At 48.9% G+C, this 41,692-nt stretch carries 28 protein-coding genes (1 of these 28 only partly in view); 6 read left to right on the top strand and 22 right to left on the bottom strand.

Annotated features, from left to right (window positions below; all coding sequences use genetic code 11):
• The first annotated feature begins 374 nt into the window (after positions 1 to 374).
• From R3289_RS13720 to dcuC, 3 genes are read left to right on the top strand one after another with little or no spacing between them, the layout of a single operon-like run.
• The gene (locus tag R3289_RS13720) at positions 375 to 1,580 is read left to right on the top strand and encodes a PfkB family carbohydrate kinase (RefSeq protein WP_318926254.1); all 1,206 of its coding nucleotides are present in this window, start codon (positions 375 to 377) and stop codon (positions 1,578 to 1,580) included.
• 19 nt (positions 1,581 to 1,599) lie between these two features.
• Positions 1,600 to 2,526 (top strand): ribonucleoside hydrolase RihC, encoded by a 927-nt coding sequence (gene rihC, locus R3289_RS13715; protein ID WP_318926253.1) that lies wholly within the window; start codon positions 1,600 to 1,602, stop codon positions 2,524 to 2,526.
• Positions 2,527 to 2,545: 19 nt separating this feature from the next.
• A complete protein-coding gene (gene dcuC / locus R3289_RS13710; protein WP_318926252.1) occupies positions 2,546 to 3,967 on the top strand; it encodes a C4-dicarboxylate transporter DcuC in 1,422 nt (473 codons plus the stop codon).
• A gap of 253 nt (positions 3,968 to 4,220) precedes the next feature.
• Here the strand turns inward: dcuC and R3289_RS13705 are convergent, their stop codons facing one another.
• The 14 genes from R3289_RS13705 to hemL form a co-directional block, all read right to left on the bottom strand.
• Positions 4,221 to 5,633 (bottom strand): phosphoglucomutase/phosphomannomutase family protein, encoded by a 1,413-nt coding sequence (locus R3289_RS13705; RefSeq protein ID WP_318926251.1) that lies wholly within the window; start codon positions 5,631 to 5,633, stop codon positions 4,221 to 4,223.
• Positions 5,634 to 5,712: 79 nt separating this feature from the next.
• Entirely contained in the window at positions 5,713 to 8,118 is a 2,406-nt protein-coding gene (locus R3289_RS13700) for a GH36-type glycosyl hydrolase domain-containing protein (protein ID WP_318926250.1), read from the bottom strand.
• A gap of 39 nt (positions 8,119 to 8,157) precedes the next feature.
• Complete coding sequence (locus R3289_RS13695) at positions 8,158 to 10,089, bottom strand: beta-N-acetylhexosaminidase (RefSeq protein ID WP_318926249.1); 1,932 nt, start codon at positions 10,087 to 10,089, stop codon at positions 8,158 to 8,160.
• Positions 10,090 to 10,098: 9 nt separating this feature from the next.
• Entirely contained in the window at positions 10,099 to 10,986 is an 888-nt protein-coding gene (locus R3289_RS13690; RefSeq protein WP_318926248.1) for an N-acetylglucosamine kinase, read from the bottom strand.
• Positions 10,979 to 12,712, bottom strand: coding sequence for a glycoside hydrolase family 9 protein (locus R3289_RS13685; protein ID WP_318926247.1), 1,734 nt, complete (start codon positions 12,710 to 12,712; stop codon positions 10,979 to 10,981). The genes R3289_RS13690 and R3289_RS13685 overlap by 8 nt, the downstream gene beginning before the upstream one ends.
• A gap of 60 nt (positions 12,713 to 12,772) precedes the next feature.
• Positions 12,773 to 13,768 (bottom strand): ABC transporter ATP-binding protein, encoded by a 996-nt coding sequence (locus tag R3289_RS13680; RefSeq protein WP_318926246.1) that lies wholly within the window; start codon positions 13,766 to 13,768, stop codon positions 12,773 to 12,775.
• 29 nt (positions 13,769 to 13,797) lie between these two features.
• Positions 13,798 to 14,769, bottom strand: a complete 972-nt coding sequence (locus tag R3289_RS13675) for an ABC transporter ATP-binding protein (protein WP_318926245.1) — start codon at positions 14,767 to 14,769, stop codon at positions 13,798 to 13,800.
• A complete protein-coding gene (locus R3289_RS13670; protein ID WP_318926244.1) occupies positions 14,769 to 15,797 on the bottom strand; it encodes an ABC transporter permease in 1,029 nt (342 codons plus the stop codon). Before R3289_RS13670 ends, R3289_RS13675 begins: the two co-directional genes overlap by 1 nt.
• Positions 15,798 to 15,799: 2 nt before the next feature.
• Complete coding sequence (locus tag R3289_RS13665; protein WP_107284128.1) at positions 15,800 to 16,786, bottom strand: ABC transporter permease; 987 nt, start codon at positions 16,784 to 16,786, stop codon at positions 15,800 to 15,802.
• 139 nt (positions 16,787 to 16,925) lie between these two features.
• The gene (locus R3289_RS13660) at positions 16,926 to 18,605 is read right to left on the bottom strand and encodes an ABC transporter substrate-binding protein (protein WP_318926243.1); all 1,680 of its coding nucleotides are present in this window, start codon (positions 18,603 to 18,605) and stop codon (positions 16,926 to 16,928) included.
• A gap of 687 nt (positions 18,606 to 19,292) precedes the next feature.
• The gene (locus R3289_RS13655) at positions 19,293 to 22,670 is read right to left on the bottom strand and encodes a response regulator (protein ID WP_318926242.1); all 3,378 of its coding nucleotides are present in this window, start codon (positions 22,668 to 22,670) and stop codon (positions 19,293 to 19,295) included.
• A gap of 276 nt (positions 22,671 to 22,946) precedes the next feature.
• Complete coding sequence (gene rsmC / locus R3289_RS13650; protein ID WP_318926241.1) at positions 22,947 to 23,966, bottom strand: 16S rRNA (guanine(1207)-N(2))-methyltransferase RsmC; 1,020 nt, start codon at positions 23,964 to 23,966, stop codon at positions 22,947 to 22,949.
• 180 nt (positions 23,967 to 24,146) lie between these two features.
• A complete protein-coding gene (locus R3289_RS13645; protein ID WP_318926240.1) occupies positions 24,147 to 25,232 on the bottom strand; it encodes an AI-2E family transporter in 1,086 nt (361 codons plus the stop codon).
• A gap of 338 nt (positions 25,233 to 25,570) precedes the next feature.
• The gene (gene hemL / locus R3289_RS13640; protein ID WP_318926238.1) at positions 25,571 to 26,869 is read right to left on the bottom strand and encodes a glutamate-1-semialdehyde 2,1-aminomutase; all 1,299 of its coding nucleotides are present in this window, start codon (positions 26,867 to 26,869) and stop codon (positions 25,571 to 25,573) included.
• A gap of 215 nt (positions 26,870 to 27,084) precedes the next feature.
• Between hemL and clcA the strand changes: the two genes are divergently transcribed.
• Both clcA and erpA read left to right on the top strand, forming a co-directional pair.
• Complete coding sequence (gene clcA, locus R3289_RS13635; RefSeq protein WP_318926236.1) at positions 27,085 to 28,488, top strand: H(+)/Cl(-) exchange transporter ClcA; 1,404 nt, start codon at positions 27,085 to 27,087, stop codon at positions 28,486 to 28,488.
• A 59-nt stretch (positions 28,489 to 28,547) separates the two neighbouring features.
• On the top strand, positions 28,548 to 28,889 hold the full coding sequence (gene erpA, locus R3289_RS13630) for an iron-sulfur cluster insertion protein ErpA (protein ID WP_318926234.1): 342 nt from the start codon (positions 28,548 to 28,550) through the stop codon (positions 28,887 to 28,889).
• Between the two features lie 101 nt (positions 28,890 to 28,990).
• Here the strand turns inward: erpA and R3289_RS13625 are convergent, their stop codons facing one another.
• Positions 28,991 to 30,310 (bottom strand): peptidoglycan DD-metalloendopeptidase family protein, encoded by a 1,320-nt coding sequence (locus R3289_RS13625; RefSeq protein ID WP_318926232.1) that lies wholly within the window; start codon positions 30,308 to 30,310, stop codon positions 28,991 to 28,993.
• Between the two features lie 130 nt (positions 30,311 to 30,440).
• On the opposite strand from R3289_RS13625, the gene tyrS reads away from it, so the two are divergent.
• A complete protein-coding gene (gene tyrS, locus R3289_RS13620) occupies positions 30,441 to 31,628 on the top strand; it encodes a tyrosine--tRNA ligase (RefSeq protein WP_318926231.1) in 1,188 nt (395 codons plus the stop codon).
• A gap of 68 nt (positions 31,629 to 31,696) precedes the next feature.
• Here tyrS and R3289_RS13615 read toward each other — a convergent pair whose 3' ends face one another.
• From R3289_RS13615 to R3289_RS13585, 7 genes are all read right to left on the bottom strand, one after another.
• Complete coding sequence (locus R3289_RS13615; protein WP_318926229.1) at positions 31,697 to 32,308, bottom strand: trimeric intracellular cation channel family protein; 612 nt, start codon at positions 32,306 to 32,308, stop codon at positions 31,697 to 31,699.
• 123 nt (positions 32,309 to 32,431) lie between these two features.
• Positions 32,432 to 33,256, bottom strand: coding sequence for a vitamin B12 ABC transporter substrate-binding protein BtuF (gene btuF / locus R3289_RS13610; protein ID WP_318926227.1), 825 nt, complete (start codon positions 33,254 to 33,256; stop codon positions 32,432 to 32,434).
• Positions 33,257 to 34,213 carry a cobalamin biosynthesis family protein gene (locus tag R3289_RS13605; RefSeq protein ID WP_318926226.1) on the bottom strand — a complete coding sequence of 319 codons (957 nt, stop codon included), beginning with the start codon at positions 34,211 to 34,213 and terminating at the stop codon, positions 33,257 to 33,259.
• Positions 34,213 to 34,911, bottom strand: a complete 699-nt coding sequence (gene mtnN / locus R3289_RS13600) for a 5'-methylthioadenosine/S-adenosylhomocysteine nucleosidase (RefSeq protein WP_318926224.1) — start codon at positions 34,909 to 34,911, stop codon at positions 34,213 to 34,215. Before mtnN ends, R3289_RS13605 begins: the two co-directional genes overlap by 1 nt.
• 169 nt (positions 34,912 to 35,080) lie before the next feature.
• On the bottom strand, positions 35,081 to 36,493 hold the full coding sequence (locus R3289_RS13595; protein ID WP_318926222.1) for an FAD-dependent oxidoreductase: 1,413 nt from the start codon (positions 36,491 to 36,493) through the stop codon (positions 35,081 to 35,083).
• Positions 36,494 to 36,507: 14 nt separating this feature from the next.
• Positions 36,508 to 40,971, bottom strand: coding sequence for a glutamate synthase large subunit (gene gltB / locus R3289_RS13590; protein WP_318926219.1), 4,464 nt, complete (start codon positions 40,969 to 40,971; stop codon positions 36,508 to 36,510).
• A 362-nt stretch (positions 40,972 to 41,333) separates the two neighbouring features.
• A protein-coding gene (locus R3289_RS13585; protein WP_318926218.1) for a glutamate synthase subunit beta crosses the window boundary here: on the bottom strand, positions 41,334 to 41,692 show its final stretch. It continues 1,114 nt past the right edge of the window; 359 of the gene's 1,473 nt are visible here — the last part of the coding sequence; its start codon lies beyond the right edge, outside the window — the gene reads right to left on this strand; its stop codon occupies positions 41,334 to 41,336.

Genomic DNA, 41,692 nt, shown 5'->3' with positions numbered 1-41,692 from the left:
GCTCTGCGGTGTGGCGACTAAAAACCTTACTAAGTACTTAGGGTGGCGGCGCATATTGAGTGATGATTCACTATCAAAGGCTACTTTTACAGAGAGAGTCGCTGGGTACTGGGCTCTCAACTAAGTTACTGAACAGAGCCCTACATATTTTACTGTTTATTGGTAAAGATTTTTGGTAGATGATTGAAACTGAAAACTCGAAATAACCCTGATAAAAAAAGAGAGTAAACATTCTTCGAATATCGATCAAAAAATCCTGAAGAGATGTGATCTTAATCGGACATTTCATGTCCGGTTCAGGGTGTTAATTATGATTTGCTCATTAGTTTTATAAACATTGTCATGATACTTTATATAAAGCAAGGGTGAGGTATATGAATAAGAATGAAAGAATAAGTATAATTAAAAATATTCTTATGGTTAATAAGTTTGTATATGTTGGAAAGTTAGCTTGTAAATTTAATGTAACAGAAAGAACAATTAGAAGAGATATAACATCTTTAGTTAATGCTGGAATTGCAGAGCCATTCTATGGTGGGGCATCCTTTGTAAGTATTGATAATGATAGGTGTTTTAAGAATATAGGTTTGAATAATATTATGGTTAAAGAAGGTGGGGGTGAATATAATAATATAGTTATAAACAAAGCACCTAAAGACGAAATGGTTTTTGTTTTAGGTTCATTTAATATTGATATTGTTTCTGAGTTAAGTGAATTTCCGAAAGTAGGAGAAACAGTACGTTCCATATCAACTAATTTTTACGCAGGAGGAAAAGGGGCAAATCAAGCAACGGCTGCAGCCAAGGTCAATAATAATGTACATTTAATGGCGAAGATTGGCTGTGATGATTTGGGAAAAAAAGCATCAAACTACCTGTCAGTTACAGATGTGAATTCATTGACATTATTAGAAGATAATGAAAAACCTACAGGAAATGCGATTGTTTTCGTTTCGAAAGGAACGAATAATAACTTTATTGCTATCAACTTAGGTGCTAACGAAAATATAAAGAAAAGTGAGGTCGTAGCTGCGTTTGATAAAATAAAAAAATCTAAAGTATTTCTTACTCAGTTAGAGAATAACTTTGACATTACCAAGTTAGCTATTAATTTAGCCAAAGAAAACAATGTACCAGTGATATTGAACCCTGCACCGTACAATGAAGTGGTTAAAGATATATTAACAAGCGTTGATGTTATTACGCCAAATGAAATTGAAGCGGAAGGATTGTCGGGAATACATATTCAATCTATAGAGGATGCAAAAAAAGCCGCTGAAATAATTCATCAACTTGGTGTGGAGGTTGTGATTATTACATTGGGCTCTAAAGGGGCGGTTATGTTCAATGGCACAGAATTTAAACATTATCCCTCATTTAAATCGGTTGTTGTTGATACCAGCGGTGCTGGAGACTCTTTCAATGGCAGCTTAGCGGCTTGTTTAGCAAATAAATATTCATTGGACTATGCGATTAAGTTTGCTTCTGCATTTGCGTCTCTGGCGGTGGAAAGAAAAGGTGCGTCTAACATGCCAAGTTACGACTTGGTTCAAAATAGGCTTTTAAATGAAAACTTCTGAATTTTAATTAGGTGATAAGATGATGAAAAAACAAATTATTATTGATACCGATCCTGGCATTGATGATGCGGTTGCACTCGCTATCGCATTGTTTAGTAAAGAGCTGGATGTAAAGCTGATAACGACGGTCGCAGGTAATGTTTCCGTTGATTTAGTCACTAAAAATACCTTAAAGCTTCTGTCTCACTATAAGAAGGAAGTCACTGTCGCTAAAGGGGCGTCACGACCTCTGAACGAACCGTTTATTGATGCATCCGAGATCCATGGTGCGTCGGGTCTTGAAGGTTATGATTTCCCCGCGGTTAATGATGCACTACTGTCTCAATCACATGCCGTAGAAGAGATGTACAAAACTATCATGAATGCTGAGCAGAAAATGACTCTGCTCGCAATTGGACCATTGACTAATATTGCGCTGTTGATCCGTACATACCCTGAGTGTTTAGACAAGATAGAAGAAGTTGTCATCATGGGGGGAGCCTATACGCGTGGTAATAAAGGGGTAATGTCAGAATTTAATATTGCGACGGATCCTGAAGCGGCTGATATATTGTTCAAGAGCGGACTTAAAATCACTATGGTGGGTCTTGAAATTGGTTTGAAAGCGCTCATCCTTCCTGAAGATAGTCAAAAAATTAAAGAGATGAATGTTGTCGGTGATATGTTCTATCACTTATTTAAAAAGTATCGTGGGGGATCATTTAATAAAGGTTTGAAAATGTATGATGCCACTGCTGTAGCATACTTGCTCAGACCTGATATGTTTCAGGTTCAAGACTCTTTTGTCGCGATCGAATTGATAGGGACTTATACGCGTGGGGCTACGGTCGTGGATCTTAATAATCGCCTGGCACAAAAAGAAAACTGTACTGTTTGTCTTGATATTGATCCAGACAAGTTCAAAGAGTGGATGCTGAGTTCGATCGACGCCATTAACATTAATTAATTAAATAAATAGAAAAATCATGGATAATTTATTAGTAGGTCTTTCTTCTATTATTGCAATCGGTGTCGTGATATTCATGTTGTTAAAAAACATGGATATTAAATTCACCTTACTATTCGCTGGCATGGGATTAATGTATCTTGCATTAGGAATAGGAAATACAATCCAGTTTAAAGGGTTTGAATCAACCGGTGCATTTTTGCTCGATCCTATTATGGTGATCCCAGAGCAGTTCGTTTCGACACTTTCTCGTGCAGGTATCATCATTCTGATTCTTGGCGGCTATGCGAAATATATGCAACATATTAAAGCGAGTGATGTCACGGTCTATATGTTGACTAAACCACTGGCAAAAATTAAAACACCGTATAAGTTGATCCCGTTCGTATTTCTTATCGGTAATTTTTTATCTTTGGTCATACCGAGTGCATCAAATTTAGCTATTATATTATTGGCTACATTATATCCTGTATTAAGGCAAGCTGGAATGTCCTCGCTAACGGCGGCGGCGTTGATTGCAACTTCCGCGACCGTTGTACCTACCCCTTTAGGTGGTGATAACGTCGCTATCACGCAAGAACTTGCTCATACCGCCGAATTTGCAGGTCTGACAGTGTCTGAATACGTGTTTGAATATCATGCGCTGGTTTCTATTCCAACCTTAATTTTCATGGCTATTCTGCATGTATTTTGGCAGCGCTATATGGACTCGAAAGGTGTAGCAGAGTCAGGTGAAAGTACTGCCGACACTGGGGTATCTGAAGAGAAATACCATGTTACCGGTAGCAGCCTATATAAAATTTGCTATTCAATTCTGCCATTGCTACCGATTGTGATTCTATTTGCGACCTATACACTCAATATTTTTGACATTGCTGATGTACAAGTCAGTGTTGGTTTGTCTGCATTTACCAGCTTATTTATTGCAGTTATTTTTGAACTCATTCGTACTCGTGACTTTAAGGAGACACTGAACAATACTAATAGCTTTTTCATCGGTATGGGCAATGCAATGTCGGTGGTGGCGCTATTAGTGTCGGCGTCAATCTTCGTCGTGGGCTTAAAGTCGATTGGATTGATTTCTGAACTTCAATCGTACATGCAAAGTGTTGATTCTTCAGGCTTTACGTTACCGCTCACTCTGCTATTGTTCACCGCGTTAATTACCATTTTGAGTGGCAGTGGGTTAGCACTATTTTACGCCATGGTTCCTCTCATGGTTCCGCTTGCAATGGCCGCCGACATCAGTCCACTCGCAGTTACGCTGCCGATGGGGATGGGGGGGAACTTACTGCGGGCTTGTTCACCGGTTGCCGCAGTGATCATCATCATCGCTGGAGTCACAAAACATAATCCTATGGATATAGTGAAGCGAACAGCAGTCCCGTCTGTTGGAGCGACTATTTTTATGTTCTTGTTATCAATGTATATCTATATTTAATTCTGTGTGAATTATGACGATGTACTGGCTGGGTGTTAGGACGCGCAATGTTGCAGTGGGATGGATATTAACTTGACGGTTGTTAATCGAAAGAGTGATCCTCATTTGTATTAAATAAAAAAGGGTAGCGGGGCTACCCTTGCCGCTAAAACTTCAAACGAAGGTTGGCGAAATGTAACAGCGATAGTGCTTGTTACAGTGGATTCAACAATGAATATCGTTGTCGCAGCCTGTAAGGCGCGAGCGCGAGAGGTTACACTTTCAGAAACACCTTCATTTGCTGCAAAACGGCTTCGGCTTGCTGCTGATCTTTCATTTCGACAAACAGACGCAGCAGTGGTTCTGTACCGGAGAATCGAGCCAGCGCCCAACCGCCATTTTTAAAGTAAACCTTAGCCCCATCGGCATAGCTGACTTTTTCGACATCATACTCAAACTCGGGCAGGGCCTTTTCTACGTAGATTTTATCGTATAGGCGTTCACGCTCAGAGGCTTTAAAGGTACAGTCCCCTTCAGCGGTGTAGGCATAGCCGTATTTTGCGTAGATTTCACCGAGCATTTCAGACAATTTTTTTCCGGTAACACTGATCATTTCAACCAATAGGCTCGAAGCAAATACACCATCTTTGCCCTTGATATGACCGCGAATAGTTAAGCCGCCAGAGCTTTCTCCCCCGATGAGTGAATCGTCAGCTTCCATCTGCGAGCTAATATGTTTAAAACCGACAGGGACTTCAAAGCACTTCTCTTGATAGGCTGCCGCGACTTTATCAAGCAGATGGGTTGTCGCGATATTACGTACCACTGAGCCTTTCCAGCCTTTGTATTCAAGCATGTAATAATAGAGAAGCAATAACACTTCGTTCGGGTGAATGAAGTGTCCTTTTTCATCAATAATGCCTAAACGGTCAGCATCGCCATCGGTACCAATACCGATGTCATACCCTTCATGGGCGACTAAATGCTTTAAGCGGTACAGTGTCGCGGCATTCGGTGATGGCATCAGGCCGCCAAATGAAGGGTTCTGACCATCATTGATCACATCCACATCACAACGGCCAGAAATTAGAACGGTTTGCAGTGCATTCTTAGCAACACCAAACATCGGATCGATCAGTACCCTTAGGTTGGCTTTTTTGATCGCTTCTATATCAATAAAATTAATGATTGAGTCGACGAACTCATTCATCGGATTAATCTTAGTGATCATCTTCGATTTTAGGGCGTCTTCAAAGTCGAGACTTTTTACATCACTTGCGGTCAACCCGGTAATTTGCTGTTCAATTTTTTGAGTGATGATTTCATCTGCGTCACGGCCACCTTCAATGAATATCTTGATGCCATTGTAATCGGCAGGGTTGTGAGAAGCGGTGATGCAAGCGGAGTACGTTGCGCCAATTTCCTTGCATTGAAACATTACTATCGGGGTCGGGACATATTTGTCGATAAAACTAACGTTGATTTCATTCGCCGCGAGCACTTCAGCAAACCAGGCGGCCGCTTTATCCGATAAGAAGCGGCGATCATAGCCAATAACAAAGCCGTTACCGGTAACCTGTTCTTTGAGCATTATGTTAGCAAGAGCCTGTGCGACTAATCTGACATTTTCTTTGGTAAATTCTTCGCCGATCAGGGCGCGCCAGCCACCGGTTCCAAACTGGATCATGTGGAACTCCTATTTCTCTCAATCGAAAAATGTAAAGTGGGGATGAAAGCCATCCCCAAACGTTACCTCACTATGAGGATTAGCCCATTACTACCGTAACAGTGTTGACCGTACCCTCAGCCTGCTGGGTTATCGCTCCTTCAATGGGTTCGCCATTTAGCGTGATAGAAACAACGCCTTTGCTGACATGATCCGGGTTTTCAACTTTGATGTTATATGTTGCTCCGCGCCACTGACGGGTAACGTCAAAGCCTGGCCATGCGGTTGGAATACATGGGTCGACAATCAGGCCGTCAAAGCTTAAGCGAACCCCTAGAATAAAGTTGGTGGCAGCAATGTAAGCCCAACCAGATGAACCGGTTAGCCATGGGTGGTTAGCACGGCCATGATCCTGGTGATCACGTCCCATGATGAACTGAACATAGGAATACGGTTCTGCCACCCGTTTTTCAATCATGTCGTTCTGGTTGTATGGGTTTAGTGCATCGTAGAATTTCATCGCCTGATCGCCGCGCCCCAGCTTAGCTTCCGCGACCCAGGCCCATGGATTTGGATGGGAGAAAATCGCGCCATTTTCTTTCACGCCTTGATAGACACGGGTAACGAAACCAATGTCGTCGTTAGGCGTGGCGAAAGAAGGGGCGTTCAGGTGCAGGCCGTAATCAGAGTACAGGTACTCATCAACCGAGTTCATCGCCTTTTCGCCGCGCTCTTGAGATACGGCCCCGGAAACAACCGCCCAGGTGTTAGATTCCAAGTGAACCTTGCCTTCAACCTGTTCGTTAGTACCGACTTTCTCGCCATTCTTGGTAATGCCACGGATATACCAGCCGCCATCTTCATCCCAAAGGTGCGCTTCACAGGCGTGTTGGACACCGCCGGCCATGTCTTCATAACGCGCAGCGTCTTCGTCTTTTCCTAGGAATTTAGCGAGATCAACAAACTCTTGAATTGCCCAGTAATGAAGGAATGCAACCATTGATGATTCGCCACCACCGAGGTTCAAGCAATCGTTCCAGTCTGCGCGCAAGCCTTTCGCGATACCTGTACGGCCAACCTGTTCGGCCGTGAAATTCAGCGCCGCTTTCATGTGTTCATAAACCGTGGCTTCACCGCCATCGGCAAATGGGATCACTTCGTCAAAGAAACGGGTTTCGCCGGTTTCCATGACATAGCGGCAGATCGTTGGGACAAGCCATAAATGGTCATCAGAGCAGGTATCTTCGATACCGTGGATCTTATCTTCATCACTTGGCGTTGGGACAACGGTCGGCGATTTCGATGGTTCTACATTGGCTTTTTCCGGATCAAACCAATCGGGATCGAAGAGGTGAAGGCCATAACCGGCTTTAACTTGACCGCGAAGCAGATCGACAAGGCGCTTGCGAGTCATTTCTGGGTTGGAATGAGGCACTGCCATTGCGTCTTGTGCGGTATCGCGATAGCCAAGCCCGGTACGGCCGCCGACTTCGATAAAGGAGGCAAAGCGAGACCAGACAACACATGTTTCGGCCTGGTACAGGGTCCAGGTATTGAGCATGGTGTCCAGACCTTCGTTTGGCGATGTCACCTGGAATTTAGCACAACGCTCATCCCAGTGAGATTTGATATCTGCGAAAGCGGCATCAACGTTAGCAAGGTCTTGATATTTAGCGCGTAGTTTTGCGCCGTTACCTTTACCTAAACCCAGGATATAAACAAAACGAACCTCTTCGCCGGGCTGAATAACAAATTGCTTGTGCAGTGAGCCGCAATGGTTGTAGCAGGTTTGCGCGGTATTCGAGCATTTGCCTTGTTCAACCGCGATAGGGTTAGACTCATCGCGGTAGAGACCGAGGAAGGAATCACGCTGGCCGTCATAGCTATCAGGGTCAAAGGTAGATGCAAGGTAGTAGAAACCTTCAAATTCATTGGTGTTGTAATAAAGATCGTATTCAATGACTCCCTCTTCATACGATGTACCCGCAGAGTACAGGCTCATCTGATGGTTTTGATTATCAGATTGAATATGGCTGAAGGAAAACTCTACAAATGAGAATGCGCTGATGGTGCGAGGCTTGTCGGTCTCATTCTTGATGACAACATCCCAGACTTCGGCATCTTCACCTTTAGGTACGAATAAGGTTTTTGATGCGGTAATGCCGTTGTATTCACATTTGAATTTCGAGTAAGAAAGGCCATGGCGGACTTCATAGCTGGCCTCATCAAGACTTTTTGCGACGGGCTGCCAGGAAATGGACCAGTAATCTCCTGTTTCGTCATCACGAAGGTACACGTAGTGGCCCGGGCGATCAAAAGATCCATTCGCGCGAAATTTTGTTACGCGATTATATTCAGGTGAATTGTAAAAGGAGTAACCACCCGCATTATGTGATATGACGGTACAGAACTTTTCAGTACCCAGGTAGTTGGTCCAGGGAGCCGGGACATCAGGACGAGTGATTACGTATTCTCTATTATCGTTATCAAAATAACCGTATTTCATTGCTTCCAATCCTTTTTAAATATTAACTATCTGTAGTTGCTATTCGCAGTGGCGGTAATTGATGCCCGCTTTGTCTAAGTATTTGAGTTGACCATTCAAACGCGCTTTAAAGTCATCCCAGTTACGCTGGTGAGGGGCGCTCCAGCAGAGCTCTGAAATAGCTAATAAGCGTGGATAAATCATGTATTCAAAGCGGCTTTGATTATTGACGAGCTCACACCACAGTGCCGTTTGAATACCGATAATGCGTTGGTGAGCCGGATCATCCGGGGCGAGTTCGGCGAATGGGCGATACTGATACACATTATCAAGAGGCAATTTTCCGGCCCAGTCGACACCCGGTTCATCGGCAGAATAGCCTTGTGCTAAGTCGAGATAGGTAAATTGTGCCGGTTGCATGACGACGTCATAACCTTGTTGTGCACAGTCAAGGCCTGCTTTTTCACTGCGCCATGAGAAAATGGTTGTTTGCTTGCTGACCTTGTCACCATCGGTGGCTTCCTCCCAGCCCATCATCTGCTTGCCTTTCGCTTGTAGTACTTCTTCAGCAAAACGTAACAGATGCCCCTGCAGTTCCTTGGGATCTTGATAGCCGTGTTGTGCCATTAAAGTCTGGCAAGCTTGGCTATCGGTCCAGACACCGGCAGGCACTTCATCGCCACCAATGTGCACAAAGGGGGCAGGAAATAATTCACTGATTTCAGTGAGTACATTTGAGATAAAGGTGTAGGTGCCTTTAAGTGCCGGGGATAGCACATTATCCGGATAGTTCTGAATACTGCGATATTGAGATTTATCGTCAGGATCAACCAGTAGATCCGGCAACGATTTGATCGCAGCACGGCAATGCCCGGGAATGTCGATTTCAGGAATAATGGTTATGCCCCGATCACTGGCATAGTCAATAAGATCCCTTGCATCCTGTTTGCTGTAGTAGCCCCCATAGCGCCGGTTGATGGTGGAAAATTGGGGGAGCAATACTTCATTCGGGCCACGCCATGCGCCGATACGAGTCAGTTCGGGATAAGCCTCAATCTCAATTCGCCACCCTTCGTCATCGGTAAGATGCCAATGGAAGGTGTTGAATTTATAACGGGCTAATTGATCGATGAGGTGTTTAAGGCGCTTGATCGAGTGAAAGTGGCGTGCGCAATCTAACATCATGCCGCGATAGGGGTAGTGTGGCTGATCTTGGATATCAACCATTGGAATGCTATAAGCGGCAACGGTATGATGCTCAGGATTGGCGGGTAACAGCTGCAGCAGGCTCGATGTTGCATGGGTAAAGCCGGATTTGGAGCTGGCCTGGAGCCAGATGTTATCCTGCTCGATAAGTAAGCGGTATGCGCCTTCTGCCATTTCAGGGTGAGCCTGATAATGGATATTGCCATCCCGATGGACCGGGAAATCCTCATGGAGTAATTCAGTCAACTCCTCTTGCAGCCACCGGGCCGGACCTGATGCTAACGTATTGGGTGAGGCTATCGCAGTCGATTGAGTGAACGTAAACCGGCCACGAATTGGCGTTACCGATGTTGGCAGAGGTATGATATTCAATGCCTTTTCGGGAGGGAGCTGGGTCGTAAATCGCTCTATTGCCGGCTGACCCAAGTCGATACAGGTGACTTCAACCGGGAGTGGTTGAATAAAGCCCTCGGTGGTGTTGGCGACCAGAAAAGCCTCAGGGATCCCGTCATCATGCAAGGTGAAGGGAGCCGTAGCCATGGTAAATTCAGTATAGAAATGTGAATTTGAGGCGAGCAGAGGGAGCGCTTCTGACGTTATAACGCAATAGCTCCCCAGCTGTTTAACCTGGCCACTTAACACCGACGTCGGCTCAATCCAGCGATTAATAACAAAGTGCAGTGACCAGTTTTTCACCGGCTGATCACTGAGGTTATGAAGCGTTAGCGCACAGCGAGACTCATGCTCTGCTTTGCTTATCACGGTGAAATCGACGCGGTAGCTCATTATGTCTCCTTAAAGTGGATACAGGTTGTGACAACCTTTTGCCATTGCGATAGCACCATCCATCGCATCACCCTGAGGCTGGGCAAGACGATTTTGTAACGGCGGTACGAGCCAGGGTTGAATTCGCTCCCCAATACTGCCCATTAAGCACACCTGATCGGCACCGCGCTTTATCAGTGCGGTCAGCAACATTTCCACGTCGGCGGCGGTTTGTTGCAGTAAGTCGATAGCCAAGCTATCGCCTTCGGCCGCATGAGCGAAAATAGCCGGTGAGAATTGGCCGTAGTCACAAGGGCGGGCTGTCTTTGACCAACTGACAACGGCGTCGACATCGTGTTCGAAGTGCGCCATAACATGTTGAGCGAGCAGAGTATGCGGTACTATCTCATCGACACTTAACAGCACCTGCTGGATCAGGCGCAGCCCCATCACGGCCCCGCCGCCGTGATCGGATATCGGGAACTCGCGCCCACCGACCACCTGCTGCTGGTTATCTTTGATCAAGATGCCGCAAGAGCCTGTACCGGCGATAAGAATGGCACCGTCTTCACCACGCCATGCCCCGAGGCAAGCGCCATACGCATCAGTATTTAATGTCATTGAGGCATAAGGGTGGGAGAGTGCCATAAAGGAGTACCAGGCATCCTTCTGCTCGGCACCGGCTAAAGCAAGGCCGACTGACATCGCACTGAAATCATCAGGGGTTAGCCCGGCCAGATCTGCCGCTGTTGCAATGGCATCTAGGATTGATGCCATTGCAACTTGGCCTCCTAATAAGATATTGGCACTGCCTGTTTTGGCCTCGCCAAGAAGTTCACCGTCAAGATCGCAGATCCGAGCTCGGCAGGAGGTTCCCCCACCGTCGACGCCCACATAATATTTAATTTGACTAGCCATGATAACGCTCCTTAAATTGCAAAGTTATTGCTAATAAGTACCAACCGCCATGAGGGATCCATTGCTCGCCCCAGCGCCAGTTCTGTAACATGTCGTCTTGCTGTTTCTCCGGTTTAAACGCAATGTCTTGCTCGTTCTCAAAACCGGCAGTGATCCCGTTGCACACCCCGCCTTTCGCATTGCTAAAGCCGAGTTCGGGCAGGTAATCCGGGTTATTGCGGCCATGGCCATCGACCATGCACATATCAAACGGATTTAATCCTACAATCCAATCGGTAAGGCGCTGACCATAGGTCATGAGCTTCGTTTTGACTGCGGTATCATCAACGATGTTTTGTGCCATATAAGCCATTGCGGCCAGCGAGGCAATACGGGCATTTTCACCTTGCCACCAATAACCGGTCTCATTGTTGTGAGGCATGAAAAAAGCCGTCTGCTTATCATCATCCACCGCTTTGACATACTGGCGCGGGTAGCCAAACGGGTTGTTAACTTCTGTTGTGATATTTAATTCAAAATCCAAGGCATTGAGCAGTATTTGGTAAGTTTTTTCATTTCTAATGACATCATGCTCAATGGCTAAATATTGCATTAATGCAATCGCGGGTAACCCTGCTTCTGCAGCATGAAAGTAAGGACGGCTGCCATCATCATTGGCAGACCAGTAATGCGCTATTTGGTGATCGGAGACCTGACGTGCAACTAAGCGTTGCGCCCAATGACGAGCTTGCTCCAAGTAGCGTTCTTGTTGCGTTGTTCGATAGAGCTCAACCGTGGCGAGAAGTGCACAGTACTCGTCGATGATGTTCTCCTGACCATTATCGAGGTAGTGCTTGTTCATCTCCTGCAGATGCCAATAGCCTTTTTCTGCAGCCTGAAGATAAGCGTCTGCTTGAATGGTTCCCGTATTCAGACGCGACGTCGAGGCGAACTGAGGCAAACGCGCCGCGGCTGCGAGGGCTGCAATTGACACTCCGCCACCCTGGCGGAAACCGGCCTGATAAGCATCAGACTTGATACCGTCCTGAGTTGAATACGAACAAATCTCCCGTTGCCCCGTGGACTTACTCCACTTGTCGAACACCGTCATATAAAAATAACCCTGCGGGTTTTGCATCCGCAGTAAAAAATCCGCGCCATGAAGTGCCTCTTCCATAAGGCGCTGGCGGGTAAAATCAGCAATATTTTCTTCGTCTTCGAGCACCTCATAAGCTTTAAGCATGTTCCAAACCACCATCGGGGTTTGTTGAGGATTTAAATAGTTACCGTTTGATAGGTGACTGAGGTACTTACTGACATCGCCGGACGCGTCATACCAGCCGCCACGCACATCTGCTGTTTCATCACTACCGAAGAGACGGATGTGCTGATCGGCGTGTTCATAGCTCCCAGAGCAACGCTGCGACTTAAAGTAATGCAAGAGATCACTAAAGGTACGCCGCATTAACAGCCCCTCGGCAATACAAAACGGTACCGATTGGGTATCGCCGAGCTGAATACGGTATTCGCCGCATTGATCCAGCGGGGTGAAATCGATCGAGTAGGTATACCCCGAGTGCCATTGTGCGACCGGACCACAGGCATTAAGAGGCAGCTGCATAATGGACTGCCCGTCATCACAGCGGATGATCTGTGCCGTCGTTACCGCAAGATCAGGCTGGGCCAAAACAATGGCTTGTTTGGCCCCAAGACGCTCATATCCAAGATGGTTCGTTAACAGCTGCATGTATCCTCCAATATGTAGCTGCCGTATTAGCAGCTACATAACACTCTTAATAAATATCGATTAGCTTTCGAATAAGTAACAACGTACGAAGTGGTTCTCAGAAAGCTGAGTCACTCCTGGCAATTCTTCCCGGCATCGTGCTGTGGCGTGAGTACAGCGTCCCGCAAACGGGCAGCCAAGGCTTGCCGGTGTCCAGAGCGGGATTTCACCCTTGTTGCCCTTGAGTTTTTCATGGATAGACTTGCTGGGATCGGGCACCGCAGAAACCAGTAGCTGGGTGTAAGGATGCTGGGGATCATGAATGATCTCCTCGGTATCTCCCCATTCGACCATGTGGCCGACATACATTACCGCCAGATCTTCGGCGATATAACGTGCCGTTGCGATATCGTGGGTGATATAAAGTAGCGCCATCTCACGTTCAAACTTCATCTCCTCCATCAGATTCAGTACCCCGGCACGGATGGAAACATCAAGCATCGACGTCGGTTCGTCAGCCAGTACCACTTCAGCGCCCACCGCAATGTTGCGGGCCAGATTGACACGCTGACGCTGGCCTCCCGATAGCTGGTGAGGGAATTTAGCCGCCGTCTCTTTCGGTGGGTTCAGTCCGACCTGGTCAAGCAGGCTGTAGATCTTTTCTTCAAGCTCTTTGTTATTGCCTTTACTGACTTTGTTGTGGATCAGCAGCGGGCGGGCGATATGGTGAAAAATAGTATGGGTCGGGTTCAGTGAACCAAACGGGTCTTGCCATACCATCTGGACGCCCTGACGGTACTGCATTAAATCGCGTCGGTTGGTGATATCGGCAATGTCTCGTCCGAAGTACTCAATGTGCCCCCCGGTTGGCGGATACATTTTGGCAATCATTTTAGCGGTGGTTGATTTTCCCGATCCCGACTCGCCCACCACGGCCAGGCCGCGGCTTTTGTACATTTTGAATGACACGTCATTGATTGCACGCATCTTGGATTTCTTTAACGAATTACTATTGACCGCAAAATCTTTAATCAGATTTTTACCTTCAATAATGGGCTTTCCGACAGGTTTATTCATAATGCCTCCTAATTACTTCCTATTTTTTATTAACTGCTTTTATTGAATAGGTGGCAGTTTGATAAACGACCTGGTTCAAGTTGGCGTAATTGAGTGGCAGTGCTGAAACAGGCGTCATGGGCTTTGTTACAGCGTGCCTGAAAACGGCAGCCTTGAGGTATTTCAAGCAAATTCAATGGATTGCCAGGAATGCCGGTGAGGCGGGTTTTCGGTCCGGTCAGTGGTGGAAATGAACTTCCCAGCCCTTCGGTATAAGGGTGGAAAGGCTGTTCCAGAATTTGTTTTGATGGCGCAACTTCGATGAGTTCACCTGAATACATGATGCCAATGCGATCGGAAAACTCGACCATCAACGAGAGATCATGGGTAATGAACAGGATCGAGAAGCCGAACTCCTCTTTCAGGGCATAGATTTTTTGCAGAATTTCACGCTGAACCACCACATCAAGGGCGGTTGTGGGTTCATCCATGATGATCATTTTCGGATTCAGTGCCAGTGCAATCGCTATCACCAGGCGCTGGCGCATTCCCCCCGAGAACTGGTGCGGATAGTCCCGCAGACGAGTGGGGTGAATGTCGACGATTTCCAATAGCCCTTCAGCACGGCGAATAGCCTGCTTACGATTCATATTGGTGTGGCGCATAATGACGTCACAAAATTGATCTTCGAGTGTCAGTACCGGGTTGAGTGCATTCATTGCACTCTGAAATACCATGGAGATCTGGCTCCAGCGAAAGGCCGTCATATTGGCCTCGCTGAGCTTAAGAATATCGCCATGACCGTCAAAGATCACTTCGCCACCAGAGATAAAAGCGGGCGGCTTATGCAGACGCATTAATGCCATTGCCACGGTTGACTTACCACAGCCAGACTCACCAGCCAGACCGAATATTTCGCCTTTACCGATATCAAAGCTGACATTGTTTACCGCACGTACATCGCCAGCATCTGTGATGTAGTCAACACAAAGGTTGCGAATGGAGATTTGTGGATTGGTCATTACTTTTCTCCTCCCTGAAGGGCTGGCTGAGCCGTTTCTAATGTCGCTTTTTGGGCTTCTTTATTTTGTGCTTCCATATTTTTCCAACGGCGCATCCCTTTGTGTGAACGAAGCTGTGGGTTAGCTATTTCATCCACCGCAAAGTTGAGCAGTGCCAGGCCGATTGCAACCAGAGTAAGCGCGATACACGGAACTAACAGCTCCCACCATGCGCCGACCAGCATCGAAGAGGATGTTTGAACGTTGTACAGCATGTTGCCCCAGCTGATCGTTCCCGGGTCGCCAAGGCCAAGGTATGACAATGTTGCCTCGGTCATAATCGCCAGCATGACCGAGCCGATGAAGCTGGCACCGACGATTGAAATCAGGTTTGGCAGGATTTCAACAAAGATAATGCGCCAAGACGATTCACCTAATACCTCAGCGGCTTTGATGAACTCTTTTTCTCTGATTGACAATGTCTGGGCGCGGACAACCCTGGCGCCCCATGCCCAGGCCGTTATCCCGATAACCAGGGTTATCGTTACAGGCCCCGCCTCACCAATGAAGGCCGCGAGAACAAATAATAAGGGCAGCTGTGGGATCACCAGCATGATGTTCATGGCAGCAGAAAGAATATCGTCAACCCGGCCACCAAAGTAACCGGCAGAAACACCCACTAAGGTTGCGAGAAAACAGACCATCAAGCCGGCGCCGAAGCCAACAGCGAGAGAGGTGCGTGCGCCATACACAACTTGAGACCAGACATCGCGTCCCATTCGGGTGGTGCCGAGTACGTGTTCGGCATTTTTCGACATCCGCAGGGTACGGCTGCTGTCGGCGAGGTTTTCAGCAATCCAGCCATCGGGGTTATTTTGGGCAGCCTTAACAACAAACGCAGGGTATTCGTGCGGGTTACCCGTTTTCTTGTTAGGCACATGTTCAGTAATGAACGGGGCAAAAACCGCGGCCAAAATAAACAGCGTGATAATGATTAAGCCGGCAAGGGCCTTATGGTTACTGGAAAGTAACTTAATTAAGCCTTTCATAATTATTTGCCTCCTTTACGTAGGCGAGGGTCAAGTGCCACGATGAGGATGTCAGCCATGAAGTTAAAGAACAGCATAAACAGGGTCATGATAAGCAGCTGACCTTGCAGAACCTGATAGTCACGCGCATTAATCGCGTTAAGAAGAACGGTGCCGAGGCCCGGGTAGTTGAAGATCATCTCGATAATGAGCTGCCCCCCGATAGCCATCCCCAGCGCCATCGATAGTGCCGTCACACTGGGTAGCATGGCGTTACGTGCCGCGTAGTTGAATACCACGCGGTTTTCACTTAACCCCTTGCCCTTTGCCATCGTGATATAGTCTTCGTTCAGCAGGTTGATCATGTTATTACGCATGTTGATCAAGAAGCCGCCAATCTGGATGATGGTGGCACAAAACAGAGGTAACACCGCGTGGTAGAGAACATCTTTAATGAATTCCCAGCTGGTCCAGTCAGGTGTGGTGCCTGCGGTATACGCATAGGTTGATGGGAACCAGCGAAGGCCGATCGCGAAGGTGTATAGCACCAGCATGGCAACGACCACGGGAGGTACGGCCTGAATGACCATCATCCCAGGTGAAATGAATGCATCGTATTTACTGCCGCGTTTCCAGGCTGCAAAAATACCGAGGGTCGAGCCTAAACAGAAGGCCAGAATAACGGCGGTACCCGCCAGGAACATTGACCAACCAACCGCACGGGCCATGATTTCATTAACGGTCTGCGGGAAGGTTTGAATCGAGATACCCAGATCCCAAGAAAGAATCCCTTTAAGGTAGATAAAGTATTCTTCGTGGATTGGGCCACCGACAAACCCCAATAATTGTTTCATTGCAGCGATACGCTCAGGCGTTACCTGCACAGCTGCGTTGGCGAACATCATGGTCACCGGATCTCCCGGCATCGCTCGCGGTAAAATAAAGTTCAGCGTAATCGCAAATAAAAGCGCTATCAGATAAAAAGACAGCCGTCGTATAAAGAATCCCATAACTCACACCTTAATCATCCAGCATTGATGTATTTTGCTAGATTCAGGACAGAAATCCCCCTGACGCAAAGCGCCATAAATTTCAATCGAAGGGGGAAGAGGCGGTGCGCAATGTGCGCACCGCAAGTTAATACCTAAATTATACTTTAGGCTTTAGATCAAGTACTTGTAGCAGACGTTCTTGGGTGTTGGTGATAGGCATTGGACGGCCTTTCGGGTTCTTCTCGTTCCACCAGCCAGTAAAGCGCGAGGTGTTGTACTGAGAAGTGTAAGCTCCTGACATGACAGGTACTGTTACTTGGTTTTCTGCAATGATTTTCTGGATCTTGTGAGCCATCTTAACTTGCTCGCCACGATCTGCGGTTTGGTAGAAACCCTCAAGTAATTTGTCTAGCTCAGCATTCTTCCAGTAGTGAAGCGCAAAGCGAGGCATACCATCATTTGCCTGGAAGCGTGAGTGGTAAGCACTGTCCCAGTAAGTGTACGGATCTGCACCGTGGAAGTAGTTGGTGTAAGCAACATCGTACTGAGCATCAAGCATTGCCTGGCTGTAAACCGAGAAATCAGGGGTACTTGATTTCGCTTTAATCCCGACTTCTTCAAGCATTTCAACACCTAGCTGTACGGTGTTGTTGAAGTCAGTCCAACCACTTGGTGATTGAATTGCCAGCTCAAGCTTTTTACCTGTTGGGGTTTCAACAAAGCCATCGCCATCAAGATCTTTAAAGCCCGCTTTTTTCAGCAATGCTTTGGCGTTGTCTACATTGTAGGTCATGAACGGCTTGTATTTTTCATGAACGGCTTTATCAGACCATGACTCAAATGCCTGACCTAGACCTGAGGCGTAATCATTCACCACACCGCCGCCGTAGAAAGCAATATCAATGATCGTTTCACGGTCGATGGCCATAGAGAAGGCGCGACGGAAATCGATGTTATTGATCGCTTCATTGTTACCCGCTTTCGGCGACTGGTAGTTGAACATGAATGCCTGGCTACCACCTGCAGGATACCAGTATTTATTATCTGGGCTGGCTGCTGCGTATGTGCTGTCAACATCCGGGATGAACGAGTACGTCCAGTCGAATTGACCGCTCAGTACCTGGCCCAGGAACTGATCGTTACCTGCAACTTGCGGCAGACGCAGACAGTCAACATCCAGGTTGCTGTTATCCCAGTATTGTGGGTTACGGCATTGAGTGTATAGCTGCGGGGTGAATGTTTCGATTTCAGTGAATGGACCGGTACCAACCGGGTTCTCATTGGTAAAGCGTGTAGGATCTTCTACCTTGCTCCAGATGTGCTTAGGAACAACGGATACCTTATTGATCAGGTATGGAACATTTGAGTTTGCTTCAGTCAGGTTGAAAGTAACTTTATCACCAGAAGCGATCACTGATTTCAGGCGTTGGTTGATACCTGTACGGTCAAGTTCAGGGTGTTTTTTCAGCATGTCATACGTAAATGCAACGTCTTCTGCTGTATACGCTTTTCCGTCAGACCATTTCACTCCGTCACGGATGACGAAAGTCACCTGCATTAGGTCGTCAGACATGTAATAGTCTTTTGCCAAACGCATTACCGGCTCGTTGCCTTTCAATTCGTTGAATACGACTAAAGGTTCATAGATAAAGTCTTGAACGGTATCTAATTGAGTTTGGAGAAACGGGTTAAAGTTACGTACAAATGTAGGGTAAAACTTTGGAACCATAGTCAGTTCAGTTCGCTCAGCAGCGGCGGCAATCGGTGCCGTTAATGCTGAGGTTGCAGCGGCAAAAACCGCAAGCGCTAACTTAGTTTTCTTAATATTGGCAAGCATAGCTGTTCCTTACTCTGTGCTTTTCGTTTCACTTATGGAAAATGAGTACCCCGAGGGGTAGTCCTTGAACCTGCTTCGATAGAATGAAAATACTCTTCTATTGAATGGCCTTGCAGGCTCTCAGTGCCACTAGGAAACTCTGAATAGCCAAAATCGTCAATGTGGTCGCCCGTTAAAAACGTTAAAAGAGGCGGGCTTACTGTCAAAAACGTTAATTTCATCCTAATTGATAACTTACGTCAGCTATGATTTTGAGTTCACCCTCACAGATTAGAAACCGCGTTTCACGTGGTGTGTTAGTGCTTACTATTGGTTATTTATTTTATTTTCAGTGTGTTACGTGTTGTGTTTTTATATTGTGATGTAACGCAGTAGGCATGGTGGAGTTAATTCCTGCCGTGAAATTTCACCCCGCCGTTTGTTGTGAGTTGCTTCTCATAAACTGAAATATCTTTTTTATGGTCGTGTTGTGAACGATTTTTCACCAACAAAAATGGTAATTCTGAGTGTGTGATAGCGATCTCCCGCCCTTTTTTTATTGCTAAATCTATTTTTTTTCATGATTGAATTTACGGTTTTTACTCCGGGTTTAGCCGCAAGAACCAGGGGACGGAAACAACAAATAAAGAAAAGCCCGCATCAGCGGGCTTTGTTATATCGGTCTTATTTTTAAGTCGATTGGGAAGTTTAACTGATGATATGCTGCAGCTTGTCCCGCATTGCTTTGACATCATGACGTTCAGGTGATGGTTCATTACAACGCGCCAACACAAAGTCGATAGTATTGATAACAGTGCGCCAGCGAGGCGTTTTCGGAAGCGTTTCGAGATGAAGATACTTATCGAGTGTACGTGTTTGCAGGGTACTGCGATCTAAATAGACCCGCCATAAACCACTTTCCTCGGCCAGTTCAAATTTAGTCTTCTGGGCCGATGATTCCCAATATTGTAGTGTTGCTTTCATGACATCGACCAGCAGTTGCCGAACCATGTCGCTCTTATTTTTTCCATTGTCACCCAGCCTATCGGCAAGTCGAGTGAATTCTCCTCCGAGCTCTCGTAGTTGCTGGAGGTTATCTTTATCACCATCGAATGCAAAACCTGACAGTACCTCAACCGCACTTTCTAACATGTTGATTCGATGCTGTACGGAAGGCCCTTCAATATCAAAGACGAACATCCGTTTAAGCCCCGATTCCTCCGGCAAATTGATCACATTTGTCTCTAGTGGCTTCAGTTCATCACCTATCCGATAGGTCAGGCTGCCATTAAAGTGGTGACTGTTACTGATATCATCAGGTAAATGGGTAAGCAGAAGATCATCGATATTGTGTCGTTCCAGCTGCTCGGGCGCGCGTTTAAACAGCTTTCCCGCTGCATTATTGGCGTAGCGGATCCGGCCTTCATTCTGGACGCACAGGATTGCTTCATTGGTCGACTCCATCAGCCCGAGCAGTCGGCTCTGGGTTTCTAATAAGCCCTCCTCGATGAGTTCCCGGCGTTGGATTTCCTGTTGCAGGGCCTGATTCTCCTGGCGCTGCATCTCTGTCTGGCCAGCCTGAATATGGGCGCCGATACGGGCGATCAACTCTTCTTTGTTGAATGGTTTCATCAGGTAATCATTTGCGCCGCATTCAAATCCTTTGATCCGATCTTGTACCTGACCCAATGCCGACAGCATGATCACAGGCAGCGCCAGTCGTGAATGCTGTTTGCGTAAGGTCAGACAAACCTCATAGCCACTCATTTCCGGCATCATGACATCAAGCAGCATCAGTGCGGGTTGGTGTTGTTCCAGCAATTTAAGTGCCTGAGGCCCGTTTTCTGCCGTGAGGACCCGATAGCCTTCGAGGCGTAAGAAGTTATTGAGCACTTGCAGGTTCACGGGTTCGTCATCGACGATAAGCAGCAGCTCGCCATCAGGATTTTCCGGCAGACTCTCCGTTTCACAGCTGGTGGTATTGATCGAAGAGACCTGAAAGTGGCTATTGCGCAGAGTCGGCTTGTTACTGGCAATCTCATCTTTTGAGGCCAGATTTAGCGTAAAGCTAAATGTCGCTCCAACCATTGGCTGGCTGCTGACATAGAGTCTGCCGCCCATCAGCTCAATGAGCTGACGGCTGATTGACAGTCCGAGCCCGGCCCCCTGACGATAGTTTGAGGAGCAGGTATTCGCCTGAATGAGCGGTTCGAAAATATGTTCCAGCTGCTCAGCCGGGATCCCCTGACCGGTGTCGACAACTTGAATACGAATTTGATTTTCCAGCACGGTTGCCGAAAGGACGATCTTTCCTTCCGATGTGTATTTGATGGCATTGCCGACCAAGTTGTACAGCACCTGTTCCAAGCGCTGTTCATTGGCCATAACGGGAGGAAGATCATCGGGGATCTGATTGATAATACGGATTGGCTTACTGTCCAGCAGATGGGTTGATAACTCCAGGACTAACCGGATAGCGGATGCCAGATCGACGGGATGCTTCTCGATATCCAGATCGCCGTAGCGCATTTTGTGGTAATCAAGCAGATCATCAACCAGATCAGTCAGGCGTTGTCCGCTATTGATCAGCATTTCCAACTGACGGCGTTGTGCTATTTGTACCGGGCCGTTAACCCCAGCCAACAGCGACTCGGCAATGCCGACCATGCCATGAAGCGGGGTGCGTAATTCATGTGATGTGGTGGCCAGAAATTCATCCTTCAGCTTATCGGCGATCTGGAGGTCTTCATTTTGTTGCTGAATAACGGTCAGGTTCTGTTCCAGTTCGTTATTTTGCTCACGGATCAGGGCGATCTTCTCCCTGACAGATCGTTGCATTCGGGCAAAACTCACCGCCAGTCGGCCGATTTCATCACGGCGTTCGGTGCTTTCAATCTTTTGCTCTAAGTCACCGGCCGATACCCGCTCCGTAGCCCAGGTCAGGCGTAATAAGGGGGCGGTGATAGAATTCGACAGCCAGTGCGAAATGATAATCACCAATACGATGGCGGTCAGCATGGCTGCGATAAAGATTTTTTCCAGCTGGCGAATTCGCGCAAAAGCTTCTTCTTCCGGGAGTTCAATCACTAAGGCCCAGGGGTAACCCAGAACATTTACCGGTGAAAAAGCACTGAGGACAGGGACGTGATTGAAATTGGTAAAACGACCCACTCCGGACTTGCCTGCCAGCGCGGCTTCTATACTTTGGCTGCTTAGCTTTCCCGGTAGGTTTTGACCGGGCGGGATCCGCAGTTGATGATCCGAGCCGACTAATAGGGTCTGGGCGAAGTTATTGTTACTGTCGCGATCATTAATCAGTTCGCTGATCGCCTGATTACTTAGTTCAAAAAATACGTAACTGTGTAAATAACCTTGCTGAATGATTGGAGCGGCAAACCACGCGGTGGTTTCTGTGCCATTAGGATGCTGGCTGAAATCGGTAAATACGACGGGCACCTGATCCGGCTCAGCCTGATGTTTTTTGGTCTTTTCAGCAATGGCGGCAAAGGTCTGGGTTAAGGCATCGAAAGCGGGGGGATCCGAGAGCAGATTAAGGCCGAACTTATCGTGGTTATAAACGGAGTACACAATATTTCCGTTGATATCAACCAGCATAATATCACTGAAGTCGGAGCGCTTCAGGTATTCCTGATAAACCCGATTGTAACGTTTATACATTAGCCGGTAACGTTCGTGACCAACATAATTGGTGAGGCTGTCGGTCGATTTTTCCGTGAGGGTTTCGGTAAAATAGCGACTGTTGCTGGTGCTTTTTGTGAGTGCTGCGATATCACCTAACTGATGAAAGGCTCCCACCAGACCATAAAAACGGCCGCCACTGGCATTTGACAGTTCAGAGCGGGCAAAACTCTGCACTTCTGATTCCTTTGCCGCAAAAAAACTGTTGAGTTGTTTTTGCTTGTTATCGAGCAGCGACGCAAGATGATTGGTGCTCTGCTCGGCCAGATCGTTAGAGTGAGAATTGAGGAAAAAGAAAGCGGATAGCGTCAGCGGAGTTATGCTGAGCACTAAAAAAGCCAGCATTAAAGTATGCTGGAGGCGCTTGAATCGTTTGGTATTCTGCATTCCTATGCCTGAATTTTACGTAATTGAATTCGAGTGAAGTCAGCCATCTAATGTCAACCATGCCTAGGCCATGGTGATGGATGGATTTTGACGTTTTGTGCGTATTGTTAATTTTATCTGCCGCGTATGACTCTTATACGGAGTTTATTTTTGCAATCAAGTAAGTTGGAAGGGAAGCGTGTACTGATACACAGAATTGACACTGTTGACGGAGAAATGGGGAAAAAAAGACCGATAATGGGCAGGCTGGGGGGAGGCAGCCTGCCGTCGTGGTAGTTATTTTGTGGCGGAATAGATATTGAATTTATTGGTTTTGGCGCTGATCTCGCATTGTCCCAGGCTCTGTTCAATCAGTGGCGGATAGCGCAGAAAGCTGTTGGCAACAACAATAAGTTTACCCCGCTCAAGCAGGTGGTCTGGCGCTTGAGCGATAAAATCTTCGGTGGCACGGTAGAAGGTTTTTAAACCCGCGTGAAACGGGGGGTTGCTGATTAAATAGTTATACCGTCCTTCGAGTGCGGAATAAACGTCTGTTGCGGTAAAGGTTGCCGTAAGGTTGTTGACCTCAAACGTCTCTCTGGCGGAGGCGAGAGCCAGCGCACTGATGTCACACAGCTCTAACTCGATACGCGGATTTTTCGCTTTCATCACTGCGCCGATCACCCCGGCCCCGCAGCCGAAATCAAGCACTCTTCCGCGTAGTGGTGGTAACGTATTTAATAACAGTTCTGAGCCTTTATCTAACTCACCGTGGCTGAATACACCGGGAAGCGAACGAACGGTTAATTCGACACCTGCAACGTTAATGGGATAGCTGCGGAACCATTGGCTGATGTCAAATGGCTGTACCTCGTTATCACAGCGTCCCCAGTAAAAGCTACAACGACGAGCAGTATCATACTTGGTTAACGGGCCATATGACTGAAACATCTTTTCTGCGCTTCGAACCCCGCAGCGGTTCTCGCCGACGATGCAGACTTCAGTGTTCGGGCCGAACTTAGCCAGTACCATCGACAGAAGATAGTCAGCTTCAGCTTTTGCTTTCGGCCAGTAAATTAAGACCATATCGATGTCTAACGAAGCCTCCAGCTGAGCGCCGAAGTGACATTCGAGCTGAGCGTGATGGCTCATTGATCGGTAGTAGCCATAGTTAGTGGTAAAGATCGCAACAGACTTGGCGACATTGGTCATTTCAAGCGGAAATGCATCGCTTAACTCGCCGACGACAAGTACCTTTCGATCTTCAAAAAACGCTAACTGGCGGGCAACGACCTGGCTCGCGGCGGTGTAAGACATAGATGGCCTCGATAAAACATAACTAGGTTAAGGGCGCGAATTGTTCCATAAAACACGGGGTATGGAAAGCGGATAGGCGCCACACGAAGAGTGCGGCGCGATAAGTGAATTCGGCTGGCCAAGCCGGGCGAATTGGAGTGATACCCGCGTTACACAAGGGGCCCCCTTAACCTGCGGCAATCAACTCTGATCTTGCGCGTCAAGAAACTCTTTAAATTCAAGCTCATAAAGTTTGAATAGCACAATGGTGACGGAGAAAATAATCGGGCCGTAAATTAAACCAATCAAGCCGAATAAGTGCAGGCCGCCTAAGATCGAGAAAAAGATCAGCAAGGTATTCATTCCTGAGTTCCCCTGCATTAATAACGGCCGTAAAATATTGTCGATGGAGCCCACGACGATGATCCCCCAGCCACAGAGGAACAGTGCCCATTCCCATTGATTGATCAGCAGCAGGTAAATAGCGGCGGGAAGCCAGATCAACGCGGTGCCAAATACCGGAATGAAGGAGGCGAAGGCCATCATCGACCCCCAGAATAACCCCGGGAAACCTGCCAGCCACATGGCAAAACCACCGGCAAAGCCTTGGGCTAGTGCAGTTAGGAAAGATCCTAGCACGGCTGATTTTGCCACTTGTTCAACTTCGGTCAACAGAGCGTTTTCCTGGCTGCGGGACAGCGGCAGAATGTGGCGTAAGGCCTTAACCATCTTGTCGTGATCACGTAATAAGAAAAACAGCACAAAAAGCATCAGCATAAAACTGATCACAAAGTTGGTGGCATCCCCCAGGATCTTTGCGCTGACATTGAGCAGTTGTGAACCGAATTTAGATGCCGATAAGGCAATTTTCTGAAGGATCGCCTGGGCATCAATGCCTTCAAACGGTGACCATTTGTTGATTAATAAAAGTGCTTTTTGGGCATAGGGGTGGGCGAGCAGTTCTTTGGCGCCCCCTTCGGATAACCAGGTATAGCTTTCTTTTGAGAAGGTGGTGCCCTGATGTACAATGGAGGAGAATACGATCAGTACCGGGATCACAATGATAAAGGTCAGCAGGGTGCAGGAAAGCATTGCGGCACTGTTTGGCTTCTTGGCCATCCTGCCTTCTATTCTGGTATGCAGCGGGTAATAGAGCAAAGAGATAATAAACGCCATCACAATCGGGCCTAGATAGGGCTCTACCAGTCGGTAGCTGGCATAGGCGGCAAGCGCCAGAGCAGCCATCAGCAGCCAGTGGCTAGATTCTATTTTAAACGGTTTTGGCACTTTGTTGTCCTTCGATAAGTAACACCACAGAGATCGTTATAATCGCCCTATTCCTCATCGGTAGCAATGTGAATACGCTGTTAATAGCATTTTTAATCAAAAACTTAAACGGTAGGGTGTAATGGGGTGCTGTAATTGCGGTGGCGACACCAAGAAAAAACGCAAGTTACCATTAGCGGGTCTGGTGGTGTTCGGGGTGTGTCTGCTTGTTATCTACTTCTGGCAGTAAATAGCGGGTGCAGAAAGCTGATACGGGGCCGTCTTAGAGATGACGATATAACAACGCCACTCTGTGAGTGGCGTTGTTAGTTATTGCGGGTAGCTGTCAAAGGAACGACTTAAGCTTGTGCTTCTTTTGCCAGAGTAGCAAAAGCCACCTCTGCGGCCCCGAGTGTCGCTTCAATTTCTTTTTCGCCATGGGCCAGCGAGGTAAAGCAGGCTTCATAGGCTGATGGTGCGAGGTAGACACCATTGCTCAGCATCAGGTTAAAGAAACGCTTGAAGCGTTCTATGTCGCATCGGGTCACATCAGCATAGCTGGTGACTTGCTCTTGCTCGGTAAAGAAGAAGCCGAACATGCCGCCAACCTGATTGATGGCCAGCGGAATACCATACTTGTCAGCCAGCGCTTTAAAGCCTTCGGCCAGACGTTTAGTGGTATTCGCCAGACGTTTTTCGTTGCCTTCTTGGGTTAACACCGTCAGGCAGGCATGGCCTGCGGCCATGGCAACCGGATTGCCCGATAAGGTACCGGCCTGATAAACCGGTCCGGTTGGGGCAATATACTGCATGACGTCTTTACGGCCACCAAATGCACCGACCGGCATGCCGCCACCGATGATTTTACCGAGTGTCGTCAGATCCGGCTTAATGTTGTAATAGCCCTGAGCACCGCCTTCAGATACACGGAAGCCTGTCATCACCTCATCAAGGATCAAGAGGGCGCCAAACTGATCGCAAATTTCACGCAGGCCTTCAAGGAAGCCCGGAACGGGTGGAATGCAGTTCATGTTGCCAGCGACAGGTTCCACGATAATACACGCGATTTGCTCAGGGTGTTCGGCAAACGCTTCACGTACAGAGTCAAGATCGTTAAAGGTGCAGGTCAGTGTATGTTTAGCAAAGTCAGCCGGTACGCCCGGAGAGCTTGGCTGGCCCAGCGTGAGGGCGCCAGAACCGGCTTTCACCAGCAGGCAGTCGGCGTGGCCGTGGTAGCAGCCTTCAAATTTGATGATCTTGTCACGGTGGGTATAGCCGCGAGCCAGGCGGATAGCACTCATGGTCGCTTCCGTCCCTGAGCTCACCATACGGACTTGCTCCATGGAAGGCACAAGCTTGGAAACCAGCTCAGCCATGGTGATTTCCATTTCGGTCGGCGCACCAAAACTTAAGCCTTGCTGTGCGGCGTGAATGACAGCATCACGGACAGCGACATGGTTATGACCCAGAATCATCGGACCCCAAGAGCCTACGTAGTCGATATACGCTTTACCATCAGCATCAAAAATATATGCGCCGTCAGCTCGCTCGATGAACAGCGGACTGCCGCCAACACCGGCAAAGGCGCGAACTGGTGAGTTAACACCACCTGGGATCGTTTTTTGTGCTTTAGCAAATAAATCAGCTGATTTGCTCATTGTGATGTCCTATTTTCTAGTTTATCCGGCGATTGTACCTAATATATCGGGATCTTGGCGAGTTTGATTTTCGTTATCTCGGTCACAGATGGAAAGCTAGTTTTCAAGATTGGCGGTGTAAAAAAATGCCGCAGTCGGCTAATCTTACTGCAGACGATTTTCGTCCTTCCTGTCTGCTCCTGCCGGAGCAATCTATTCTAAGATACGGCTGACTAATGACTGATAACACCCGCGGCATTCCTGCGCCTGAGCGCCTGCAACCTAGTGGACTGGTTCGGCGATTTCTTTCTCGCGATAAAACTCCTGTTTCTGTTCTTTTTCTTTCCGCGTTGGTAGGCCTGCTGGCCGGATTGCTTGCGACTTTGTTCGAGATCGGGGTGCATTGGGTTTCGGAGCAGCGTACTACGTGGCTGCGTGATGTGATCAGCAGTGTTTTTCCCTTGTGGCTTGTGGCGTTTATGATCAGTGCCGCGCTGGCACTGGTAGGCTATTTTTTGGTTCACCGTTTTGCTCCGGAAGCCGCAGGATCGGGGATCCCTGAAATCGAAGGGGCGATGGATGATATGCGTCCGGTTCGCTGGTGGCGGGTCATACCGGTAAAATTTATCGGTGGTCTCGGGGCGTTGGGCTCCGGCATGGTATTGGGGCGTGAAGGCCCGACGGTCCAGATGGGCGGAAACCTTGGCCGTATGGTGTCTGATATCTTCCGTTTGAAAGATAAGGAAGGCCGTCATGCTTTGCTGGCCTCTGGTGCTGCAGGTGGTTTAGCCGCAGCTTTTAATGCCCCGCTGGCTGGCATTATGTTTGTGGTAGAGGAAATGCGTCCACAGTTTCGTTACAGCTTGATCTCCATTAAATGTGTCATTATTTCAGCCATTGTTGCGAATATTGTTTTCCGCAGTATCAAGGGTCAGCATGCGGTGATCACGATGCCGCAATATGACGCCCCCATGCTGAAAGCGCTGTGGTTATTTTTATTGCTGGGGATGTTTTTTGGGGTGTTCGGGGTGATTTTCAATCGCCTGATCACATTGTCACAAGATCTGTTTGTTCGCATTCACCGCAATGATCGCAAGCGCTATCTGATCACCGGAACCTTGCTGGGCGGTTGCTTTGGTCTGATATTGCTGTATCTGCCAGAATTGACGGGGGGCGGGATTGCCATTATTCCGAATGCGACCAATGGTGACTACAGTATCAATCTGTTGTTGATCCTATTCTTAGCCCGGGTAGCAACGACCTTATTGTGCTTTGGTTCGGGAGCGCCCGGCGGTATTTTTGCTCCGATGCTGGCGTTGGGCACCTTGTTTGGCACTTTTTTCGGTTCGGTCGCTCAGCTGATGTTTCCTGACTTAGGACTGGAGCCGGGGATGTTTGCGATTGCCGGAATGGGAGCATTATTTGCTGCAACAGTACGGGCGCCGATCACCGGTATTTTGCTGGTTATTGAGATGACCAATAATTATGATCTGATCTTACCATTGATTATCACGACCCTGGGTGCCACTATGCTGGCACAGGTGCTTGGCGGTCAGCCAATTTATTCACAATTGCTGATTCGCACTATAAAGAAAGAAAAATTACGGCAAGATAACCGATCTGATGTGGTGAATACTTGAACGAGATAGTCAGGTATTAGATAATCACATTAATTACCGCATGTGTTTGAGAGGTTTTAATGAGCGATGCCAATTTGCCACTGACGTTTTCTGATGTTGCTGCGAATAAAGTGAAAGCGCTAATTGCCGAGGAAGAAAACCCGGACCTGAAACTTCGCGTTTATATCACCGGTGGTGGTTGCAGTGGTTTCCAGTATGGCTTTACTTTTGATGAAAAAGTGAATGACGGCGATATGACGATCGAGAACAGCGGGGTGACTCTGGTGGTTGATCCCATGAGCCTACAGTACCTGATGGGTGGGATTGTTGATTATACCGAAGGGTTGGAAGGTTCTCGTTTCTTCGTGAATAATCCTAATGCAACAACGACGTGTGGTTGCGGAGCATCATTCAGCGTATAAAAAGTTACCGGAATAGCTGCGATTAAGTATCGCATCGGTAAAAGAAAAGCCGTCACTATGTGGCGGCTTTTTTATTGTCCGGCTTTGCTAACCCGGGCACGCTAGCCCCGGTAGGCAATTAACGGGCTGTTTTCAGCCAGCAGGTGGCTAAATTGCGTCAGCTGGCTTAACCGCTTACTGGCATGCTGCTGGAAAGCGCTCTTCTTTTTGCCTCTCAGTGACTCTGCTTGTGGTAATTTCACTGTACGGGGATTCTTGTGAACGCCGTTGACCAAAAACTCATAGTGCAGGTGAGGGCCGGTAACGCGGCCGGTTCCACCTAATGTCCCCACCACCTGTCCTTGTTTAACCCGCTCTCCGGTTTTCACTTTTCGCTTCGTCATGTGCAGGTATTTAGTGATGTAAGTAGAGCTATGGCGAATAAAGACATAGTTACCATTGAACTGGTTATACCCCGATTTCAATACCACGCCATCACCTGCAGCCCAGATCGGGGTACCCACAGGAGCTGCATAATCGGTGCCTCGGTGGGCTTTTACCCGACCTGTTACAGGGTGCAGGCGGCGTGGATTGAAGTTTGAGCTCACATAACGGAAATTAATCGGTGAACGAAGGAAGGCCTTACGCATGGCATTGCCATTTTGGTCGTAATACTTGCCTTCTTCGCTACGGACTGCAGTAAAGGTTTGCCCCAGGTTTGTAAAAGTGGCTGCCAGAATATTGCCACGGCCAATAGGGTCGCCCTCGACAAAGTGCTCTTCAAATAGCACCGAGAAACTGTCACCTTCTCGGATATCGAGGGCAAAGTCGATATCCCAGCCAAAGATACCTGCAATCTCCATGATTTGGTTGGCGGTTAAACCGGCTTTGTCTGCAGCATGCCAGAAGCTCGACGTGATTGTCGCCTGGGCAAAGTTGAATTGGGTGTCGATAATTTTGTTTTCTTCCTTCGAATGGAAGGTGTCCCCAGCCCTAGTGATAACGAGGGTCTGAGTGGCATTTTTCGGTTGGATCAGCTGAATCAGGTCATTATTATCATCAAAACCAAATTTCAGGGTATCCCCCGGACGTAATGACGTCAGGCTTTTGGTGCCGTCATCGGCATTGATTAAACGGTACAGGGTTCCCGGGCTTAATCCGACTTTATCAAATACCACTGCCAGACTTTCGCCGGACTGCACTTGATGGTTTTCCCATCTTAAACTCGGATAGTGCGGCTCTTCGTCTTCTATTGCGGGTTTAAGCTGATGGGATTCAAGGCTGAGATCAAGCGAGTAGGCTTTACCAATTTCGAACTTACGTTCCGTCTGGGCGACTTTTTCAGGACCCGGAATAAGGAGCAGCAGTACCACAAAGGCACTGAGGAAAGTGATGAGGATTTGATGCATCCTGGGCAGTCGGGCAAGTTTCGATACTGACATTGGCAAAGTAATTTAAGCGCAAAAGGAAAAAATAAGACAACCCTTAGTCTAACTGGTTTCAAAAAACATCTCTATTCAAGTAAGATGGTTGATTATTACTTTTTTGCCAATTCTGTGGGAGCGAACAAGAATGGCCAGCATTGAACAAGCTTTAGCTGAAATTAAGCGTGGTGTTGATGAGCTGATTCCAGAAGAAGAGCTGATTGCCAAATTAAAAGAAAACCGTCCTTTACGGATTAAATTAGGGGCCGATCCAACCGCTCCTGATATTCACTTAGGTCACACCGTCATTCTTAACAAGCTGCGTACTTTCCAGGAACTCGGCCATGATGTCACTTTCCTTATCGGTGACTTTACCGGTATGGTTGGCGATCCTACGGGTAAGAATACGACACGTCCGCCGTTAACGCGCGAAGATGTGCTGGCGAATGCTGAAACCTATAAAGAACAGGTTTTCAAAATTCTTGATCCGGCTAAAACCAAAATCGAGTTTAACTCTTCATGGTTATCTGATCTGGGTGCTGAGGGTTTAATCCGCCTTGCAGCCAACCAGACGGTTGCTCGTATGCTTGAGCGTGACGATTTTAAAAAGCGTTATAACGAAGGTCGTCCGATTGCGATCCACGAGTTCATGTATCCGCTGCTGCAGGGGTACGATTCGGTCGCCATGGAAACCGACGTTGAGCTTGGCGGTACCGATCAGAAATTCAACCTGCTGATGGGCCGTGAATTGCAGAGAGCACATGGTCAGAAGCCTCAGGTTGTCCTGACCCTGCCTCTTCTTGTTGGCCTGGATGGCGAGAAGAAGATGTCCAAATCAGCCAATAACTATATTGGTATTGCGGATGTGCCAAGCGAGATGTTCGGCAAGATCATGTCGATCTCTGATGATCTGATGTGGAACTACTATGAGCTGCTTTCTTTCCGTCCGATCGAAGAAATCGAGCAGTTCAAAGTTGATATGGCAAACGGTCAGAACCCGCGCGATATCAAAATCCGCCTTGCCAAAGAAATCATTGCCCGCTTCCATTCTGAAGCGGATGCTGATGCGGCTGAGCAGGAATTCATCAATCGCTTCCAGAAAGGCGCAATGCCAGATGAGATGCCAGAATTTGAATTTGAAGCCGGTATCGCGATTGGTAACTTGCTGAAAGATGCGGGTTTGGTTAACTCAACCTCTGATGCTATGCGTATGATCCGCCAAGGTGCGGCTAAAATCGACGGTGATAAAATCGAAGATACTAAGCTGATACCTGCCGCGGGAGCTGCGATCTATCAGGTGGGTAAGCGTAAGTTTGCACGTGTTACATTGAAGTAATACTTCCGGGTATGACTTGTTGGCAGAAAAAAGGCGCTTAAAGCGCCTTTTTTGGATGTTTATTGAGTTTAACCCCGCAGGGCTAACGTCGGTAACGATAGATGCCAGCGGATTGCCGCAAGGCGAATTGTTAGGGTGGTTATGATCCCTGCCAGAGTCGCAACCGCAGGATCAACGTCGAAATACAAGCCGACAGTATGAATGATACCGCCAAGAATACAGGCTGTTGCATAGACTTCGGTACGCAATACCATGGGGATCTCTCTGGCCAGAACGTCACGGATCACGCCACCGCCACAGCCCGTAATAACCCCCATAATCACCGCGACCATAGGCGAGGCACCAAAACGCAGGGTCTTTTCCACCCCGATGGCAACAAACACCGCCAGGCCGATGGCATCGGCAACCGGCAGAAAGTACCACGGCATGCGTTTAGGACGGCGAACGGCCAGCATCGCCAGAAAGCAAGTGACGAAAATAACCCACAGGTAGTTGGTATCAGTGATCCAGAAGACCGGGGTTGCCCCCAGAGCCATATCACGGATCGTACCACCGCCAATAGCCGTTACACTGGCCAGTACAACCACACCAAAAGGGTCCATTCGTAAACGGCCCGCCAGTAACACACCCGATGCAGCGAAAACGGCAGTGCCGAACATATCGAGAATATAGATAAGCATGTTTGTACCTATTGGAGAAGATAGCGAGAGAAGCCGGCTGAGATTGTACGAGGAAATGAAACCGGCTCAACTTGCTGACATCGCTTTGTGATCCACCTCACGTTGAATCATGGTGAGCTGCTGTTACAGGTCGTCTTTTCTTACGCTATCCAGTAACTGGCAAACCTGCTGGACGGCTTTGATAGTACGTGGGGTCGGACGGTTTAACCAATCAGCCTGCAAGGTGAAAATATGTTGGTTATCCACCGCGGGCAATTTGCCTTGCCACTTATTCCAGACACGGGTATCAGTGCCAGAGTGGGGAGTGCCAAAGATCACCTCGGGTTGGCGAGTAACCACCTGCTCTTCAGAAACCTGGGGGTAGCTCGCAAGGCTGTCAGCGAAGATATTCTGTCCGCCGCAAACGGTAAATACCTGTGTCGGCCAGCCCCCATTGGCTACGGTAATGATCGGTGAAGCGCTCAGCTGATAGAAAAAACGAACTGGGCGAAGATCCTGGTGCTGACGCTGAAGGTCGGCTAATTGCTGGCGGAACTGATTTGCGGTTTCTGTTGCGTATTCGGGGTTGGGTGAATATTGTCCAAGTGCCTCAATCGTATTAGGAATATCTTCCAGTTGAGTGGGATTTGAATAATAAACATTGAGACCTAATTGTTCTAGCTTCGCCATTTCCCGCGGTGGATTCCCCCCTTCCCAGGCTAGGATCAGGTCCGGTTTCAGGGCGACTATCCGTTCGAGTTTAACACCGCGGTAGTTAGCCACCCGTTCCAGTTTGGTTGCGGCTTCGGGATAATCACTGTAATCACTGGCGGCGATTAATTGATCACCGAGGCCCGCGGCATAGGCCAGCTCCGTTGTGTGGGGAGACAGGCTTATGACTCGCTCAACTGCAGGGTTGGCTGCACTGATGGCCGAAAAAAAGAGTAAACAGAGACAGGCCGGGCGCACTTATATTTCTCCTTCCAAGATGAAAATGAGGGCACTTTGAATAATCACCCAGACAAGCAGTCGACTGGTGATTATCTGTTGTATTTGAGCCAAATGAAATGCAGCCGGAGCTATTTTCCCACCGATCCGGGGGCGTTCCCTTTTTCTATCATCATAGATGACGGGACCACCGAGTGATAACGATAATTTATGACCGGTTGCTATCAGTAACCAGCCGGGGCCGGGCAACAGCCAGTCTTCCCCTTGTTTAATCAGGCCTTGTAATGCCGCTTTACCATTACGACCGAGACTGATCAGCAAGGCTAAAATTCGCAGTGGGACAATATCCAATAGCGCCAGAATGCGTACTGCGGGAAGGCCAAAGACATCATATTGATGTCGGCTTGGTGACCATGAGCGAGCCAGACTGACGGCTAAACGATATAAGAGCGCCCCGATCCCTCCGGCCAGCGCATACCAGAACAGAACCCCGGCAACTAGGCGACCGTAACTGAGTAACTGGGTTTCAGCGCCAGCTTTACCCAGCCCAAGCAATGACAGGTTACGGGTATTTCGATTGAGGGAGCAGGCCAGTAACTGGCGACAGCGGTTTTTGTCTTCTTTGGCGTAAGCGCTGATAAAGTGTTTACTGAACCTGGCGGTGTATTTCCAATCAAGTGCCATCCATAGCAGAGTTAACTGAAACAGGGTTTCTATCCATACCAGCTGGTGCAGCGCAATGAGTAAGATCAGCACCGTGACCCACATCAGCCCCCAGGCCAGCAAGCCTGAAAGTAAACGTTGCCGGCGATTATCTCTGGGATTGTTTACCCTATCTGCAAGTACAATCGCTAAACGTTGCCAGATCTGCAGAGGATGAAGCGCAGTGGGAATGGGTACAAACCAATGAATGACTAACGCTCCCCACAGTGCAAGCAGGGAGCTGTTATTGAGCAAGAGCGCCAGGGTATCAGTCATTACTGATTCAATAGCTCAACCATTTTCGCGACCATGATTGACGAACTCTTTGCCGCGAGTGGCAGGAACTCTTCAAAGCTCATCGGTGATTCCTTATCAGCCACATCAGAGATGGCACGAACCACCACAAAAGGAACCTCAAACTGGTGACAAGCCTGAGCAATAGCCGCGGCTTCCATTTCTACGGCGATAACCGTCGGGAAGTTCTGGCGAATAAAGTTCTGCTTTTCAGCGCTGCAGACAAATGCATCGCCGGTACAGATCAGGCCGCGAACCGCGTGCATGCCATCCATCGCAGCCAGTGCCTGTTCTGCGTAATTCATCAGTTTTTCGTCTGCTGTAAACGCAGCCGGTTGCTGTGCCATCTGACCTATTTCGTAACCAAATGCCGTCACGTCAGCATCGTGGTAACGTACTTCCGTTGAAATAACCACATCCCCCAGATTCAGGCTTGGGGCAAAACCACCGGCAGAACCCGTATTAAGTACGACATCTGGCTGGAAAATTTCCAGTAAAACGGCTGTTCCAATGGCCGCAGCAACTTTACCGATGCCGGATTGCAACAAGACAACATCAGCGCCGTTCAGGATACCGGTGTAAAAGGTACAACCTGCTTTTTTGTGGGTTTCGCAGTGAGTCAGTTGCTCTTTCAGGATGGCAACTTCTTGCTCCATCGCGCCAATAATGCCGATTTTCATCAATCTGTTCTCTTGTTGGTCAATACTTGTTGCGCGGGCCGCAACGAGAAAAGGAATAATTGTAACATGGAGCGGGGAAGGTTGAAGCAACAAAAAACGAGAGGCCGGGGTAGCACTCTCGTTATTTTGGGCAACGTGTGGAGAACCGCTTTGCTTCTTAACTCATGGGTCAGACGTCGAGATAGTCAAGGATCCCCTGTGCTGCTAAACGCCCTTCGTTAATGGCTGTGACGACTAAATCAGAGCCACGTACGGCATCCCCCCCGGCGAAAATCTTCTCGTTGGATGTCTGGAATTGGTAGCGAGATTCTTCCGGGGCTTTGATCCGGCCATTCTGATCCAGCTCGACATGATAGTTTTCCAGCCAAGGCATGGCATGCGGTTGGAAACCAAAGGCCATAATAACGACATCTGCCTCCAGTACGTGTTCGCTGCCTTCGACAAGCTCGGGGTGACGACGGCCCGCTTCATCTGGCGCCCCCAGCTCTGTATTGACGACGTTAACACCGGTCACCTGTCCTTCGTCATTGATGTGGATACTCAGAGGCTGCAGGTTAAACATGAACTTAACCCCTTCCTCACGGGCATTTTTAAATTCACGCTTGGAGCCCGGCATATTAGCAGCATCACGACGATAAGCGCAGACCACTTCTTTCGCGTTCTGGCGAATTGAGGTCCGCACGCAGTCCATCGCCGTATCGCCTCCTCCGAGCACCACCACACGTTTGCCTTTCATGTCGAGATAGCCACCATCACTTTTCAGTCCCATCACCCGGTAGGCATTGGAAACTAAGAATGGCAGCGCGTCGTAAACACCCTGGGCGTTTTCATTTTCCAGACCTGCCCGCATGTTTTTATACGTACCGACCCCAAGGAAAACCGCATCATACTCACTGAGCAGTTGTTTCATCTGGATGTCTTTGCCGATTTCGGTATTGAGGCGGAAATCAACCCCCATCTCGGTAAAGACCCTGCGGCGATTGACCAGTACACTCTTTTCCAGCTTGAATGATGGGATCCCAAACGTCAGTAAGCCACCAATTTCCGGGTAGCGATCAAAGACCACCGGTTTTACGCCGTTGCGAACCAGAATATCGGCACACGACAAACCGGCCGGACCGGCGCCGATAATCGCGACTTTTTTGTCGACCCACTCAACATGGGACATGTCCGGCTTCCAGCCCATTTCAAAGGCTTTATCGGTGATGTATTTTTCGATATTGCCGATAGCGACCGCGCCAAAGTCATCATTCAGGGTACAGGAGCCTTCACACAACCGATCTTGCGGGCATACCCGGCCACACACTTCTGGCAGGGTGTTAGTCTGGTGTGCCAGCTCAACCGCTTCGAGGATCCGCCCCTCATTGGCCAGGCTTAACCATTGCGGGATATAATTATGTACCGGACACTTCCATTCGCAATACGGGTTACCACAATCAAGACAACGATCAGCCTGAGCACTGGCTTGTTGCGGTGTAAAAGGTTCGTAGATTTCGACAAACTCAATTTTACGAATGTTGAGCGGCTTTTTCGGCGGATCAACGCGCTCGACATCAATAAATTGGTAAACGTTCTGGCTCATTCGGTTTCCCTTCCTTATTGTGCTTGAACGCGCAGCTCAGCAGCTGAACGGCTTTGATGACCTAACAGGGTATTGACATCGGCAGACTTTGGCTTCGCCAGATAGAACTTAGGGATCCACAGATCGAAATCGGCCAGAATTTTCTGAGCCCGGCCTGAACCGGTTTCTTCCAGATGACGATCTATCAGTCCGCGCAGGTGTTCCTGATGAATTTTCAGATTATCCAGCGGCAGGGCGTCAATCAGCTCCGGGTTTACCCGGCCTGCGAAATCGCCGTCTTCATCGAGGATATAGGCAAACCCTCCTGTCATCCCGGCGCCGAAGTTAACTCCGGTCTTTCCTAGAATCGCGACGATCCCACCGGTCATGTATTCACAGGCGTTGTCGCCAGCCCCTTCTACGATCGCTATCGTGCCGGAGTTCCGTACCCCGAACCGTTCGCCGGCGGTACCTGCGGCAAACAATTTGCCACCGGTCGCGCCATACAGGCAGGTGTTGCCGATAATCGTCGCTTCATGAGACTTAAATGCGGAACCCATCGGCGGCCTGATGACGATCTTACCGCCCGTCATGCCTTTGCCGACGTAGTCGTTGGCATCACCGGTCAGATACAGGTTCAGTCCGCCGGCATTCCAGACGCCGAATGATTGGCCCGCAGTTCCGGTCAGGTGCAGGTTGATTGGCTGAGAGGCCATTCCCTGATTGCCATAACGCAGGGCAATTTCACCTGACAGACGGGCACCAATCGAGCGGTCGGTATTGCGGATATTATGGAACAGATCCGCCCCGCGGCGACGTTCAATCGCCGGTAATGCTTCTTTGAGCAGGGTATTGCTTAATACCGCGGGATCAAACGGGGTGTTTGACTCGCTGCAATACAGGGTCTTACCTTCGACGGGGGTTGGGGCATGCAGCAGGCCACTCAGATCCAGCTTGTTTTGTTTGGCGGTAACGCCTTCGAACACGGCAAGCAGATCGGTGCGGCCGATCAGATCCGTCAGCTTTTCTACCCCCAGGCTGGCCAGCAATTCACGCACTTCCCGGCCTAAACCAATAAAGTAATTCATTACCTGCTCCGGCAGACCTTTAAAGAAGTCACGGCGCAGCGTCTCATCCTGGGTGGCGACCCCGGTGGCGCAGTTATTGAGGTGGCAGATACGGAGGTATTTACAGCCCAGAGCCACCATAGGCGCCGTTCCAAAGCCGAAACTCTCCGCCCCCAGAATGGCGGCTTTGACCACATCGAGGCCGGTTTTCAGGCCACCATCAACTTGCAGGCGAATTTTATGGCGTAACCCGTTAGCGACCAGTGCTTGCTGGGTTTCGGCTAAACCGAGTTCCCATGGACTGCCGGCATATTTCACCGAGCTTAACGGACTGGCACCGGTACCGCCGTCGTAACCAGAGATGGTGATCAGATCGGCATAGGCTTTAGCCACACCCGTCGCGATAGTGCCCACGCCGGGTTCAGAAACCAGTTTGACCGATACCATGGCCTTTGGGTTGACCTGTTTTAAGTCGAAGATCAGCTGGGCCAGATCCTCGATAGAGTAAATATCGTGATGCGGAGGGGGGGAGATCAGAGTGACCCCCGGTACGGCAAAACGCAGTTTAGCGATTTCCGTCGTGACTTTGTGACCAGGCAGCTGGCCACCTTCGCCGGGTTTCGCGCCTTGAGCAACTTTGATCTGAATAACGTCTGCATTGACGAGATAGTGGGGCGTTACACCAAAACGACCCGATGCCACCTGTTTGATACGAGAGTTGCGCTCATTACCAAAGCGACTCGGATCTTCGCCACCTTCTCCCGAATTCGAGCTGCCGCCTAAGCGGTTCATGGCGATTGCCAGAGCCTCGTGGGCCTCGGGGCTGAGGGCGCCAATTGACATCGCCGCAGAGTCAAAGCGTTTATATAGCTCCGTGGCGGCCTCAACCTGTTCCACTTCGATCGGGTTTTCTGGCTTTTTGAGTTTCAGCAGATCACGAATCGCAGAGACCGGTCTCTCGTTGACGATAGTGGCAAATGCAAGGTAATCCTGGTAATCACCGGTTTTCACTGCCTTCTGCAGGGTACTGACGACGTCGGGGTTATAGGCGTGGAACTCCCCGCCATGAACATATTTCAGCAGTCCCCCCTGTTCAATCGGTTTGCGTTTCAGCCAGGCCCGGCGCGACAGGTTAAACAGATCCTGCTGGAAGTCTTCGAAGCTGGCACCGGATATGCGGCTTGAGACCCCTTTAAAGCACAGTTCAATGACTTCCTGGTGCAGTCCAACCGCTTCAAACAGCTGGGAGCAACGGTAAGAGGCGACGGTGGAAATCCCCATTTTCGACATGATTTTATACAGGCCTTTGTTCATGCCGTTGCGGAAGTTCATCATTATTTCACGGTAGGGTTTGGTTATCGCACCGCTGTCGATGAGTTTTCCCAGCGACTCATACGCTAAATAGGGGTAAACCGCAGTGGCACCAAAGCCGATGAGTACCGCAAACTGGTGCGGATCGCGAGCGGTGGCCGTTTCAACGATCATGTTGGCATCGCACCGTAGATTGGTTGTCACTAAGCGGTTTTGCACTGCACCCACCGCCATCGCCGCCGGGATCGGCAGCTTGTTCTGGTCAATGCCGCGGTCAGACAGCACGATCAGCACGGTGCCACTGCGCACCAGGCGTTCAGCCTGATCACACAGATCATTAATGGCTTGCTTAAGGTTTTTCTCGCTCGGATCATAGTTGATATCAATGATGCTGTTGCGATAGTACTGGCTATCAAGTTCGAGCAGCTGAACCAGATCGGAGTACAGCAGTACAGGGGAGTTGAAGGCCACCCGATAGGCATGGCCATCGGTTTCACTGAACACGTTCATTTCACGGCCGATACAGGTTGCCAGCGACATCACGTGTTTTTCACGGAGCGGGTCGATGGGCGGGTTGGTGACCTGAGCAAACATCTGGCGGAAGTAATCGGTGACGGCGCGCTCTTTCGAAGACAGCACGGCCATCGGGGCGTCATCCCCCATCGATCCTGTCGGCTCCTGGCCATTTTCACCCACAACCCGCAAGACCTGATCAAGCTCTTCACGGTTAACGCCGAAGAGTTTCTGGTAGGTATTGAGTTCATTATCATCGAAAGAGCGGCTGCCGACCTGATCGTCACCCAGATCTTTGAATGGGATCAGGCGTTTGACGTGGCTGTCCATCCATTCCTTGTATGGATGGCGGCTCATCAGCTCGTTATCGATGTCATTGGAATGCCAGATCTTGCCAAACTTAGTATCTATAACCAGCAGCTCCCCCGGTCCGACACGGCCTTTCTCTGCCACTTCATCGGGGGCGTAATCCCAGATCCCCACTTCAGAGGCGAGGGTGATCAGCTTGTCTTTGGTGATCACGTAGCGGGCTGGGCGCAGGCCGTTACGGTCAAGGTTACAGGCGGCATAGCGGCCATCTGACATCACGATACCGGCCGGGCCATCCCACGGCTCCATATGCATGGAGTTAAAGTCATAGAATGCGCGCAGTTCGGGTTCCATATCCGGGTGGTTCTGCCATGCTGGCGGAACCAGCATGCGCATCGCCCGGAACAGATCGAGACCACCGGCCAGAAATAGCTCCAGCATGTTATCGAGGCTGGAAGAATCCGAGCCGGTCTCGTTGACAAACGGCGTGGCAGTCTGCAGATCCGGCAGCAAGGGGGAAGCAAACTTGTACGCGCGTGCACGTGCCCACTGGCGATTACCGGCAATGGTATTGATCTCACCGTTATGGGCTAAGTAACGAAATGGCTGAGCCAGCGGCCAGCGGGGCTGGGTATTGGTCGAGAAGCGCTGGTGAAACAGACAGATGGATGACTCCAATCGTAAGTCCGCGAGATCGGTATAGAATTTCGGCAAGTCAGCTGGCATGCATAAGCCTTTGTAGACAGTGACTTGCGTTGACAGGCTGCAGATGTAGAAATCAGGATCGTCAGTCATGCGTTTTTCAATGCGACGCCTGGCAATATACAGGCGGCGATCGACATCTCGTGGCTTCCAGCCCGCAGGTGCATTAATGAATACCTGCTCAATATCAGGTAAAGATTCTGTGGCAATGGGGCCTAATACCTGCGGGTTGATTGGCACTTCACGCCAGCCAATAATGGCTAAGGTTTCTTTGGCGAGTTCTTCGTTGATAATCGTACGGGCTTGTTCGGCCCTGACGGGGTCCTGGCTGAGAAATAGCATGCCGATGGCAAATTCACGTGCGAGTTTCCAGCCTTTTTCTTCTGCAACAATACGATAAAAACATTCGGGTTTTTTCATTAACAGACCGCAGCCGTCACCGGTTTTGCCATCTGCCGCAATACCACCTCGGTGGGTCATACGATCCAATGCCGATATCGCGGTACGAACCAGTTTGTGGCTGGTTTCCCCCCCAATATGGGCGATTAGACCAAAGCCACAGTTATCTTTTTCCAGCGTTGGGTCATACAGTGTCATTGCAACTCTCCCTTGCTTCCGCCCAGCTCGGCCGGGCTGGGTTACTGCATAATGATGACAACCTCCCTGATCGCCATTTCTGCTTCCAGCAACTTTCAAGTTAACGGCTATTTACAAAAAGATCAAATAGCCATTACATCCAGTCTTTGTTTCAGTAATTACAGCAGATTTTTCTTATTAGGCATTGTTTTTTGATGGACTAAATTGGGTTGAGTCTGTCATTTTATATTTTTCACAGCGGAAGAAGGCGGAGTGTGACGCTGGGGGAAGGATGACTTAACTCGCTCAAGTTATCGGTTTGGTATACAAAAAAGCCAGCTCACAAGAGCTGGCTTTTATATAAAGTACAATCAGATGCCTGATCAGGCTCGTGATTGCATCAGTGAATACGCTTTCGCTTCCAGGTTGGTATTACCCATCAGGAAGTCATCGATTTCACGGGCACATTCGCGGCCTTCATTGATACAACGAACGACCAGAGACTGGCCGGTACGCATATCACCCGCGGCAAAGACACCTTTCTGGCTGGTGGCAAAGCCGGTTGTTGCTACATTGCCACGTTCATCCAGTTTGATGTCCAGCTGGGCCAAGACACCGGTAGGTTCCGGATGTAAGAAACCCATCGCCAGAAATGCCATGTCACAGGGAATGATGCGCTCAGAGCCGGCGACTTCATCAAAGCCCGGACGCTCGCCGGGTTTCGCTTCCTGCCACTGAATAT

The sequence above is a fragment of the Photobacterium sp. genome (genome assembly GCF_033720175.1).
GTDB lineage: Bacteria > Pseudomonadota > Gammaproteobacteria > Enterobacterales > Vibrionaceae > Photobacterium.
This window is presented reverse-complemented; position numbering and strand designations above follow the sequence as displayed.

Bases quoted from the DNA above. Each gene is read 5' to 3' on its own strand.
- hemL (WP_318926238.1), bottom strand. From the start codon at position 26,869: ATGAGCAAATCAGCTGATTTATTTGCTAAAGCACAAAAAACGATCCCA.
- R3289_RS13685 (WP_318926247.1), bottom strand. From the start codon at position 12,712: ATGCAGCTGTTAACGAACCATCTTGGATATGAGCGTCTTGGGGCCAAA.
- rsmC (WP_318926241.1), bottom strand. From the start codon at position 23,966: ATGTCTTACACCGCCGCGAGCCAGGTCGTTGCCCGCCAGTTAGCGTTT.
- clcA (WP_318926236.1), top strand. From the start codon at position 27,085: ATGACTGATAACACCCGCGGCATTCCTGCGCCTGAGCGCCTGCAACCT.
- R3289_RS13700 (WP_318926250.1), bottom strand. From the start codon at position 8,118: ATGAAATACGGTTATTTTGATAACGATAATAGAGAATACGTAATCACT.
- mtnN (WP_318926224.1), bottom strand. From the start codon at position 34,911: ATGAAAATCGGCATTATTGGCGCGATGGAGCAAGAAGTTGCCATCCTG.
- R3289_RS13690 (WP_318926248.1), bottom strand. From the start codon at position 10,986: ATGGCTAGTCAAATTAAATATTATGTGGGCGTCGACGGTGGGGGAACC.
- dcuC (WP_318926252.1), top strand. From the start codon at position 2,546: ATGGATAATTTATTAGTAGGTCTTTCTTCTATTATTGCAATCGGTGTC.
- R3289_RS13720 (WP_318926254.1), top strand. From the start codon at position 375: ATGAATAAGAATGAAAGAATAAGTATAATTAAAAATATTCTTATGGTT.
- gltB (WP_318926219.1), bottom strand. From the start codon at position 40,971: ATGACACTGTATGACCCAACGCTGGAAAAAGATAACTGTGGCTTTGGT.
- R3289_RS13680 (WP_318926246.1), bottom strand. From the start codon at position 13,768: ATGAATAAACCTGTCGGAAAGCCCATTATTGAAGGTAAAAATCTGATT.
- R3289_RS13615 (WP_318926229.1), bottom strand. From the start codon at position 32,308: ATGCTTATCTATATTCTCGATATGTTCGGCACTGCCGTTTTCGCTGCA.
- R3289_RS13670 (WP_318926244.1), bottom strand. From the start codon at position 15,797: ATGAAAGGCTTAATTAAGTTACTTTCCAGTAACCATAAGGCCCTTGCC.
- rihC (WP_318926253.1), top strand. From the start codon at position 1,600: ATGATGAAAAAACAAATTATTATTGATACCGATCCTGGCATTGATGAT.
- R3289_RS13660 (WP_318926243.1), bottom strand. From the start codon at position 18,605: ATGCTTGCCAATATTAAGAAAACTAAGTTAGCGCTTGCGGTTTTTGCC.
- tyrS (WP_318926231.1), top strand. From the start codon at position 30,441: ATGGCCAGCATTGAACAAGCTTTAGCTGAAATTAAGCGTGGTGTTGAT.
- R3289_RS13625 (WP_318926232.1), bottom strand. From the start codon at position 30,310: ATGTCAGTATCGAAACTTGCCCGACTGCCCAGGATGCATCAAATCCTC.
- R3289_RS13655 (WP_318926242.1), bottom strand. From the start codon at position 22,670: ATGCAGAATACCAAACGATTCAAGCGCCTCCAGCATACTTTAATGCTG.
- R3289_RS13595 (WP_318926222.1), bottom strand. From the start codon at position 36,493: ATGAGCCAGAACGTTTACCAATTTATTGATGTCGAGCGCGTTGATCCG.
- R3289_RS13695 (WP_318926249.1), bottom strand. From the start codon at position 10,089: ATGAGCTACCGCGTCGATTTCACCGTGATAAGCAAAGCAGAGCATGAG.
- R3289_RS13665 (WP_107284128.1), bottom strand. From the start codon at position 16,786: ATGGGATTCTTTATACGACGGCTGTCTTTTTATCTGATAGCGCTTTTA.
- R3289_RS13675 (WP_318926245.1), bottom strand. From the start codon at position 14,769: ATGACCAATCCACAAATCTCCATTCGCAACCTTTGTGTTGACTACATC.
- erpA (WP_318926234.1), top strand. From the start codon at position 28,548: ATGAGCGATGCCAATTTGCCACTGACGTTTTCTGATGTTGCTGCGAAT.
- R3289_RS13705 (WP_318926251.1), bottom strand. From the start codon at position 5,633: ATGATCCAGTTTGGAACCGGTGGCTGGCGCGCCCTGATCGGCGAAGAA.
- R3289_RS13605 (WP_318926226.1), bottom strand. From the start codon at position 34,213: ATGACTGATACCCTGGCGCTCTTGCTCAATAACAGCTCCCTGCTTGCA.